This is a genomic window from Paenarthrobacter sp. NCHU4564, from assembly GCF_052156435.1.
Lineage (GTDB): Bacteria > Actinomycetota > Actinomycetes > Actinomycetales > Micrococcaceae > Arthrobacter.
On sequence record NZ_JBQLIS010000008.1, the window covers coordinates 111064 to 167877 of the forward strand.

Annotated in this window: 59 protein-coding genes (2 of these 59 cut by a window edge); 29 read left to right on the plus strand and 30 right to left on the minus strand. The window is 62.4% G+C overall.

The annotated features are described in order from the left end of the window. The 8 genes from mpaM to ACSVIE_RS10745 form a co-directional block, all read right to left on the minus strand. Positions 1-205, minus strand: the 5' end (the start) of a protein-coding gene (gene mpaM / locus ACSVIE_RS10710) for a daptide-type RiPP biosynthesis methyltransferase (protein ID WP_442423793.1). It extends 614 nt beyond the left edge of the window; only the first 205 of its 819 coding nucleotides appear in the window; it begins with the start codon at positions 203-205; its stop codon lies beyond the left edge, outside the window. Between the two features lie 74 nt (positions 206-279). Beyond that, a complete protein-coding gene (locus tag ACSVIE_RS10715) occupies positions 280-405 on the minus strand; it encodes a daptide-type RiPP (protein WP_426004139.1) in 126 nt (41 codons plus the stop codon). A 42-nt stretch (positions 406-447) separates the two neighbouring features. Continuing rightward, on the minus strand, positions 448-588 hold the full coding sequence (locus ACSVIE_RS10720; RefSeq protein ID WP_426004141.1) for a daptide-type RiPP: 141 nt from the start codon (positions 586-588) through the stop codon (positions 448-450). Positions 589-628: 40 nt separating this feature from the next. Then, a complete protein-coding gene (locus ACSVIE_RS10725) occupies positions 629-772 on the minus strand; it encodes a daptide-type RiPP (protein WP_426004142.1) in 144 nt (47 codons plus the stop codon). 4 nt (positions 773-776) lie between these two features. Beyond that, positions 777-2021, minus strand: coding sequence for a daptide-type RiPP biosynthesis dehydogenase (mpaC, locus tag ACSVIE_RS10730; protein ID WP_442423794.1), 1245 nt, complete (start codon positions 2019-2021; stop codon positions 777-779). Then, entirely contained in the window at positions 2018-3295 is a 1278-nt protein-coding gene (gene mpaD, locus ACSVIE_RS10735; RefSeq protein WP_442423795.1) for a daptide-type RiPP biosynthesis aminotransferase, read from the minus strand. The genes mpaC and mpaD overlap by 4 nt, the downstream gene beginning before the upstream one ends. After that, on the minus strand, positions 3295-4317 hold the full coding sequence (mpaB, locus tag ACSVIE_RS10740) for a daptide biosynthesis RiPP recognition protein (RefSeq protein ID WP_442423796.1): 1023 nt from the start codon (positions 4315-4317) through the stop codon (positions 3295-3297). The genes mpaD and mpaB overlap by 1 nt, the downstream gene beginning before the upstream one ends. A 242-nt stretch (positions 4318-4559) precedes the next feature. After that, entirely contained in the window at positions 4560-5036 is a 477-nt protein-coding gene (locus ACSVIE_RS10745; RefSeq protein WP_442423797.1) for a hypothetical protein, read from the minus strand. 204 nt (positions 5037-5240) lie between these two features. Here ACSVIE_RS10745 and ACSVIE_RS10750 point away from each other — a divergent pair, with 204 nt between their 5' ends. After that, positions 5241-5420, plus strand: coding sequence for a hypothetical protein (locus tag ACSVIE_RS10750; protein WP_426004150.1), 180 nt, complete (start codon positions 5241-5243; stop codon positions 5418-5420). A 10-nt stretch (positions 5421-5430) separates the two neighbouring features. After that, a complete protein-coding gene (locus ACSVIE_RS10755; RefSeq protein WP_442423798.1) occupies positions 5431-5772 on the plus strand; it encodes a hypothetical protein in 342 nt (113 codons plus the stop codon). Between the two features lie 30 nt (positions 5773-5802). Here the strand turns inward: ACSVIE_RS10755 and ACSVIE_RS10760 are convergent, their stop codons facing one another. Further along, positions 5803-6075, minus strand: a complete 273-nt coding sequence (locus ACSVIE_RS10760) for a DNA gyrase subunit A (protein ID WP_426004156.1) — start codon at positions 6073-6075, stop codon at positions 5803-5805. A gap of 466 nt (positions 6076-6541) precedes the next feature. On the opposite strand from ACSVIE_RS10760, the gene ACSVIE_RS10765 reads away from it, so the two are divergent. The 5 genes from ACSVIE_RS10765 (at position 6542) to ACSVIE_RS10785 (ending at position 11892) form a co-directional block, all read left to right on the plus strand. Further along, on the plus strand, positions 6542-6964 hold the full coding sequence (locus tag ACSVIE_RS10765) for a nucleoside 2-deoxyribosyltransferase (protein ID WP_442423799.1): 423 nt from the start codon (positions 6542-6544) through the stop codon (positions 6962-6964). Further along, complete coding sequence (locus ACSVIE_RS10770; protein ID WP_426004159.1) at positions 6961-8046, plus strand: thymidylate synthase; 1086 nt, start codon at positions 6961-6963, stop codon at positions 8044-8046. The genes ACSVIE_RS10765 and ACSVIE_RS10770 overlap by 4 nt, the downstream gene beginning before the upstream one ends. A 75-nt stretch (positions 8047-8121) precedes the next feature. Continuing rightward, complete coding sequence (locus tag ACSVIE_RS10775; protein WP_442423800.1) at positions 8122-9378, plus strand: MFS transporter; 1257 nt, start codon at positions 8122-8124, stop codon at positions 9376-9378. Then, entirely contained in the window at positions 9371-10615 is a 1245-nt protein-coding gene (locus ACSVIE_RS10780) for an ATP-grasp domain-containing protein (protein WP_426004162.1), read from the plus strand. The genes ACSVIE_RS10775 and ACSVIE_RS10780 overlap by 8 nt, the downstream gene beginning before the upstream one ends. Further along, a complete protein-coding gene (locus ACSVIE_RS10785) occupies positions 10615-11892 on the plus strand; it encodes an ATP-grasp domain-containing protein (protein ID WP_426004163.1) in 1278 nt (425 codons plus the stop codon). The genes ACSVIE_RS10780 and ACSVIE_RS10785 overlap by 1 nt, the downstream gene beginning before the upstream one ends. Positions 11893-12010: 118 nt before the next feature. Here ACSVIE_RS10785 and ACSVIE_RS10790 read toward each other — a convergent pair whose 3' ends face one another. The 8 genes from ACSVIE_RS10790 to ACSVIE_RS10825 form a co-directional block, all read right to left on the minus strand. After that, on the minus strand, positions 12011-13249 hold the full coding sequence (locus tag ACSVIE_RS10790; protein ID WP_442423801.1) for a Gfo/Idh/MocA family protein: 1239 nt from the start codon (positions 13247-13249) through the stop codon (positions 12011-12013). A gap of 25 nt (positions 13250-13274) precedes the next feature. Next, positions 13275-14018: a ThuA domain-containing protein gene (locus tag ACSVIE_RS10795; RefSeq protein ID WP_442423802.1), complete on the minus strand. Its 744-nt coding sequence runs from the start codon at positions 14016-14018 to the stop codon at positions 13275-13277. Between the two features lies 1 nt (position 14019). Further along, positions 14020-15123, minus strand: a complete 1104-nt coding sequence (locus ACSVIE_RS10800) for a Gfo/Idh/MocA family protein (RefSeq protein WP_442423803.1) — start codon at positions 15121-15123, stop codon at positions 14020-14022. A gap of 61 nt (positions 15124-15184) precedes the next feature. Then, positions 15185-16084 (minus strand): carbohydrate ABC transporter permease, encoded by a 900-nt coding sequence (locus ACSVIE_RS10805; RefSeq protein WP_144661301.1) that lies wholly within the window; start codon positions 16082-16084, stop codon positions 15185-15187. Then, complete coding sequence (locus ACSVIE_RS10810; protein WP_442423804.1) at positions 16081-17064, minus strand: carbohydrate ABC transporter permease; 984 nt, start codon at positions 17062-17064, stop codon at positions 16081-16083. Before ACSVIE_RS10810 ends, ACSVIE_RS10805 begins: the two co-directional genes overlap by 4 nt. Before the next feature lie 2 nt (positions 17065-17066). Then, the gene (locus tag ACSVIE_RS10815) at positions 17067-18374 is read right to left on the minus strand and encodes an ABC transporter substrate-binding protein (RefSeq protein WP_442423805.1); all 1308 of its coding nucleotides are present in this window, start codon (positions 18372-18374) and stop codon (positions 17067-17069) included. A 198-nt stretch (positions 18375-18572) separates the two neighbouring features. Then, positions 18573-19568: a LacI family DNA-binding transcriptional regulator gene (locus tag ACSVIE_RS10820; protein WP_442423806.1), complete on the minus strand. Its 996-nt coding sequence runs from the start codon at positions 19566-19568 to the stop codon at positions 18573-18575. 726 nt (positions 19569-20294) lie between these two features. Beyond that, complete coding sequence (locus ACSVIE_RS10825; protein ID WP_442423807.1) at positions 20295-21425, minus strand: hypothetical protein; 1131 nt, start codon at positions 21423-21425, stop codon at positions 20295-20297. Between the two features lie 262 nt (positions 21426-21687). On the opposite strand from ACSVIE_RS10825, the gene ACSVIE_RS10830 reads away from it, so the two are divergent. Beyond that, positions 21688-22854 carry a protein kinase family protein gene (locus tag ACSVIE_RS10830; RefSeq protein WP_442423808.1) on the plus strand — a complete coding sequence of 389 codons (1167 nt, stop codon included), beginning with the start codon at positions 21688-21690 and terminating at the stop codon, positions 22852-22854. Positions 22855-22913: 59 nt separating this feature from the next. Here ACSVIE_RS10830 and ACSVIE_RS10835 read toward each other — a convergent pair whose 3' ends face one another. From ACSVIE_RS10835 to ACSVIE_RS10850, 4 genes are all read right to left on the minus strand, one after another. Then, on the minus strand, positions 22914-23840 hold the full coding sequence (locus ACSVIE_RS10835) for a reverse transcriptase family protein (RefSeq protein WP_442423809.1): 927 nt from the start codon (positions 23838-23840) through the stop codon (positions 22914-22916). A gap of 125 nt (positions 23841-23965) precedes the next feature. Continuing rightward, on the minus strand, positions 23966-24727 hold the full coding sequence (locus tag ACSVIE_RS10840) for a hypothetical protein (protein ID WP_442423810.1): 762 nt from the start codon (positions 24725-24727) through the stop codon (positions 23966-23968). Between the two features lie 255 nt (positions 24728-24982). Continuing rightward, entirely contained in the window at positions 24983-25237 is a 255-nt protein-coding gene (locus ACSVIE_RS10845) for a hypothetical protein (RefSeq protein WP_442423811.1), read from the minus strand. 232 nt (positions 25238-25469) lie between these two features. Continuing rightward, entirely contained in the window at positions 25470-26639 is a 1170-nt protein-coding gene (locus ACSVIE_RS10850; RefSeq protein WP_442423812.1) for a hypothetical protein, read from the minus strand. 339 nt (positions 26640-26978) lie between these two features. Here ACSVIE_RS10850 and ACSVIE_RS10855 point away from each other — a divergent pair, with 339 nt between their 5' ends. The 12 genes from ACSVIE_RS10855 to ACSVIE_RS10910 all read left to right on the plus strand — a co-directional run bounded on the left by ACSVIE_RS10855 (position 26979) and on the right by ACSVIE_RS10910 (position 39379). Further along, positions 26979-27782 (plus strand): hydroxypyruvate isomerase family protein, encoded by an 804-nt coding sequence (locus ACSVIE_RS10855; RefSeq protein ID WP_442423813.1) that lies wholly within the window; start codon positions 26979-26981, stop codon positions 27780-27782. A gap of 60 nt (positions 27783-27842) precedes the next feature. Then, a complete protein-coding gene (locus tag ACSVIE_RS10860; protein ID WP_442423814.1) occupies positions 27843-28802 on the plus strand; it encodes a 2-hydroxy-3-oxopropionate reductase in 960 nt (319 codons plus the stop codon). 133 nt (positions 28803-28935) lie between these two features. Then, the gene (gcl, locus tag ACSVIE_RS10865; protein ID WP_426004185.1) at positions 28936-30711 is read left to right on the plus strand and encodes a glyoxylate carboligase; all 1776 of its coding nucleotides are present in this window, start codon (positions 28936-28938) and stop codon (positions 30709-30711) included. Positions 30712-30733: 22 nt separating this feature from the next. Further along, positions 30734-31903, plus strand: coding sequence for a glycerate kinase (locus ACSVIE_RS10870; protein ID WP_442423815.1), 1170 nt, complete (start codon positions 30734-30736; stop codon positions 31901-31903). Then, complete coding sequence (allB, locus tag ACSVIE_RS10875; protein WP_442423816.1) at positions 31896-33245, plus strand: allantoinase AllB; 1350 nt, start codon at positions 31896-31898, stop codon at positions 33243-33245. The genes ACSVIE_RS10870 and allB overlap by 8 nt, the downstream gene beginning before the upstream one ends. 11 nt (positions 33246-33256) lie before the next feature. Further along, positions 33257-34021, plus strand: a complete 765-nt coding sequence (locus ACSVIE_RS10880) for a winged helix-turn-helix domain-containing protein (protein ID WP_442423817.1) — start codon at positions 33257-33259, stop codon at positions 34019-34021. An 80-nt stretch (positions 34022-34101) separates the two neighbouring features. Beyond that, a complete protein-coding gene (gene bcp / locus ACSVIE_RS10885; protein WP_426004192.1) occupies positions 34102-34569 on the plus strand; it encodes a thioredoxin-dependent thiol peroxidase in 468 nt (155 codons plus the stop codon). A 180-nt stretch (positions 34570-34749) separates the two neighbouring features. Further along, positions 34750-35889 (plus strand): PP2C family protein-serine/threonine phosphatase, encoded by a 1140-nt coding sequence (locus tag ACSVIE_RS10890; protein WP_442423818.1) that lies wholly within the window; start codon positions 34750-34752, stop codon positions 35887-35889. A gap of 18 nt (positions 35890-35907) precedes the next feature. Next, positions 35908-37860 (plus strand): glycosyltransferase family 2 protein, encoded by a 1953-nt coding sequence (locus ACSVIE_RS10895; RefSeq protein WP_442423819.1) that lies wholly within the window; start codon positions 35908-35910, stop codon positions 37858-37860. After that, positions 37850-38182: an STAS domain-containing protein gene (locus ACSVIE_RS10900; RefSeq protein WP_442423820.1), complete on the plus strand. Its 333-nt coding sequence runs from the start codon at positions 37850-37852 to the stop codon at positions 38180-38182. The genes ACSVIE_RS10895 and ACSVIE_RS10900 overlap by 11 nt, the downstream gene beginning before the upstream one ends. Continuing rightward, positions 38175-38594 (plus strand): ATP-binding protein, encoded by a 420-nt coding sequence (locus ACSVIE_RS10905; protein ID WP_442423821.1) that lies wholly within the window; start codon positions 38175-38177, stop codon positions 38592-38594. Before ACSVIE_RS10900 ends, ACSVIE_RS10905 begins: the two co-directional genes overlap by 8 nt. 278 nt (positions 38595-38872) lie before the next feature. Next, positions 38873-39379: a hypothetical protein gene (locus tag ACSVIE_RS10910; protein WP_442423822.1), complete on the plus strand. Its 507-nt coding sequence runs from the start codon at positions 38873-38875 to the stop codon at positions 39377-39379. 270 nt (positions 39380-39649) lie between these two features. On the opposite strand, the gene ACSVIE_RS10915 is transcribed toward ACSVIE_RS10910, so the two are convergent. After that, positions 39650-40744 (minus strand): pyridoxal-phosphate-dependent aminotransferase family protein, encoded by a 1095-nt coding sequence (locus tag ACSVIE_RS10915; protein WP_442423823.1) that lies wholly within the window; start codon positions 40742-40744, stop codon positions 39650-39652. Between the two features lie 135 nt (positions 40745-40879). Between ACSVIE_RS10915 and ACSVIE_RS10920 the strand changes: the two genes are divergently transcribed. The 6 genes from ACSVIE_RS10920 to purM all read left to right on the plus strand — a co-directional run bounded on the left by ACSVIE_RS10920 (position 40880) and on the right by purM (position 46081). Continuing rightward, positions 40880-41710, plus strand: coding sequence for a phosphatase PAP2 family protein (locus ACSVIE_RS10920; protein WP_442423824.1), 831 nt, complete (start codon positions 40880-40882; stop codon positions 41708-41710). 155 nt (positions 41711-41865) lie between these two features. Then, positions 41866-42375 (plus strand): 2-oxo-4-hydroxy-4-carboxy-5-ureidoimidazoline decarboxylase, encoded by a 510-nt coding sequence (uraD, locus tag ACSVIE_RS10925; RefSeq protein ID WP_442423825.1) that lies wholly within the window; start codon positions 41866-41868, stop codon positions 42373-42375. Continuing rightward, positions 42372-42713: a hydroxyisourate hydrolase gene (gene uraH / locus ACSVIE_RS10930; RefSeq protein WP_426004207.1), complete on the plus strand. Its 342-nt coding sequence runs from the start codon at positions 42372-42374 to the stop codon at positions 42711-42713. The genes uraD and uraH overlap by 4 nt, the downstream gene beginning before the upstream one ends. An 81-nt stretch (positions 42714-42794) precedes the next feature. Next, positions 42795-43157, plus strand: a complete 363-nt coding sequence (locus tag ACSVIE_RS10935) for a hypothetical protein (protein ID WP_442423826.1) — start codon at positions 42795-42797, stop codon at positions 43155-43157. Between the two features lie 129 nt (positions 43158-43286). Beyond that, on the plus strand, positions 43287-44930 hold the full coding sequence (gene purF, locus ACSVIE_RS10940) for an amidophosphoribosyltransferase (protein WP_442423827.1): 1644 nt from the start codon (positions 43287-43289) through the stop codon (positions 44928-44930). After that, the gene (purM, locus tag ACSVIE_RS10945) at positions 44927-46081 is read left to right on the plus strand and encodes a phosphoribosylformylglycinamidine cyclo-ligase (protein ID WP_442423828.1); all 1155 of its coding nucleotides are present in this window, start codon (positions 44927-44929) and stop codon (positions 46079-46081) included. Before purF ends, purM begins: the two co-directional genes overlap by 4 nt. Before the next feature lie 69 nt (positions 46082-46150). Here purM and ACSVIE_RS10950 read toward each other — a convergent pair whose 3' ends face one another. From ACSVIE_RS10950 to ACSVIE_RS10960, 3 genes are all read right to left on the minus strand, one after another. Then, complete coding sequence (locus ACSVIE_RS10950; protein ID WP_442423829.1) at positions 46151-46933, minus strand: VOC family protein; 783 nt, start codon at positions 46931-46933, stop codon at positions 46151-46153. Beyond that, positions 46930-47712 carry a VOC family protein gene (locus ACSVIE_RS10955; protein WP_442423830.1) on the minus strand — a complete coding sequence of 261 codons (783 nt, stop codon included), beginning with the start codon at positions 47710-47712 and terminating at the stop codon, positions 46930-46932. The genes ACSVIE_RS10950 and ACSVIE_RS10955 overlap by 4 nt, the downstream gene beginning before the upstream one ends. A gap of 225 nt (positions 47713-47937) precedes the next feature. Beyond that, positions 47938-48162 (minus strand): DUF3073 domain-containing protein, encoded by a 225-nt coding sequence (locus ACSVIE_RS10960; RefSeq protein ID WP_364165422.1) that lies wholly within the window; start codon positions 48160-48162, stop codon positions 47938-47940. 242 nt (positions 48163-48404) lie between these two features. Here ACSVIE_RS10960 and ACSVIE_RS10965 point away from each other — a divergent pair, with 242 nt between their 5' ends. After that, complete coding sequence (locus tag ACSVIE_RS10965; protein ID WP_442423831.1) at positions 48405-49040, plus strand: septum formation family protein; 636 nt, start codon at positions 48405-48407, stop codon at positions 49038-49040. Between the two features lie 17 nt (positions 49041-49057). Here the strand turns inward: ACSVIE_RS10965 and clpB are convergent, their stop codons facing one another. Continuing rightward, a complete protein-coding gene (gene clpB, locus ACSVIE_RS10970) occupies positions 49058-51715 on the minus strand; it encodes an ATP-dependent chaperone ClpB (RefSeq protein WP_442423832.1) in 2658 nt (885 codons plus the stop codon). A 172-nt stretch (positions 51716-51887) separates the two neighbouring features. Here clpB and ACSVIE_RS10975 point away from each other — a divergent pair, with 172 nt between their 5' ends. Continuing rightward, entirely contained in the window at positions 51888-52505 is a 618-nt protein-coding gene (locus ACSVIE_RS10975) for an MSMEG_1061 family FMN-dependent PPOX-type flavoprotein (protein WP_426004220.1), read from the plus strand. 412 nt (positions 52506-52917) lie between these two features. On the opposite strand, the gene ACSVIE_RS10980 is transcribed toward ACSVIE_RS10975, so the two are convergent. Genes ACSVIE_RS10980 through ACSVIE_RS10995 form a run of 4 tightly spaced genes read right to left on the minus strand, consistent with a single transcriptional unit; the run spans position 52918 to position 55991 of the window. Further along, complete coding sequence (locus ACSVIE_RS10980; protein ID WP_442423833.1) at positions 52918-53988, minus strand: sulfate/molybdate ABC transporter ATP-binding protein; 1071 nt, start codon at positions 53986-53988, stop codon at positions 52918-52920. Beyond that, a complete protein-coding gene (locus tag ACSVIE_RS10985) occupies positions 53985-54794 on the minus strand; it encodes an ABC transporter permease (RefSeq protein ID WP_442423834.1) in 810 nt (269 codons plus the stop codon). Before ACSVIE_RS10985 ends, ACSVIE_RS10980 begins: the two co-directional genes overlap by 4 nt. A 7-nt stretch (positions 54795-54801) precedes the next feature. After that, positions 54802-55584 (minus strand): molybdate ABC transporter substrate-binding protein, encoded by a 783-nt coding sequence (modA, locus tag ACSVIE_RS10990; RefSeq protein ID WP_442423835.1) that lies wholly within the window; start codon positions 55582-55584, stop codon positions 54802-54804. After that, entirely contained in the window at positions 55581-55991 is a 411-nt protein-coding gene (locus tag ACSVIE_RS10995) for a TOBE domain-containing protein (RefSeq protein ID WP_442423836.1), read from the minus strand. The genes modA and ACSVIE_RS10995 overlap by 4 nt, the downstream gene beginning before the upstream one ends. A 219-nt stretch (positions 55992-56210) precedes the next feature. Here ACSVIE_RS10995 and ACSVIE_RS11000 point away from each other — a divergent pair, with 219 nt between their 5' ends. Then, positions 56211-56814: the 5' end (the start) of an FAD-binding oxidoreductase gene (locus ACSVIE_RS11000; RefSeq protein ID WP_442423837.1), read on the plus strand. The gene runs 731 nt beyond the window's last position; 604 of the gene's 1335 nt are visible here — the first part of the coding sequence; its start codon is at positions 56211-56213; its stop codon lies off the right edge, out of view.

The window sequence follows — 56814 nt, forward strand, 5'->3', positions numbered from 1 at the left end:
TCCGGCCGGACCCGGCGGCAAGCTCAAGGATGGGCCCGTTGGTGCTGCGGGCTGCCGCCAGGATTTCGGGAAGCTCGGTGAGGTCGTCGGCAGTGATCAGATCGTAGAGGCGCGATCCTGATGCACTGTAAAGATCCTCGGGCGGATCAACGTGACCCAGGACGCGCAGAATGGCGTCTGCGGTTTTGTCTGGTGTCGGTTTCATCGACTTGTCTCCTCCGGAAGTGGCCATTGAAAGGTGCGCGCGGGCGGGACCAGAACCTCCCGCCCGCGCACGGGTCAGGTCGCGGCGATTCCGACGACGATGCCGGCGATGATGATCACGTCACCGACGCGGATGTACCACGGTGTGTCATCCGGGGTATCGAGATTTTCCACTTCCTCGATGGACAGTTGGAGCGTCATTGCTGCCTCCTTTCAGGGTGTTGTTCAGGGGACATGGTTGGCCTAGGTGATGCTGACGGCGATGATGCCGATTGCTACACCCTGGGTGACGCCGACGAACCAGTTGGTGAAGTCCGGAGTATCCATGGATTCGATCTCCTGGACGGAGATATTGAGCTGCTTGTGCATGTGGTGCTGTTTCACCTCCTTCCTTGGGTCGGGGCTGGATGTAGTGGACCCGCCATCAGGTGATGGTGACGGCGATCGTCACCAAGGCGAGCCCGCAGGAGATTCCCTTGATCCGTTCATCCCAGTCATCGGGTACATCCATGGCTTCAAGTTCCTGGATATGCAGGTCCAGGGTCTTCGGTGCAGTAAGGCTGCTCATGTAGTCACCTCCTTTCCCTTGCCGTCGGTGTAGTGGCATGTGGCAAGTTCGATGCGGCCCGCTGTTCTCTGCTGGCCGGGTCCTCTCCCGCCGGGTCCTCTCCCGGCTGGAGGACCTGCAGGACCTGTGCTGCAGTGAGTCCGCGAAGCATGGGGAGGACGCCGCCCCAGTTCCTGATCGAGGAGCTGGCAGCTTCCTGCGCGGTACCGTGCGCGACGACAGTGGGTTGGTTTAGTCCCCATCTGCGCATCAGTTCGGCGATTCCCAGCGCAGGATTCGGCGGCAGGCTGGAGTCTGTCCCGGTCACGGCTGACCAGAGCGCGGCCAGTCTGCGGGCGTCGCCCCAAGCCGCTGCCCCGCGGGTGATCTCTTCCCAAATCGCGGGGATGATGGCGGCGGTGGCACTCATTTTCCGGATTCCTGCGTGATAGGCGAGCTCGTTGGCGACGTACCAATGCTTGGCGCCGTAAGGGTCCCGGCCTGCCAACGACCATCCGGTGTGTGTTTCCTGGCTGAGCCGCGCGGCCGACAGTCTCAACCCCGGAGAATCCTCCTGTGTGAGGCGTTGCCCCAAGGCAACGATCCGGCACAGCAGCAGGTGGGCGTCGTCGTCGAAAATGCTGGCGCTGCTGCCCGCAACAGTTCCGGCCACGCGCAGGAAAGCTTCCAGCAACCCCTCCAGAAGCAGGTGCCGCGGCAAATCCGCCAGATGCGCTGCGTCCAGGACCGCGGCATCGGCAGCCAAGTGCCGTGAGGCCAGGAGCCGGCGCCCGACGGCGGTGTCCAGGCACGCTACTGCGCTGACTTCCGCTCCGGTCCCTATGGTGGACGGCATGAGGACAGTCCGTGGGCGCTCATGGGGTGCAGCCATCGCCGGCACCACCATCAGGCCGGACCTCCTGGCATGGCGCTCCACGTATACAGCCAGGCTGGGGTCGGCGGAGAACAGCGCCCCCAGCTTCACGGCATCCATGACCGAACCGCCGCCCAGGCCTACCACGGTCCGCAGTCCCTTGGCCAGGACAAACGCAGTGACCTCACGGACCCTTTCCGTATCGACGGGCCCGGCAGGGAGTTCCAGAATTGGTGCTCCTCTCAGGTCGCCTGCCAGCAGCCGGTCGCGTTGCCCGCCGAGCGCAGGATCAAGCACCAAACCGGTGCGCCCGCGCGTCAGGGCATGCAGATACTTCGGTGACATTCCGGCGTCGAGAATGACGCTGCGGGTCCGCCACGTTTTGTCGGCGATCATCCGAAAACTCCGTCCCGACGTGCGTCCTGGAGGCCCGTGAAGATTGCCTCTTTGAGCTCGGCGAAGTTGTCGGGCGTATAGACGAGGGCAGGAAGGAGTTGGATCCGGCCGGGGCCGGGTTGGACCAAGGCACCCGCGTGATGGATGCGCCTCACCACGGCAAGCACTGCGTTCGACGCCAACGGAACACCATTGCTGCTCAACAATTGGATGCCCCTCATGCAGCCACGGCCGGACGTGTTTCCCACGCCTGGAATAGCCGTCAGTGATTCGATGAGCTCGTCCAGCCCTTGCGAAACCTCCGCATTGAGCCGCTCATGGTCGAGCCTCTTCATTTCATCGATGGTTGCCAGGATGGCCGCGCACGCAGCAGGAGTTCCGGCTTGTGTTTCACCTTGGACGAAGATGGCCTCGCTGGAGTCGAACGCGGCGGTGATGCGTGTTCCTATCAGCAGGGCAGCGCAGGCGGAAGTCCCGTTGGTCAGACCCTTCGAGGTGATAATTACGTCCGGGCCTTCGGCCCATTCATCGGACACAAACCAGGACTTCACGCGGCCGAATCCCGTGGCAACCTCGTCCGCGACGATCAGGAAGCCATGGTCTTTTCGGTAGCCCAGCAGTTGGCTGACGAATTCTTGCGGGAGTGCGTCCGCTCCGGAGCCGAGGACCGGTTCCACAACCACGGCAGCTATCCGGTGCCCTTCCCGCCGCATCAGCGCGGCAAGCCCTTCGCCGCCGTCGTCTGCACTGACGTGTCTGATATTGCGGGTGTCCACCCCGTACACTGCTTGCCCCAGGTCATCGCCGCCCAGCGCATGGCTTCCGTAGGTGAGGCCGTGGTAGCTACGCTCCAAGCCGACGATCAGCTTTTTCTCCGGATGTCCCGTCAAGGCCGCATACTGCCGCGCCAGTTTCATGACGGCGTCGTTGGCGGCACCGCCGGACGTGGAGAACAGCACACGCTGGAACGGGTGGGCAGGCAGGGACAACAAGGCGTCCGCTGCCTGGATTGCTTTGCCGTGGGCAGACCGGAAAAGGGGAAGGTACGACGCCGTCTCCAACTCCGCTGCCATGGCCGCAGCGATCCGCTGGTTGCCGTAGCCGAGGTTGGCGTTCCACAGACCGCTCTTGGCGCAGATGCGGCGGCGGCCGTCCGCAAAGGTCACGTGCACGCCTTGGGCCGCGGTTGCCGTGTAACTCTCCGCCACGAAGTCGTGTTGGGGAATCAGCGGCACCCACAGTGGCAGCATTGTGCGGGGTGACTGGCCGGTCATCACCGGACTCCGAGGATGTCGATGCCCAACTGGTCGAACTGCGCCACCACGGCGCGTACCGAGCTTTCCGCTTGCGCGGCGGGAACGCCCAGTGCCGGGGCGGCCAGTATCGCGGCGGTGTTGAAGTCCTGGAGGTTGGACACTGCCTCCACGATGGTTGCCGCATCCTTGCCGATCTTGAACAGTCGGCCTGTCTTAGGATCCAACAACGTGTGTTCACCGCCGCGGTGCAGGATAAACGGGGCGTCAGGCGAGGCCGTACTGCTGCTGTCCAGTGCGCCGTAGAGGCTGAGCCCGAAGCCCACCAGCTGGGTTGCTGCCCTTTCTTCCCGGGGAATGAACTTCCAAGCGTCCAAAGCTGCCAGATACCGGGGTAGCCAAGGCCTTTCCCGGAGCAGGCGGCGGATGTCACCCGGTTCGGACACCGCAGCCACGGAGGACTCCGGGTGGAGGGCCAGGGACCGGAGGCGCAGCTCATGAAGGGGGTCGCCCACTTGGCCGATCCTGGTTCCGTAGGGTCCGTTAAGGATCCGTCCGTCCCCGGTGATGTGGAGCCGGGGCATCACCAGGCTGTGGGTGGCCAGTCCGCTGAGCAAAGCACGTTCTGCCAGCACTGCGTTGACTTCAGTCAGTTGCTGGATGAAATGCCCGGAGCTGCGGGCGGCATCGGCGTCATCGAAGAATGCCTGCCAGTCTTCCCGGGTGGTCATGCGCACCACCGTGACGCCCACCAGATTGATGAACGGGATGGCCACATAGTCCTGGATTTCCAGGCTCAACGACCCGTCAATCAGGAGTTCTTCGCCAGTCTCAGCGAACGCGCCTGACACCGGAACTATGGTGTGGTCGCCGGCATCGCCGCCCAGTACCAGGACTGTCGTATCCCGGTCCGCAAGCTTCTTGGCATATGGTGCGTGGTCCGGATTCTCCACGAAAATTGCGGGCCCTTGGATCCGTCCGGGAATCCCGGTGATCCACTGGTCCACTGCCGCAGCTGTGGCCTGCTGCTGAGTCAACGTCATCTACCCGACCCCCAATAGTCGCTCCACTACGGCCCCGAGGGTGCTTCGGGGCCCGTTCCTGTGAAGGAGACTATGGATGCGGTGATGGGCATGGGTGTGAAAGTGGACACTGCGCAAGCCCAAAGAGGGAAATTGGGTGGTCGAAACACCAAAACTAGGTGGTGGGAGAGCCTGCCTAGGTGGTGATGCAGCTTGGGTCTAGGTGGTGCTGGGTGCGGGGCTTCCGGGCCCTCGTGGAGGGCCTAATGGCCGAACATCTCCAGGCATCCGCCGTCCATGATTCCGCCGCCGGCCTGGACGGTGACGTCACCTTGATCCGGAACGAAGCCGAAAAGGCAGCCTCCGCTTGGCACCGTCACCCCGAACCTCACGCCTGTGCCGCCGTCGTCCGTTTGAACCTCTTTTAAGTGCAGGCCGTTGAACGCGGCAGTGACGGTGTCCGCCGTGGCGGGCCGCGGGAGTTTCTGCAGTGCCTCGACGGCGGGGGCAATGTGCTGGTTCAGTTCCGCTTGCACGTCCGGACTGAGCTTTCCGCGTTGGCGGTAGGTCTCGTTGGCGGCCATGGCGGCGTCTCCGTCGTAGGGGACGCAGTTGGTGGGTAGAGGTTCGGTGCCGGCGCTTGGGCACGCGGCGGTTGGAGTCGGTGCGCCGCTGTGCGTTGAGGCGGCTGGAACGCCGCAGGCGCTGAGGGCAAGAAGTACGACGGCGGCAGTCGCCATAGTTCGCGGTGCTGGCTTTGTTTTCCCCATGCGTTGGACGATACCGGCTGAGCACCTAGATGAGTTTCAGCACCACCTATTTTTCGACGCCACAGCACCTAGTACCGCTGTCATTAGCCCGTGCATTTCGGTCCCTACCACCTAGTACTGATGATTTGGGATAAGGCTGGGACCTCGGGGACGTCGAGGGATTGGATGTGGGAGATGAAGGTTTTGTTCCTGGTCACGGCAGGGTTCCATGTGGTGGCCGCGTGCTTGTCGTTTTCCAACAATCCGACTCTCTGCGCCCTGAGTGCGGTGGCGGCCGTGGCATCCCTGGTGGGTTGGTTCCGAACCAGAAGGCGTGAGATGTCAGCCCGCGCCGAGACGGCCTCGTTGCTCTAAGGAACTGGAAATGTGGCACCTGAAGTCAGCGAAGGGCCATCGGCTGGGACTTTCCGCCGCTTCCGGAGTCGGCCTGGCGTTGTTCACGATGGTTGGCTGGCCTTGGCTGCTGTTGGTGTTCGTTGGCCTGATGGCGTTCCTGGCCGGGCTCGCCATGTACTACAGACAGTTCATGCACGGTACCGGCCAAGACGCCAGTGCCGGAAAGGGAAGCGCCCTGGCAGTCATACCCTGTCTTTTTCCGGTTACTCTGCTCGTTCGAGGCTCGGAACCCGCCGTGTGGGCCGGGGTGCTGCTGGGCTTGGTCGGCTGCCTGGTTACTTATGTGTGCTTGAAAAGGGCAGGTTACTAGGTCTGTTTAGCGCCGGGCAAGGACCTCAAGTCAGTCCCCTTCGCCCAATATGGATCTAAGTTCTGCCGCACGGAAGGCGCTCCTTTGACGCTGGTCGCGGGTGAATCTCCGGGCCTGCACATCTAGGACCGCCCGGCTGGCAACCGTCTCGACTCCCAGAAGTTGAGCAACGCGACGTGTGGCCTCATTGACGTCTTCTGAATCCTCAATTGTTTGGAAAACCTCGTCGCGTCGATCTATCGCCTGCATCAGGGCCTCGAGAATAACCAGTTCTTCCCTCGTTTGCCGCTCAAACTGGTCCATGCCGTGATTCTTGCACGAAAAACAGCAACCTCCACCGCACAGCTGGCCAACCGGAGACAAACGGTGCGACATCTGTCCGCAATTGCGCAAAGCCGCTTTCAACGCGTTGTCATCATGTCGATGTTGAAGCTGTACTCAAGCATTGGACACACAACACTAGCGGCCACGAAAGCGCTCCCATCTCCGAACGATGTCCGAGCGACATCCCCCGACACGCACGACATAGGACAGCTCCAGCACCTAGACCACCTTCGAGCACCACCTATTTTGACCCTTTCCAGTACCTAATTTGCCCCAAAACACCACCTAGTTTCGGTTTTTCCGCTCACGAGGACATCGGGGAACAGAAGCTGAAGCTATCGGCATTCTCGATCTAGGCACGTGCGAAATCCGTCGTTTGGACTTCAAACGACCCTTGAAAGGGGTCACCGAGAAGCCCTTCCACACCGAAGAAAGGCGAAAGTCTATGAAAAAGTACTACTTTGCCGGCTCCATCAGAGCCGGGCGGAGCGACGTACCCACCTACCGGCGGATCATCGATCACCTCCAGACCACTGGGGATGTATTGACCGAACACGTCGGCGACTACTCACTTTCTCTGAAGGGTCAGACGGAGCATACCGACAAGTTCATTCACGATCGTGACCTTGGCTGGCTGCGTACTTGCAAATGCGTCGTCGCCGAAACTACAAATCCCAGCCTCGGCGTGGGATATGAGATTGCATGCGCCCTGAACTGGAACATCCCAGTCATCGCTCTACATCGTCCTGAGCGTTCACCGCTTTCAGCAATGATCGCCGGCGCAGATGGTGTCGAGGTTATCGAATACGACGACCTCGATGCCGCGCTTCGCGAACTTGACTCCGCACTGGAACGGGTGACCAAATGACTCAGTACCGCAACCTATCAAGCGCCCTCCAGGGTGCCCTCACAGAGATCGAGACCACTGGTTCGGAAGTCCTTGCGCGGGGGCAGAACCAGCGTGAGATTATCGGCTACCGCACCACCATGACGTCACCCCAGGAACGCGTTGTAGTTCTCCCTGGCCGGAAGAACAACATATTCGCCCAGATAGCCGAAACCCTGTGGGTGCTGGCTGGACGGGATGACATGGACTTCCTTTCCCGGTATCTCCCCCGGGCAGTCGACTTCTCCGACAACGGTACGACGTGGCGAGCGGCATACGGACCTCGGCTGAGGAAGTGGAATGGCCAAGTTGATCAACTTGCAGGAGTGCTTCAGCGTTTCCATGAAGACATCAACACTAAGCGCGCCGTGGCCTCGATCTACGATCCGGCCTCGGATTTCGTCGATTCCAAGGATGTTCCCTGCAACAACTGGTTGAACTTTATCCAGCGCGATGGGCGGCTCCACTTGAACGTTTCAGTTCGCGCCAACGACGCCATTTGGGGCTTCTCGGGCATCAATGTTTTCGAGTGGAGTGTGACTCTGGAGCTCATCGCTGCGTCACTAGGCCTGGCTGTGGGAGAGTTGAATTGGTTTGTCGGCTCTATGCACGTGTACGAGCGCCATTACTCTGTGGCCCGACGGATCACGAGCAACGCCCCGGTCGAAAGCCCGTATCACTACGGCGTGCGATCATTGCCGATTCTGTCAACGCTGGACGCATTCGACCACGGCATTGTCGGCCTCCTTGAAGTGGAAAGCCAATTCAGGCGCGGGAATTATTCGGCCACGGTTGACCTAAGTGATCCTTTCCTTGATGGCTGCGAACAGATGCTGAGGATCCACAACATGCACCTGAACGGAGTTTCCCAGGCACAGATTGTCGATGTGATAGGACGACTGCCAGCATCGGACTTCCGGATCGGAGCCATTGAGTTCTTTGCACGCAAGTGGGATCTCGCCGCTTTCCGTGAGTTGTCGCTTACACCCTCCGAACGGGCCTTCTTGAGCTATCACGCGAATCTCGTTGTCGCTGAGAACCTGCTCCACGAAGTGTCGGTCTAGTAGTGAGCTCCGTGAACTACTTCGATCCGGGTACTTATGGCTCCTGCTGAGACCGAACACACACATGTTGGTTCCTTGGGCGAGCGAATTCGCACCACGATGGGGTTCCCTTCTGTCCGTGGACGAGGACTGTTCGTAGGTTCGACGGTGGTCGACAGCCTCGCAAATGGTGTCGTCTTTGCCTTCCTGCTCATCTACTTTCAACAAGTGACGGCTGTTCCGCTGGCGGAAATCGGCTTTGCAATGACGACTGGACGTCTGGTCGCCCTTGCAACGCCGCCGCTTGCCGGCATGGCCCTTGACCGCTGGTCCCCCCGGAAGGTCATCGTCCTTGGGAACTGGATTTCCTTCGTGGGAGTTGGCGTGGCAGCATTCGCTACGGATTTCTGGGTGATTGGAATCAGTCAGCTACTCATCCAGGTTGGTATGAACCTGTACTGGACTAGTTCCAGGAGCCTTGTAGCGATCGCTGCACAGGGCGAAGAACTGCCCCGCTGGTTTGCACTCCTCGGCGCGCTCCGGAACGTTGGTACCGGGGTGGGCGCGGTGGTCGCATCCTTATTTCTTGCAGTCGATTCCCCAGTCCTGCTGCGGTCGCTGGTGGGTGGCAGCGCCTTTGCCTTCGCCATCGCGTCCATTCTGCTGCTGGCCTGGAACATGTCATCAATGGAGCAGAAACACAGGTCCGAAAAAGCCAGGGACTTCACAAGCCCGCCCGAATCTCCAGGAAACCGGGGATATGCCGCAGTGCTCACAGACAGTCGCTACATGCTGCTGCTGGCGCTCAACCTTGTGTTTGTGCTCGCGGCGATGGTCCTTCCACTCTTGCTCGCGGTATGGGTCGTCGACATTGCCAGGCTCGCACCAGGGTGGGCCGGTGGTCTCATCGCGGCTAACACGCTATGCGTGGCTTTGCTGAGCACGGTTGCAGTACGACTAACCGAACGATTCCACCCTGCGTCCCTGCTCATTGGGGCTTTCGCCCTGAACGCGCTATCACTGATTTTGTTGTGGGCCGCCGGTGCAAACAGTGGAGGTCTAGCGGCCGTACTCTTCCTCACTGTGTTCATCGTGATCTACAGCGCTGCGGAGATGCTAAGCACGCCGTACATGAGCGATCTGAGTGTTTCGATGGCTGACTCTGCACACTCGGGTCGCTATCAGGGCGCGTTCCAGTCGTCATGGAGTCTCGGAATGGCCATGGCACCAGTCCTTTTCGCCACGCTACTTCAGTTTTCACCAAACCTTCTCATTGGGATTCTCACTGTCCTATGCCTGCTTTCCATCCTCGGATGCTTCCTGTTGAAACGAAAGATCGCTCAAAATGACTAATTTTCCTAAGGATGCAATCGCAATCTTAGAACCATTTGGCAATGCCTCGCGGCCTCTCGCTGAAGCGGTTGTCAAAAGAAACCTACGACTAATCACAGTCACCCAGCAGGATGTCTTGCCAAAGCTCGACGCCAAGGTGATTGCATCGTCCGACGAAATACTCCTGGTCGACTTTGGTAGTCCGAGCGTGGTCGATGACATTCAGGCTCAGCTCAGCGACAAGGGGGTTGTGGGTTTGATAACAGGCTGGGAGTTCTTCACCGGGATAGTGGCCGAAGTCGCTTCGAAGCTCGGCCTTCCGGGAAACCAGCAGGAGAAGTCTAATGCTGCCCGGAATAAGTGCATGATGGCCGAGGTCTTCCTCCAATCAAATGTTAAGCATGCCAAAACTGTGGTCGCAGCCGATGCCGTTAGTCTACTGGAGGAGATTTCCTCGGCTGGACTTTCCTATCCATTAGTCATAAAACCAGCAGAGAATGCCGGCTCTGTTGGAGTGACAATCGTCGAAAAACCCCACGACATCCCCGAGGCTGTTAGGGAAGCCCAATCCTTCCCGTTCGAATTTCCCCATGGTTTGCCACTCGACATTCGGATACTTGCCCAGGAGTATATTGGCGGTCTTGAGTACTCCGTTGAATCGGTGGCCTTTCGGGGCAGGATCAGCCACGTGGCAGTAACCGGCAAGAGCACCACAAAGGGGAACCGCCGCGCCGAACTCGGACATGTAATCCCCGCAAACGTGTCCGCCCATGACCTGTCTGAAATCCATCGGTCAACCACGGCAGCACTGACAAGTCTTGGCTTTACCGACGGTGTAGCGCACACAGAAGTGAAGGTATGGAACGGCGAAGCGTGGGTCATAGAAGCAGGGCTGCGACCAGGAGGAGACTACATCATCAAGCTAGTTCCCCTTGCTACCGGAGTGGGTCTGGCAGAGGCGTACGTCGACGTAGCGCGGGGCATTGCGCCTGACCTGGAGCCTCGCCCTGTGTCCCGCACAGCAGGAGTTCGGTTTGTCGTACCGGACCGTGTGGGTACTGCCGTGGTCTCGGCACCGTTCCCTGTCCATCCGTCCCTAGTTGAGGGGGATTATCTCGTAGCCAACGGCGAGGCCGTCTCAGATGGTGTCGATAATATTTCTCGCTTGGCGTATGCGATTGTTGCTTCCAACACTATGGACGAATACGAGCAGGAAATGCGGTCTGTCCTGGATCGCGTCAAGGTCGGCGTCGTCTAGTGGTTGGTCTTGCTTTCCTGCGATCCATCGAGGTCGGACAGGCACTTCCCCATCTCTCTGAGTGCCATGACTGGCTCATCGAGCAAGGGCTAACCAGCCACTTGATCTATTCTGACGGCGACGTCCCGCCCCGCTTGTTCAACGGCGAAACAACCCGGCTGCCGGATTCCGGCGGCTTGGTCGACTTTGTCCAGGCATTCGAGCGCATCGTACCCCCGGGCGGGGTTGGCGTAAGCATCTCCATCCCCGACGAGAATGTGGTCCGTGATGCGGTCTTGGCGGACTCGCAGGCCCCGCGGAGGCGGACGATTCTCGCGCCGTCAGTTTCTGCTGCGCTAACTCTCTCAAGCAAATGGGAAACCAAGCATGCGCTGACTCGGCACGGTATTACTACCCCAAGAGGCTTTTACGTTGACGGCGATTTACTGGCTGGTCGGGCTTCAGTGCAGATGGAGTATCCGCCTGCGCTTAGAGCTTTAGCGCAGGATCTGACGTTCCCAGTGCTGGCAAAACCGGTCTGGGATTGCCTAGGCAACGGGATAGTTAAATTGGATGACAGCGAGTGCCTCAACCAATGGCTCAACGCCGGCGGGATGAACGTTAATTGTGTCATTGAAGAACTCATAGACGGCGAACTGTGCTCAATTGAAGTCATTTCCGACGGTACGACTGTGCTGATGCAACCAGTTGTATGGAAAGGCCCCACGATCTCCCCCGGAAGCTTCGCCTTTGAACAGGTCCGATGGTCTCATTCCAGTGTTCACATGGACACCATCGAGCCCGTGCTCGCAAGTCGGATACGCAAGATGTGCCGAACGGACGGACTCAGGGGAGCTTTCGAATTCGAGTTCATCGCAACCCCTAAAGGGTTCACATGCATCGAGGTGAACCCTCGGGTCTCCGGTTCCACAGCTATGTCAATTTGCGCCTCCGGAGTCAACACTTACATCGAACTCTGCAAAATAGCCCTCAGCGATTGGTGCCCGCCAGATAAGCCCGAGCCAGGAGGGTACACAGCACTTCAGTTTCCACTGGCATCGGATGAACCCAATGTTCAAGACTTCAAGGGTTCCACGGCCGAGGCCCTGAGAGTCAGCACCTTTGTGGTTGACGGTCAGTTGTATCCAACGGCTCTCATCCGCGTTAGTGACGATCAGCTGTCAGTGTTCCTCGAATGGTGTCGAAAAGACGGTTCAAATCTTGTTTCGCAGGACACCTGCGACCGTCTGGAGTACGCCTACGAAAGAAGGGCGGCATATATCGACGATGGCGGCTAACGACCAGCTGCGAGAGGTCGTGGGGCGGCGTTGAGCTAAACAGCATAACTCGCCCGCGCTTTAGAAAGAAAATCAGCCCGAGCCGTGAGGCGAGCGGGCTGATCGTGATGAAGAAACACTACCGTATTGAAGCCGTCGGCGCGGACTGATCTCGCGCAGCGTCGGCCACGGTTGGCGGTAGGGCTTTGCCTCTAGCAGGTTCAGCGCCCTGTGGAACCCCCGTCACCACACTCCTGTTTCGCGCCGACTCTTCGACGGCAGCCAGCACCCGCTGAACCTGCAGGCCGTCCTCGAACGACGGCGACGGCGCCTCGCCATCGCGGATCGCGCACAGGAAGTCCCGGATCTGGTGCGTGAAGGTGTGCTCCCACCCAAGAACATGCCCCTGCGGCCACCACGCCTCGAGGTACGGGTGCTCAGGCTCGTTAACCAGGATCCGCCGGAACCCTTGCTCCCGCACCGGAAGCGTAGCGTCAAGAAAACCGAGCTCGTTCAAGTCCTCCAGATCGAACGTCAACGAGCCAAGTGACCCGTAGATTTCGATCTTCAGGGAGTTCTTCTGTCCGGTAGCCACCCGTGACGCTTCCACGGAGGCACTCACGCCGCCGGTCAGCCCCAAAGTGGCCCACGCGGCGTCGTCCACTGTCACTTCCTCCAAACCAGCAGCACCAGGACGTTGGGCAACAAAGGTCCGCAACGTGCCCGTCACCTCAGTCACGGTCTGGCCGGTGAGGTACTGGACCTGGTCAATGGCGTGGGAAGCAATGTCGCCCAGGGCCCCAGAGCCGGCGGTCTCCTTCCGGAGCCGCCAACTCATGGGAGCTTCGACGTCGGAAAGCCAGTCCTGCAGGTAAGCGGCGCGAACGTGCCGAACGGTTCCGAGACGTCCTTCGGCAATCAGTTCCCGGGCCAAGGAGAGAGCCGGGACGCGTCGGTAATTGAACCCGACCATCGACTGCACACCCCGTGCCTGGGCCGAAGCTGCCGCCGAAGCCATCAGCTCAGCCTCCTCCAGCGTGTTGGCCAGCGGCTTCTCCACGAGCACGTGCTTCCCCGCTTCCAGCGCCGCGATAGCGATCTCCGCGTGCATCCAGCCTGGAGCGCAGATGTCCACAATGTCGATATCGTCCCGTGAAATCACGGACCGCCAGTCAGTAGCCGACTCAGCCCAACCGTACTTACCCGCTGCAAAAGCAACCTGGACAGCGTCCCGGCCAACCAGCACTTTCTGCTCGAAGGCCGGGACGTCGAAGAAGCTCGCCACGTTCCGCCACGCATTCGAGTGGGCCTTCCCCATAAAGGCGTAACCGATCGCGGCAACACCCAACGGACGCCCCACGGGAAGAGAAGTGGTCATGATCAAGCTCCTTGGATAGAAAGGCCTACGCGAACCAGTCCCGCGAAGGGTTGGAAACCTCGGGCGCCTCACGGAAGACACCCGGCTGTGCCACCCAGCGGACGCCGTTGGCGATGACCTTCTGGATCTGCGGCTGGTGGTACACCGGGTACTCCTGGTCGCCCGGGCTGAAGTAGAAGATCCGGCCCTTGCCGCGCGAGAAGGTCACGCCGGAGCGGAACACCTCTCCCCCGGCGAAGGAGCTGATGAAGATCAGGTCGTCGGGCTCCGGGATGTCGAACAGTTCCCCGTACATTTCCTGCTGGGGAATCACGATCGGGCTTTCAACACCGGCCGCGATCGGGTGCGACGGCTTGACGGTCCACACCAGCTCCCGTTCGCCCTCGTTGCGCCACTTCAGCGAGCACGTAGTCCCCAACAGGCGGGTGAAGATCTTCGCGAAGTGTCCGGAGTGCAGCACCACGAGTCCCATGCCGCCGAGCACATGACGCTGCACGCGCTCCACCACTTCGTCGGCGACTTCCTCATGGGCGATGTGCCCCCACCAGAGCAGCACGTCAGTCTGCGCCAGGACTTCTTCGGAGAGCCCGTGCTCCGGATCAGCCAAGGTAGCCGTCGTGATTTCGGAGTCCGGGTCGAAGCCACGGAGCCCGGCGGCAATAGCGCCGTGGATGCCCTCGGGATACATTTCGCCGATGGTGGCGGGCTCGTTGCGGGCCTCGTGGACGCCTTCGTTCCAGACGACTATCTTCAGTTTCGTATCGGACATTTCAGAGCCTTACTTCGCGTTGTTCCTGGGCGGATTTGTAGCAGGCGTCGAGCACCAGCGCACGGCTGAGGGCAAGCGATCCGTCATGGCTTCCCCAGACCGTCTCGCCACCGCGGACGGCGGCGATGAAATCGTCGACGACGGCCTGGTGCGCCTTTCCGGGCTCGGCCACCACCTCGAAGTCGGCATTCTGGCCGTCCTTCTCGGTGAAAATGTGCACGTCCGCGACGGGGTTCTCGGAGGCGCCCACCGAGCGCAGGTCCGCTCCGCCGTCGGTCCCGTAGACGGTGAAGTCCAGGAGATCCCGCTCGTCGCGGTAGGTGGCCCAGCCCGCTTCAAGGATCAAGGTCCCGCCGCCTTCCAGCCGGATGAACGCGGAGGCGAAGTCCTCCACTTCAAACTTATGGCTGGAGTTCGACGCCGTATACCTCGCGTTGCCGCCGAGGCCGCGCGGGCCAAGTTCGGAGTGGGTCGACGCCGAAACGGCCAGGACCTTCGGCTCGCCCAGCAGGTGCAGCGAGTAGTCCAGGACGTGCACGCCGATGTCAGCCAACGGGCCACCGCCGGCGAGCGCAGGATTGGTGAACCAGCTGCCGAGCATCGGAATGCCCTGGCGGCGAAGCCAGGAAGCCTTTGCGTAGTACGGACGGCCGAGGGTCCCCTCGTCGATCACATTCTTGAGCGCCTGGATGTCACCGCGACGGCGGTGGTTGAACGCGACGTCGAGGACGCGGCCCGCCTTCCGGGCGGCGTCAACCATCGCTTGACCTTCGACGGCGTTGCGCGCCAGAGGCTTTTCGCTCAGCACGTGCAGTCCCCGCTCAAGCGCAGCAATCGCGATCGGCGCGTGGAGGAAGGTCGGCACGGCGACGCTGACGGCGTCGAGGTCCTGGAGTTCGATCATGTCTTCCCAGCGCGCGAAGGCGTGCGGAATGCTGTACTCCTCTTTCAGCTGGGCCAGAAGCTCTGGTTCCATACCCGCGACGGCGACAATCTCGACGCCGTCGATGTTGCTGTATGCCTTGAGGTGCTGCTGGCCGGCCCAACCGATGCCCGCAACTCCCACCTTGAGGGTTGCGGCGGGGACCTGCTGCTGAATGCTCACGTTATTCCTGTTCTTTCGTGTCTTTGTATCTGTGGATTGTGGGTGCAATACGTGTCGGTGTTCAGCCCTTGACCGCGCCCGCGGTCATGCCGGACACGATGCGCTTCTGGCACAGCAGCACCAGGATCACGAGCGGGACGGTGATGATCACCGAGGCCGCGCTGATGGTGCCGAGGGGCTGGTCGAACTCGCTGGTTCCGCTGAAGAACGCGATCGCCACCGGAACCGGGCGGGCTTCCGGCGAGGTGGTCAGCGTGACGGCCAGGAGGAATTCGTTCCAGACCGAGATGAACACCAGGATCGCGGTGGTCGCCAGGCCGGGCACCGCCAGCGGAAGGATGACCTTGCGGAAGGCGGTGAACGGCGTAGCGCCATCCATATACGCCGATTCCTCAAGCTCCCGCGGGATCTCCTTGAAGAACGAGGTCAGCGTGTAGATCGCCAGGGGCAGGGCGAACGTCAGCTTCGGGATGATGAGGCCCAGCAAGGTGTCGTACAGCCCGATTTCGCGCCAGATGGAGAACATCGGGGCCGCGATCGCGATGGCCGGGAATGTCGTCACCGAGAGGATCAGCGTCAGGATCATCGCCTTGCGGCGCATCTTCAGCCGGGCCAGCGCATACGCGGCGAAGGATGCGAACACCAGCGCCACTGTTGTAGTCACGACGGCGATAATCACCGAGTTGCGCAAGGCCAGGAGGAACTCGGGGTTCTGGAAGACCACGAGGTAGTTCTCAAGTGTTGGCTGGCTCGGGAAGAGCTCGCCTTTGGACAGGCTCGCTCCCTTCTTAAGGGAGGTGTTGACCAGCCAGTAGAAGGGGATGAGCGAGAAGCCCATGACCGCGACGACGAATACCCACACCAAGGGATGCAGTTTCGCCTCCCCGCGCAAGCGGCGCTTCGGTGACTTGCGCCCGGTGGCAGGTGCCGGCGTCGTGCGTTCTGCCGTCAGCGTGCTCATTGCTCCTCCTTCGCGACGTCGCGGATGTTGCCGCCGCCGAAGCGGATGTAGATGACCGAGACCACCATGACGGTGATGAAGGTCAGGATGGAGAGGGCCGAGCCTTCGCCAACGAGCCGGTTTTCGCGGAGTTCGCCGTAGGCCAGCATGGACATCGATTCGGTGCCGTTGGCTCCGCGGGTGAGGACGAACGGCAGGTCGAACACGCGCAGGGCATCCATGGTGCGGAAGATCGCGGCGAGCACGATCGCGGGGCGCAGCAGCGGCAGGGTGATGTGGACGAAGGTCTGCCACTTGCTGGCGCCGTCGAGCTCCGCGGCCTCGTAGGTTTCGGCGGAGATGACCTGCAGGCCGGCCAGGATGATGAGTGCCGCGAACGGCGTCGTCTTCCACACGTCGGCGAGGACGATCACCGCCATCGCGTAGCCGTGCTCACCCAGCCAGACGACGTCGCCGCCCGGCAGCCCGAGTGCGGAGAGGACGTTGGTGACCAGTCCGAGGTTGGGCTGGAACATCGTTTGCCAGGTGATCGCGCTGACCACCGTGACGATCGCGTACGGAAGCAGGACCACCGTGCGGAGCAGGGCGCGGCCCTTGAACGCGAGGTTGAGCAGCAACGCCATCGCCGTGCCGAGGATCAGCTCCAGGGTGACCGAGAAGGCGGCGAAGATGAACGTCTGGCCGAACGCGGCCCACCACTCGTGGCTGGCCAGGGCGTTGATGTAATTCTCCAGCCCGACAAACCGCGAGAGCCCGGCCGTGCGGACGCTGTACTGGTTCAGCGAAAGCCAGATTGCGTAGCCGATCGGGACCGCCGCAACGAGGGCCATGAGGATCAGCGACGGCGCCGTCATGCGGAAGGCCAGACGGCGTTCGGCGCGGTCGCGGCCTGACACGCGGGCGGGGGCGCCGCCGTCGTTCGATCCGCCGGCCCCGCGCTTTGGCGCCCCGCGACCGGGTTGGAGGGTCTTGATGGCCATAATTAGAAGCTCGACTTGGCCGCTGCGACTTCGTCGGCCATCTTCTTCACGGCGTCCTCGGTGGAGGCAGTGCCGGACAGGACGGCGTAGACGTTCTTGTAGATCGCCTGCGAAATCTGCGGGTAGACCGGCGAGATCGGGCGCGGCTTGGCACCCTTGACGGAGGCGAGGAGTTCAGTAGCGAACGGCATCTTCTGCAGTACCGCTGCGTCCGAGTAGGCAGCCTCATTGACCGGGGCCTGCGAGTAGTCCATGGCGACGTGCTTCTGCCAGTCCGGCGTCGTTGCGAAGTCGATGAAGGCAACCGCCCCGGCCTGGTTGGTGGAGTTGGCCGAGATCGCCAGGTTCCAGCCGCCGAGCACGCCCGAGGCCTTGCCGCCTTCCCAAGCCGGCAGCGGTGCAACTGCGAAGCTGGACGCGAGCGGCGTCGCGTTCAGGAGACGGTACACGTGCGGCCAGTTGCGCTGGTACCCGAACTTGCCGGACTCGTAGGCCAGGCGGGCGGGGTCTTCGTTGTAAGTGAGGACGGCGCGGTCGGCTGAGCCGTTCTTGAGGCCGTCGGTCATGAAGTTGAGGACGTCGCGGGTTTCCTGGGAGTCGATCTTGACGTTACCCTGGTCATCCAGGACTTCGCCGCCCGCGCTGTAGAGCATTTCGAGGAAGTTCACGGTGAGGCCCTCGTACTGCTTGCCCTGGTAGACGAACCCGTTGCCCGGGGCTTTGGCGGCCTCGGCGTAGAGCTGCTGCCAGGTCTCCGGCTTGGCTACCTTGTCCTTCTGGTAGTAGATCAGGCCGGCGTTGGTGAAGAACGGCGACGCCCAGTACTTGTCCTGGTACTTGGTGGTTTCCACAGTGGAGGGAATGAGGCGGTCCTTGTTGGCCTCCACCAGCTTGGTCTGGTCCAGCAGCCAGCCCTGCGATGCGAACTCGGAGGTCCAGATGACGTCCGAGATGAAGATGTCGCACTCGGTGGACTTGCCTTCGAGGCGCTGCACGATCTGCGTGCGGGCCTCGTCCGTGGTGGCGCCGATCTCGGTGTACTTGGCCGTGACCTTGCCGTTCGCCTTGGTGAACGCTTCCGCCGTGCCCTTGTAGATGCCGCTCGCGTCCTTGACGCCGCAGACGTTCACGGCGCCGCTGGCATTAGCGCCCGACGACGGATCGGCAGCTGCCGCTTGCTCCGCACCTTGGGGAGCTGCTCCCCCGCCGCAAGCGCTGAGGAGGAGGGCTGCTGCGACGGCGGTGGCGGCGAGGGCTGTGCGTTTGGTGGCTTTGTTCTGGAGCGGGAGAGCAGGTCGGTTCAAGTCCACAAGTGGCTCCTTTGGTGACTGTGGGGATGTTCAGTGCGGCGCTTTGACTGTTGCGCAGTCCTGAGTTTGGCTTCGTTGCCGGGTGCTTTGGTTGCTTCGTGGAATCGATTCCAAATACTGCTTTGAAAAAAGGCCTTGCGGCCCGTGGAATCGATTCCAAAGTAGTTTTGCAGTGGTTGCTCGGGGCTGTCAACCCTTTTATTTGGTGGAGTCCCGGATGACGAGTTGGTGCGGGAAGAAGGTCCGCCCCTTACGATGCGCGCCCTCCACAGTCATCCGCTCCAGGAGCTCGGCGAAGGCCGCTCGGCCCATCTCGTACGCCGGCTGCCTGACTGTGGTCAGCTCGGGGACGCACATCTCTGCCTGGGCCGAGTCATCGAAGCCTGCCACGGCGACATCCTGTGGGACTCTTAGGCCGGCATCGGTGAGCTCGCGGACACAACCTGCGGCGACGACGTCGGTCCCGCAGAAGACGGCGTCGGGGAGGTCTGTGGCTTCCAGGAGTTTCTTGGTGAGATTACGGCCTGCGTGGAAGCCGAAGTTGCCTTCGTCGACCACGACCCGGTCTGGCTCCAAGCCATTCTCCTTCAGGGCTCGGCGGAAACCTTCTTCCCTGAGCCGGCCCGAGCGGGCACCCCTGTGGGCGAGCATGGCCAGCTTCTTGGCACCGGTGTCGATAAGGTGCTTGGTGATGTCGTACCCTGCCTGGCGGTCATCGATGGACACTCCGAACGCTGCCTCGGCGTCGACGATTTCACAGACCTGGATGACGCTCAGTTGCTCGGCGACAGTGTTGACCTCGTCGTCCGGCATGGTTGGCGAGAAGATCACGAGGCCGTCTACTGAGCCGTTTCTCAGCATGTCCACGAGTTGCTGTTCGCGCTCGCGATCCCCGTCCGTGGCGGCGATGAGGCTGACGTAGCCGTTGTCCGCCGCTGCGTCTCCTACGCCCCGGAACACTTCGCTGATGACCAGCGAGTCAAGATTCTTGGCGAGGGCTAGGACTCGCATTGTTCGGTCTCTTCGCAGATCCCTTGCCGAGGCGAGCGGGCGGTAGCTGAGCTCCTTGATGGCGGCGTTGACTTTCTCCTTGGCCGACGCACTGACGGCCGGGCTCCCGTTCAAGACACGCGACACGGTTCCAACGGACACACCCGCAGTCCTGGCGACGTCCTGAACTGTCGCTCGAGCCATTCGTTTGTCCTTCCGCGAGCAGTTCTGCGGCTTCTGCGCAATTGCCGTGGTATGCCCAGCGGCGCTCCTCAGCTTAGCGGGAGTATGCCAGCCGGCCATGTCTGACGATTGGTCGCAGATCGACCACTGGTGCGACCACCCGAAAGCGGCCTATGAGTACCAACCTACTGAGGGGCTCGGGCCGCGCCACCTCAGGCGTCATCACGAATGGCCATACCTCCCAAAGTCTCGTTAAGGGCGTGAGCTCATCAAAATTGAGAAACTCAAAATGAGACAGTTTGCTTGGACGTCGCAAAACCATAGTACGGAGGCATACCGATTCACCCTGAGCTTAGGAGAGGGGTCCTGTCAAAGGATCCTTTGCTGCGACGCGGAGGGAATTCGCCACGGCCACGGCTGTGAGCGGTGATCGTTTGTTTCGCGCGTAGCCGATCTTGGACCCAAGTCGGATCAAACGTGGATGCAGTAGTCCCAGCATTTCGTCGTGCTGGTCCCACGTAGATGTCGAGCAACAGGTCAGAGGCGGAGCTGGATAATCGTCCATCTACGAACGGGGAGACACCGGCTTACGGGCAGGGTCCTTAGCTCGTGTGACATAGTAGTTCGTTGATTGCGGACGCTCCTCAAGCAGGGTTGTCAAGCTGATGGACGCCAGCTCGTTCTTCATTGTGGTCAAGATTTCTCTCTTGCTCGGTGTTCAACCTGAGTATGCGAAGCCGCTTCAGCCTAGGCAGGGGTTGGGTGAGGTTTTGCCGTATGCCCGGTCTGCGTGGACTGGCCCTGAGTCAGACCTTTCCACCAATGGATGAGGCAGCCGCGAACGAGCTCCTCGAAAGTTTGCAGGGTCATCGGATACTGGTGAGCAGCCCAAGAGGAACCGCCGCTTGATGCAGTGATCCCAAGGGGCATTTCGCTCCACCCCTCCTCGTCAGTGCCATATGGTTTCTGCAGCATCGGTGCCGGGAACGGTGTTCCGTCGTGCAGTGCGCTACTTCGGTGTCCGTAGATGACCTGCATGTGGGAGTCCAGCTTGAGCCAATCGAGCTGCTGGAATTGCGCGGGTCGTGGTTTGGGAGGGCCTTGGTTATGGTCCGCGACAAAGCCAATGAACTTCTTTTGTGCCTTGAGGTTAGGGACCATGATGTCGGCGACATCCTGCTTGACGGAACCATCGGTTGCTTCGAGTGCCGCCCAGAGTTTGGGTTCAAGTTCTTCGAGTGCCTTTAGTGCGGCCGTGCCCTGAAGTCCTGAGCGGCGGGTATTCGCGGCGGTTTCGATAGCACCGACGAACTGGATCCAGGCAAAGTTGGGATCTTCATTGGACCACCACAAAGCATTTGAATACATCCTGGCGGCTCGGACTAAGGCGATTGCCTTGCTTGCCGCGACGTCCGGGAATGTGAGAAGCAAGTCCTGGATGTCATTTAGGTCTACCTTCCGTGAATGGATCCGGGGCAGGATCTCCTGACCGGAAGCGCCTGGCCTACGGAGTGGTTGCATATCCCAGAAGACAGGCCGTCCGTAAGGATCGTTGCCATTAGTGGTCCAGTCACGAGAAATCCCGCCCACACGGCAGCGGACTCCGCAGCACAACGAAAGGAGTGCTGCGATTTCGTCAGCTGCAGTGCCGCCGTGGTAAGCCTTCGAATTTGTTGGGAGAATGTCCTTCGTTTGAGGATCCACCAGGTCGGGCATTTTGACAAGGTTCTCCAGGGTGTTCAGGATTGAGTAAGGGCCAAGAGACAGTGGGCCACCCCTGACTGAGGCGTCGGAATACAGCAGCACCTCGTATTGCGGTGATCCCTGTTCTTTCCGTTCCTTGGACGCCCGCCAATTCTTCCACGCGATGGTTCCCACGGTTACCTCCCGCAATCGATGGCTGTCTTGAGCAATAGTAGGTCGACAAAGGTGAGTCAGGGAGAGCACCGTGCAAGCCTGGCCGAAGAGGACCTCACGCTGCGCTAACTGATCTACCGGACGGCGCGCCACGCCGGAAAAACCACGGGCTTAGGGTGCAGAGCGCCAACCAGCCCTTCCATCCGCACAGTGTCGGAAACATCGGCCCGTTTGCCTGAGAATGGGTAGACAGCCATCTCATCGTGGGGGGAAACCTTTGGTAGTGCCAGCAGACGTATTTCAAGACATCCAGAACAAGTACTCCGCGTACCCCTACGATGACCGGTACACCCGCTATTACAAAGATCAAAGGGAGGCACTCCGGCCTGCCTTTGCCTACTTCCACGACAAGCTCAACTCGCTGCTGGGCCACATGAACCACAAGCGGGAACGCGGAGGGCACTATAACGCCGAACAGAGCCGGGACCTTCTTGACGTCATGCGTGAGCTGGGACAACTCAGGACGAATCTTAAGAGGGTTGACGTTGAGGTAACCCTGAGAAAGTCCTATCAAGATGCGCTCGAACGCTGCCGTACCTTTTTATCACCCAGTGGGGGGAGCCCCATGCCTCCAGATTTCGAAGAGATACCCCTTGAGGACTACGAAGCAATTTTTACCGTCGCGGCAGACATCGTTCGCATCGAAAAGTCCGGCAAAGACTATCCATTGAAATCCCTTGGAGAGGGTTCCTACGCACTTGTGTACAAGTACAAGGATCTTGAATACAAGATGCCCGTCGCTGTAAAGGTGGCCAAGAAGAACCTCGCTCAGAACGAACTGGATAGGTTCAAGGCTGAATATGACGTTCTAGCCGACCTCAACTCCCCCTACGTATTGGCAGTCTACGGATACAACGAAACCAGAATCAGCTATGCCATGGAGTTTTGCGACTACACCCTCGGAAAATACATCTCCGTAAACAATGGCAACCCGAAGTTCGACTTCAGCAAGCGGCAACGTATCGCACAGCAGTTCCTTTACGGCATCAGCTATCTCGCATACAAAAACGTCCTCCACAGAGATCTGAGCTATACGAACGTACTCGTCAAGACTTACGACGCAGGAGTAGTCCAGGTGAAGCTCTCAGACTTTGGCTTGCACAAAACTCAAAGTTCCTTACTCACCCGCACAGGGACCGAGATGAAAGGGACCATCCTCGACCCAACTCTCACCAGCTTCAAGGACTATTCGCTCAGCAATGAGATCTACTCAGTGGGATTCATCCTCTCCTTCATTTTCACCGGAAAGGAAGCCCCATACGTTTCTGGCGCCAAGCTCGGCGCGATTATCCGGAAATGCACAGACCTGACCACTGAGAACCGGTACACGGGAATCCAAGAGATAATCGATGCCGTGGCCGCTCTGGACAAGGACACCTTCTTGGCATGAGCTGGCCTCAGTCACCCCGGCCGAGCCCGTTCCCCAATCCTGTGTTATCCGCACCTGCATCATGACTGCTCGATTGCCTCGTATTCACGGCGCATCTGTTCCGCGAGTATGGGTTCAACGCCCATGAGGTAGCTGATCCTGCCTTGCAGTTGATCTGCGAACTCAGCTTCATCCAAGTTCCTGAAGCGTGCTTGGGCCGCAAGTCCGTTCTTCCCGGCGAAGTAGAGGTCTTGACGGAGGTTCTTCTTCTGAGCTTTTGGGAGCCTCAAGTGATCGGAATGCGCTATTGCCATCCCTGTTACGACCTGCTGGTGTCCTCGTCGCTGAAACCGTACTTTTCTCTTATTGGTCTGAAAACCAGAGGAGCGAAGCATGTCGGTTATCACCTGCAGGTGTTCGTCACCGACGCTGATCCCGGAGAACGTAAGGTCGTCGGCATATCTCGTATAGACGAGGTTGTTCTCGATCGCGAAGGACCTGAACTCCTCGTCCAGCGGGCGGAACACGAGGTTTGAAAGGACAGGGCTGGTAGGGAAACCGGTAGCCAAGGCGTCCCCGAAGGTACTGGCATTGGCAATTGCTTCGGAGATCGCTGGGTTGGCGCCGTGCACCTGGAGGGCTTGGTCGACCCTTTCTCGACCAATTGAGGGAAAGAAGTCTGTGATGTCAACCGTCAGCAGTGCCCGGGCATTCAGGTGGGCAAGTGCGTTTGTTGCCGCTCCTCGTCCGCGAGTAAAACCATGCACGTTGGGGTGCGGGTCCAAGACGTTTCGGTCTATGAACTCCTTCAGCCTTTTCTGCATCCGCAGCAGGCTCTCGTCAATCGGATGACAAACAGTCCGGTAGCCACCCTTTGGTTTACGTGTAGTGTGCACGCGCACGTCACCTGCGTTGAGGGGACGTTCAAGCCATGTGATCGAAGACTCTGGCAAAGAAGCGGCGACAACAAGATTACTGAGGCTACGGACTCTAGGAAGAACCGTCACAGGAGTCTCCAGGGTCGAAGTTGCGGGGCACGGAAATCACGCATGAAGGCAAAGCCGACTAAGGTGCTTGCGTGTGCGAATCGCACACTCTTGAACTACCGTGCCCCGCAAGGTTCAAGTTTATACTAGGCGCCGGCCGCATCCGTGCAGGATGTCGCGTGGACGCCCGTGACCTCGAAGTACGTGTGATCAGACAGCCGTGCGGCCCTGCTGGAAACACTCTTTCGGAGGTCGAATGCGAACAGTGTTGAGCACAGCGGTTCGATTGCCGCGAAGTCGCGATACTTGAAGCTCTTGCCCAAACGATCACTGTCACAACAAGAATCCATCCAAACCTTGATGGCTTGCGTGGAGATTGCAATGCAGTAGTCAGCGATGGAGAGCACCCGATCATTCTTGGTACCGATCGAGATGGAAACTGAGTCCAAGGTCCTACCTGTGGCGGCAGCCGCCGCTTCTACAATCCCTGAAAACTGCGTCTGCAGCCGCTGGTTCTGTTCAAAGGTGAGGTGCACGGGCCTTCCCCGATACTTTTGAAGAATCCGGCCAACAACCCACTCGAACTGAGAAGGGAGCAGATCGTATGGATCCGCATCTCCCACATGAAGATTCGCAGAGGAGAGCCATTCGAAATCCATACGTGGCAGCAGTGTTTTGAAGCGGGATTTGGCGAGGAGATTGTCGTCCACGTGGTGAAACCCAACGCTTTCGAGCTGTCCGGCCTTGGGCTCAAGTCGGAAGTCCGGTTGCAAGCTTAGTTCGAGGATGAGCTCCTCGATCTGTTCGGAAATGGCGTTGGCATTTCCGACTACAACGGCGCCGGCAGACGGAAAACGAGCGTCACCGTCGAGGGCACCTTCGTCAAGGAATATATCGAGTGGCTGCACTGCATAATCTTATTCACAGCCTTCAACGAGGTCTGTAGTCCTCCGTAAATGAGGACCGGTTTCCAGCCTGGTAGAGATGGAGCAACGCGGCTAGCTTCGATCTGGCCGCCAGCAGCAATTGCCGACGAGGCTGCGCGTCCGAGGGCGGCGGTACGGGGTGTGGGTCGGCGTCGATGGTGTACACGACTTTGATCTTGTCGGTGAGCCGTTCTATGTCTTCGGCGGTGATTTTGATGGCCGCGGAACGGATCATTTTCATCGGCGTCGCCGGCCGCGGCGTTTTCGCGTCGGTCCATTCGGTATGGCTTTTTGGGACCGCTGTTTGGTACCTTCGATCGACAGTGGCGCGTGGCCGGTGAGCACCAGGTGGCGGAAGTCGGCTGTGGTGGATTTCCGGCCGAGTCGTTCTGTGGCTTCCCTGGCCCGGAGCGTGAAGTCAACGTCCGGAACGAACGCTGAGCCCTCGGCCGCAGTGACTGCTCCCCCGGCCTCGACGGACTTGGGCAGCACGGTTTAGGCTGCCCCTCACCTTCGCCCGGAGTGAGGAGTTCCCGGATTCCAGGTCGAACCTCATACTGCGCCATTGCAGCAGCGAGCCTTGCAAGCCGATAACAACGCATATGTCGTGTAGGAGCCGGGGCACCTCAGCAGATGGATCAGCGCGACGGGCCTCGAGCAGGGCTGGCGGGTGGAGTTTCTTGGTCGCATGCGCCGTAGGCCGATGCCCAGGGCAAGGCAAGGCTCACCAGTCCCGTGCGTCCTCTACTCCCGACAAAAGGGCCAGCCGCTCGGCCTCGAGTGGACGACCCAGCTCCAATTCGGACTCATCCATGACGCAGGCAAGCGCAGCGAACAGTTCCTCGCGCTCCTCCGTCTCAATGAACGGGGATCTTCCATCCAAGCGATTGAAGGCGATCGCATACTCACGACCAATATTCTCCAGCCGGCCCAAGGTCAACTCATTTTGGTACGCAGAGAGTACTTCGAGCACCTCGCTTCGTGTCTTCTGGAATTGCGCCACAGCTTTCTTGAACCGACCAGAACTAATGTGCTCGCGTCCGTCCCAGTCACGAAGCGGGTTTTCCAGGTTCTCCTGAACCCATTCAGGCTTGCGTGCCTTAGTGATACTGACACTTGTGCCGTTAGCCGCCTCAGACCGCCACCGTCTCCGCATCGCAGAGGCGTACTCATGAGGGACGCTGTCTAGGTAGAGGTACTCGAGGTGGGGAATTTCGATGGGAAGCAAGCAGTCGGACTTTGTCATGCCGAACAGGTTGGAGATAAAGAGGTCCCGGAGCCGGCCGAGTTTGTTGAGCATTCCAGCGTTCGTGACCTGTCCGAGGTTGCCGCCGAGGGTCAGCCTCGTCAAGTTGGGAAAGGTGGACACTATCCGAAGACAGTCCACTTCCGACAAACCGGTTGACTTCAGGCTGCGCACATCACTTTGAACGGGTGCTCCGTCTGCGAGGGCATTAGCCAGGTCCGCGGGAGTCATTTCAAGTTCCCCTGGTTCGTTCCAATCACGCTCGCCCCTGTCCCAAGCGCGTTGCCGGGCCAGCTGATAACCAACTGTCCAAATGCTGGTATAGCTATTCGACGGTTGCTCGTGAATCAGCGGCAAGCTGCCGAGGAAGTGAAAACTCCGGGGAAGCACCCAGTCGCAATTGACGTAGGACAACCGGCCATTCCAGGAGTTGTGCGTCAGTACGAGCGGCTCAATAACGCCCAAGTCGACCGTTGACGATGGCACTGGACCTGACCAACTCAGGTCCAGGACACCAACCTTTTTCCAATTAGCATCGATACTCGTGATTTGGGCCGCCACCCATTCGCCAAGAAGATCGTTCGGTCCAACGACGATGTCTCCGACGCTCAGGGGACGCGGCGGGCCGCCTGTCGTTGTATCTGACACAAGGCCAATCCTACGGACAACCTTGGCGCGGAGTAGGTGTACGAAGACCGCACCGGCCCGCTCTTCCCCCAAACCATCAACCCGTAATTGTGCAGAGGCTCTTTGCACAATTCGTACGAAGGACAGCCCTACAGTGCAGCTAACCGCCCTGGCACCACACGTCTCTGGTATCCCAAACCCCCGCCTCCCCACCCACCCCCTTGACTCGCACCCCCACCTTCCCTAAACTTTTCATAAAGCAGAATCTAAATTCCACAAAGCGGAAACTGAGTCAAGCACCAAGGCCAAGTCGAAGCACACGGGAAGATAGATCAAAGCCCCTCCTCGGAAGGACCTACGATGACGTACACAGTGAACTGCTCCATCCTCCTGACGGAGCTGCCCTTGCTCGAGCGCCCCGCCGCCGCGAAGGCAGCTGGTTTTGACGCCGTCGAGTTCTGGTGGCCCTTCGCCACTTCGGTTCCCACCGACAAAGAGACCACAGAGTTTGAGAACGCCATCAAGGACGCCGGCGTCCAACTCACGGGCCTCAACTTCAACGCCGGCAACATGCCTGGCGGTGACCGCGGCCTCGTCTCTTGGAAGGGACGTTGCTCCGAATACAAGGACAACATCGACGTCGTCGCCGGCATCGGTGAGCGCCTCGGCTGCAAGGCCTTCAACGCGCTCTACGGCAACCGCCAGGACGAGTTCACCCCTGAAGAGCAGGACGAACTCGCCGCCAAGAACCTCGCCGCAGCAGCTGCCGGCGTCGCACGTATTGGCGGAACTGTCCTCCTCGAGCCGGTGAGCGGCGCACCCAAGTACCCGCTCCTCACGGCTGAAGACGCACTCAAGGTCATCGCCCGCGTCAAGGCAGAATCCGGTGCACAGAACATCAAGCTCCTCGCCGACTTCTACCACCTGGCAGTCAACGGCGACGACGTCGAATCCGTCATCGAGAACCACGCCAAGGACTTCGGCCACATCCAGATCGCCGACAACCCCGGCCGCGGCGCACCCGGCACCGGCAAGCTCCCCCTCGGCGAGTGGATCGCCCGCAGCCGCGAACTCGGCTACGAGGGCTACATCGGTTTGGAATACAAGGAACCGCAGGAGACGGCATTCAGCTGGGCCATCCGCCAGCGCGCCGCAGCCAACTAAGCCCCGCGAGCCCAACTAAGTAGCAGCAGAGCGCGTTTAGAACGCTCAAAACGCGCACAAATGCGACCTAGTTGGGTAAGCACACCTGAGTTAAGACACACGGACTCAAATCACACACAGACTTTCAGAAAGAGAACCACAATGAGCAACGTTGCAGTCATCGGCCTCGGAATCATGGGCCTTCCCATGGCCATCAACCTCGTCAAGGCCGGCCACACGGTCACCGGCTTCAACCGCAGCCAGGACAAGATCGATAAGCTCGTCTCCGAGGGCGGCCAGGGTGCCAGCTCCATCGCGGACGCAGTCAAGGACGCCGACGTCGTCATCACCATGGTGCCGGACTCCCCCGATGTTGAGGGTGTAGTCAGCGGCAAGGACGGCGTCTTCGCCAACGCGAAGAAGGGCACCCTGTGGATCGACGCATCCAGCATCCGCCCGGACGTCGCGAAGCGCCTCTCCGACGAGGCACGTGAAGCAGGCATCCGCCCCCTCGACGCACCGGTATCCGGCGGCGAGCAGGGCGCCATCGACGCCGTCCTGTCCATCATGGTCGGCGGCGACGCAGCGGACTTCGAGGCAGCACAGGATGTCCTTAACGCAGTGGGCAAGACCATCGTCCACGTTGGCCCGTCCGGCTCCGGCCAGACCGTCAAGGCAGCCAATCAGCTCATCGTAGCGGTCAACATCCAGGTCCTCGGCGAGGCCATCGCCTTCCTTGAGGCCTACGGCGTAGATACGGACGCAGCACTGAAGGTCCTCGGCGGCGGCTTGGCCGGCTCCAAGGTCCTGGACCAGAAGGGCCAGAAGATGCTCGACCGCAACTTCGACCCCGGCTTCCGCCTCGCCCTCCACCACAAGGACCTGGGCATCGTCACCTCCGCAGCCCGCGAAGCCAACGTCGCCGTCCCGCTCGGCGCCGTCGTCGCGCAGCTCGTCGCCGCAACCGTCAACCAGGGCGACGGCGGCCTGGACCACTCGGGCCTCTTCAAGCAGGTCCTCCAGCTCAGCGGCCGCAACTAAACAAGCGGCACCAAAGGCACCTAGACAACAACAAGCAGGGAACCCGCCGTCGTAAATAACGACGGCGGCTCCCTCACCACACCCTTTTTCCGCCCCGAACGCGGGGCGAACCCAAGATTTCAAGGAGCACACCATGGCTAAGATGCGCACCGTTGACGCGGCGATCGCCATCCTGGAAAAGGAAGGCGCCACCGAGGCGTTCGGCCTGCCAGGCGCAGCAATCAACCCCTTCTACTCGGCAATGAAGGCACACGGCGGTATCCGCCACACCCTGGCCCGCCACGTTGAAGGCGCCAGCCACATGGCAGACGGCTACTCCCGTGCAGCTGATGGCAACATCGGCATCTGCATCGGCACCTCGGGCCCCGCCGGCACGGACATGATCACCGGCCTGTACGCGAGCTGGGCAGACTCGATCCCCATGCTCTGCATCACCGGCCAGGCTCCGGTGTCCAAGCTGCACAAGGAAGACTTCCAGGCCGTGGACATCGAGTCCATCGCCAAGCCGGTCACCAAGTTCGCCATGACCATCCTGGAGCCGGGCCAGGTTCCCGGTGCTTTCCAGAAGGCCTTCCAGGTAATGCGCTCCGGCCGTCCGGGCCCGGTTCTGCTGGACCTGCCCATCGACGTTCAGATGGCCGAGATCGAGTTCGACATCGACGCCTACGAGCCCCTGCCGGTGGAGAAGCCCAAGGCTTCCCGCAAGCAGCTGGAAAAGGCCCTGGACATGCTGACCGCGGCCAAGCACCCGCTGATCGTTGCCGGTGGAGGCATCATCAACGCCGGCGCTTCTGCACAGCTGGTTGAGCTGGCCGAGCTGCTGAACGTTCCCGTGATCCCCACCCTGATGGGCTGGGGCGCCATCCCGGACGACCACGACCTGATGGCAGGGATGGTTGGCCTGCAGACCTCGCACCGCTACGGCAACGAGACCTTCCTGCAGAGCGACTTCGTGATCGGCATCGGCAACCGCTGGGCCAACCGCCACACCGGTGGCCTGGACACCTACACGGCCGGCCGCAAGTTCGTTCACATCGACATCGAGCCCACCCAGATCGGCCGCGTTTTCTCCCCGGACCTGGGCATCGCCTCCGACGCAGGTGCAGCCCTGGACGGCCTGCTGGAACTGGCCCGTGAGCGCAAGGCTGCAAGCACCCTGCCGGACTACTCCGCCTGGGTTGCCGAGTGCCTGGAGCGCAAGGGTTCCCTGCACCGCAAGACGCACTTCGACAACGTGCCGATCAAGCCGCAGCGCGTGTACGAAGAGATGAACAAGGCCTTCGGCAAGGACACCACCTACGTGTCCACCATCGGTCTCTCGCAGATCGCCGGCGCCCAGATGCTGCACGTGTTCGGCGCACGCAAGTGGATCAACGCCGGACAGGCCGGCCCGCTGGGCTGGACCGCTCCCGCCGCTTTGGGCGTGGTTCGCGGCAAGCCGGGCGAGAACGTCATTGCACTCTCCGGTGACTACGACTTCCAGTTCATGATCGAAGAGCTGGCCGTGGGCGCACAGTTCAACCTGCCGTACATCCACGTTGTGGTGAACAACTCCTACCTGGGCCTGATCCGCCAGTCCCAGCGCGGCTTCAACATGGACTACCACGTGTCCCTGGGCTTCGATAACATCAACTCCCCCGAGACCATGGGCTACGGCGTGGACCACATCAAGGTGGTTGAAGGCCTGGGCTGCAAGGCCATCCGTGTGGAGAACCCGGAAGATATGCCTGCCGCCTTCGACAAGGCCAAGGCACTGCGCGACGAGTTCAAGGTTCCGGTGGTTGTGGAAGTGATCCTGGAGAAGGTCACCAACATCTCCATGGGTCTGGAAATCAACGCCGTGAACGAGTTCGAAGAGCTGGCCGAGTCGGCAGAGGACGCCCCCACCGCGATCCTCGCCAAAGCGTAAGTAACAGTAAGGAGGCACCGGAATGCGTGTGGTCATCGCCCCGGACAAATTCAAGGGTTCGCTGTCCGCGCCCGAGGTCGTCGAGCACCTGGCAACAGGCCTGCTGGCCGGCTTCGGCAGCAACGGACTTGAGACAACACGCATTCCGGTGGCCGACGGCGGCGAAGGAACCATCGACGCCGCCATCGGTTCCGGTTTCACCCGCCGGACCGCCACGGTCACCGGCCCACTCGGCGATCCGGTCAAGGCCGACTTCGCCATCCGAGGCACCGAAGCAGTGATCGAGATGGCCGCCGCTTCCGGTTTGGCCCTCCTGCCGGATGGCCCCACGAGCGAAACCGCCAAGACCGCCACCAGCATCGGCACGGGCGAACTCATCCGTGCCGCGCTGGACCTCGGTTGCCGGCGCATCATCCTTGGCGTTGGAGGCAGCGCCAACACCGACGCCGGGGCAGGCGTCCTGCAGGGCCTCGGAGCAGTGTTCCTCGACAAGGACGGCAACGAGCTCCCCGGCGGCGGTGCCGCCCTCGCCAACCTGGACAGCATCGACTTCGCCAACTTCGACGTGCGGATCGAGGCTACCGAGTTCGTGTTGGCGTCCGACGTCGACAATCCCCTTTTGGGGACAAGCGGAGCCCCAGCCATCTTCGGTCCGCAAAAAGGCGCGACGCCGGACGACGTCGCCGAACTGGACGCGGCAGCAAGCCACTTCGTGGACGTGCTGAGCCAAGCCACAGGTATCGAAGCCAAGCACGCAGCGAAAGCTCCTGGCGCAGGCGCGGCGGGCGGCGTTGGCTACATTGCCATCGCGGCACTGAAGGCGCAGCGGCGGCCGGGTATCGACGTCGTACTCGAGTTCACTGAACTGGAAACCAAACTGAAGGGCGCCGACCTGGTGATCACCGGGGAAGGCAGCCTGGACGAACAAAGCCTCCTGGGCAAGACGCCGATGGGTGTCAGCCGGGCGGCAGCAAAAGCCGGGGTACCCGTGATCGCCGTGTGCGGCCGGAGTACCCTGAGCCGGGAACAACTGAACGATGCCGGCTTCCACACGGTCCACGCTTTGACCGACTTGGAAGACGATGTCCAGAAATGTATCGCTGAAGCAGGTCCGTTGCTTGAACAATTAGGAAAGCACATAGGCGTGTACCTGGCGGAACGGACTGAAAACAAGGAGTACCTCAATGTCTGAAGCAATCGGCGCCTATGACCTCGTTATCCGTGGTCAGCGCATCCTGACCACGGCCGGCATCGCACCCCGCGAGGTTGGCATCCGCGACGGCGTGATCGTCGCCATCGAACCCCTGGGCAACGGCCTGACGGGCACCGAGGTCATCCAACTCGCCGACGACGAGACCCTGATCCCCGGCCTCGTGGACACCCACGTCCACGTCAACGAGCCCGGCCGCACCGAATGGGAAGGCTTCGCCTCCGCCACCCGTGCCGCCGCAGCCGGTGGCGTGACCACCATCATCGACATGCCGCTGAACAGCATCCCGCCCACCACCACCGTGGACGGCCTGGAGCAGAAGCGCGTTGTCGCCAAGGACCAGGCATTCGTGGATGTCGGATTCTGGGGCGGTGCCATCCCGGGCAACAAGGCCGACCTCCGCCCGCTGCACGACGAAGGCGTGTTCGGCTTCAAGTGCTTCCTCCTGCACTCCGGCGTGGACGAGTTCCCGCACCTGGATGCGGACGAGATGGAAGAGGACATGAAGGAATTGAAGTCCTTCGACTCCCTCATGATCGTCCACGCCGAGGACTCCCACGCGATCGACCGCGCCCCGCACCCCGGCGGCGACCACTACGAGACCTTCCTCGCCTCCCGCCCCCGCGGCGCCGAGAACAAGGCCATCGCCGAGGTCATCGAACGCGCCCGCTGGACCGGCGCCCGCGCCCACATCCTGCACCTCTCCTCCTCCGATGCGCTGCCCATGATCGCTTCGGCAAAGCGCGACGGCGTCAACCTCACCGTTGAGACCTGCCCGCACTACCTGACGCTCATGGCCGAAGAAATCCCCGACGGCGCCACGGCTTACAAGTGCTGCCCGCCCATCCGCGAGGCCTCCAACCGCGAGCTCCTCTGGAAGGGCCTGCAGGACGGCACCATCGACTGCATCGTCTCCGACCACTCCCCCAGCACCCTTGACCTCAAGGACCTGGAAAACGGCGACTTCGCCGTAGCCTGGGGCGGCGTCTCGTCCCTCCAGTTGGGCCTGTCCCTCATCTGGACCGAGGCACGCCACCGCGGCATCTCCCTGGAACAGGTTGTCGCCTGGATGTCTGAGAAGCCCGCTGCGCTGGCACGACTGCACAACAAGGGCCAGCTGGCCCTTGGCTACGACGCCGACTTCAGCATCTTCGCCCACGACGACGCCTACGTGGTTGACGTGAAGAAGCTCAAGCACAAGAACCCGATCACCCCCTACGACGGACGCCCGCTCTCCGGTGTAGTCCGCAAGACCTACCTGCGGGGCTCGGAAATCGACTTCCAGAACCCCAGCGGCAAGCTGATCCGCCGCGGTAACGTTTAGGACCCACCGCCATGGCAGTCAATGCCTACGGTCCGCCACCCGCACGGTTCCCGGGACGCCAAACACGTCCCGGGGCCGCGCGGCGGCAGGGCCCCACACCACAGGGACTCACCTCCCCGGCTCTCACTGCCCACGGCCTGGCCCTTTGGGTCAACCCCGCCGAGGGCGATCCCGTGGACCCCGAAATTTGGGAACGTGCAGCACGGCTGGTGCTGGCACGGGCCATGAAACTTGCCCCGGAGGCGGAAGTCCGCATCTGGCCCGCCACCGGGGCACAGCACTCCGGCGTCGGCGACACTTCCTGGGGCGGCACTCCGCAGGAAACCGCCGACGCCGGTAACCACCTTTCGAGCGCGTCTCCCGTCTCCCTTGCGGACGCTCTGTCAGAGGCGTCCCAACAGGCTGAAGCGGGCGGCAGCACCGCCGTCGAGCCCGTAACGTTGGCCGCCCGACGCAGCCAACTTGCGATCGACCTCGCGGCTGAAGTAGTCCTACTGGACGGGGAGCCCGTTGCCTTTACCGGCATGGAATACAAGCTGTTGCGCTACCTCGTGGTGAACTGCTCACGGGCGATCGGACGTGAAGAATTGCAACGCTTCCTGGAGTCATTTGACCTCCCGGGCGCGGCGTTCCGGTCGATCGACGTTTATGTTGGAAGGGTGCGGCGGAAGCTTGGCTCCGCCCGTTACACCGTCTCCACCGTCCGTGGTGGTGGCTACCAGTTCGTGCCCGGCCCTTATGCCACTGTGCGCGGACCTGCGGAATACAGCATCTGATTGTGCTGTTCTATATCTCGAATCCGCTTTCTTAGTATGACCAAACGCCGGTGCAGACCGGTTGAACGTAAAGGATCGCCATGACCCAGAAACTCCTCGTCGGAACGCAAGCTCCGGACTTCGCGCTTCTCGACGCCGACGGCAACAAGGTCTCGCTGTCCGATTACCGCGGACGCAACGTCATTGTGTACTTCTACCCCAAGGCGGCCACCCCCGGCTGCACCACCGAGGCCTGCGACTTCCGCGACAACCTGGCCAGCCTCCAGGGCAAGGGCTACGACGTCATCGGGATCTCCCCCGACGCCCAGGAAGCCCTCCAGGGATTCACCGGCGACTTCCAGCTCACCTTCCCGCTGCTCTCCGACGAAGACCACTCCGTGGCGCTGGCCTACGGCGCCTGGGGCGAGAAGCTCGTCAAGGGTGAAATCGTGGAGGGCATCGTCCGCTCCACCGTGGTGGTGGATGGCGACGGCAAGGTCAAGCTCGCCCAGTACCAGGTGAGCGCCCAGGGCCACGTGCAGGCGCTCCGCGAAGAGCTCGGCGTCTAGGACGCTCTCTCACCTAACGCCCCCTTTCCGAGGATGCTCTCTCACGTAGTACCCCTTTTTGGAGATCCCTCACTCACATAAATGCACAATTTTTGTAACGCCCGCTCACTTCCATGAGCGGGCGTTACACGTGTCTTTACTAAACGTGACAAATCGTCAGGGACATTAGTTAATGGAGCCATGGTCTCAACACCGGTCAAACGCCAGGCTGTCGTCGTGGAAGACGACGCCGACATCCGCGGCCTCCTGGTCCTTGTTCTTGAGCAGCTCGACTTCGAGGTGACGGAGGCACCGGACGGCCTGTCCGGCGTCGAGGCCGTCCGCACCACCAACGCCGAGCTGGTGACGCTGGACATCAACCTCCCGGACATCGACGGCATGGAAGTCTGTCGCCGCCTGCGGGAGTTCTCCGATGCCTACGTCCTCATGCTCACGGCCCGCGCCGACGAGATCGACAGGCTCAACGGCCTGGATACCGGCGCGGACGACTACATCAACAAGCCCTTCAGTCCCAAGGAGCTCCAGGCCCGCATCCGCGCGCTGTTCCGCCGGGCACGCACTCCCGCCCAGCCCGCGGAAGACCCGCGCCAAAGCGACGAACTCGCGCGCGCCGCCGTCGTACAGAAGAGCCTCCTGCCGCAGGAAACCGTGAGGCTGGACGACTACGACGTCGCCGGCGCTTTCCGCCCGTCACGCAGCGTGGGCGGGGACTTTTACGACTGGTACCAGACTCCCGCCGGCATGCACCTGACGTTCGCCGACGCCATGGGCAAAGGCATGGGCGCTGCGCTCATCGCCGCCACCGTACGGGCCGTGATGCGGTCCGTCGCGGACACTCCGGCCCTCGATGCCGCCTTCGCCTCCGCGAGCGCCACCATCGCCTCGGACCTGGACCAGTCCGGCTCGTTTGTGACCATGTTCCATGCACGCTTGGACAGCGGCTCCGGCGTGCTGAGCTACATCGACGCCGGCCACGGCCTGGCCGTGCACATCCCGGCTGAGGGTCCGGCCAGGAGACTCGTTTCGTCAGGTCCACCGGTTGGCATCCTGGACGGGCAATTGTGGCCCGCCGCGGAGCTGCAACTGGAGGCCGGGGACTCCCTGGTGATTGTCAGCGACGGTGTCCTGGACGCCCACGAGTCGCTCGAGGAATTCATGCGGAACGTGGAGAAAGCAGCGCGCAACGAGCCGACCTCGGACAAGGTCTGCGCCGCGTTGCTGGACCTGGCGCCCGCCGCCACAGCGGAAGATGACGTGACCGCCGTCGTGGTCCGCCGTCAACAAAGCGCTGCCCACCAGACAGGGACAATCCGGCACTAGCCGCAAAAAGGGGGATTTGTGACTCGATTCTGGACCCGGTTGCTGGTTGTCCTGACAGTCATTCTTGGCGTCAACTACGTGACGTGGCGCTGGCTGGCGTCGCTGAACTGGGAGGCGTGGTGGATCGCCATTCCTCTGGTGATCGCCGAGACCTACAGCCTCATAGACGTGATGCTGTTCGGGCTGACGGTGTGGAACCTCAAGATCCGCAAGCCGCCGCCCCCGCCTGCCCCGGATGCGACCGTGGACGTCTTCATCACCACGTACAACGAGCCGTTGGACCTGGTGTTGACCACGGCTCTGGCGGCCAAGGACATCCGCTGGCCGCACAGCACCTGGATTCTCGACGACGGCAACCGGCCCGAGATGCGCGAACTCGCCGAATCGCACGGGATTGGCTATGTGACGCGCTCCGCCGACTGGACGCCGGACATGCCGCGCCACGCCAAGGCAGGCAACCTGAACAACGCCCTGATGCTCACCTCCGGCGAGTACCTGTTGATCCTCGACGCCGACCAGATCCCCGAGCCGGACATCCTGGACAAGACGCTGGGCTACTTCACCGACGACCGCGTTGCCTTGGTCCAGACCCCGCAGTACTTCATCAACGTCCCCGCCGACGACCCTCTGGGCAGCCAGGCACCCTTGTTCTACGGGCCCATCCAGCAGGGCAAGGACGGCTGGAATGCGGCGTTCTTCTGTGGATCCAACGCCATCCTCCGCCGCGAAGCCCTGATGCAGCTGGGCCTGGTGGGATACGTAAAGGCCACGGAGGAGAGCATCCGCCGCGCACTGGCGGCTTCCAAGCAGGCCATCAGGAAGGCCCGCAGGTCACCTGAGGCCGACAATCCGTTGGTGGCCGAGATGCTCAACCAGGTGGAAGCTGCCACCAACTCGGCGCAGCAGGAACTCGAAGCCCGCGTCTCCCTCAGCGAAATCACCTACCGGGTACGGCGCAAAGTGGACGAGGCCGTACGCACCTTGGTTGCCGCTGACTTCTCCGCCCTCGAAGCCGATCTCGAGGAAATCGCCGCCATGGAACTCGCCCACGTCGGCGAGTCGGGCGTGACCACCGTGGCCAGTGACGCCGTCGACCGTATGTCCGGCCGCGACTGGTCGCCGCTGGGCGCACTCGAGTCCGTCCACGCGGTGCTTGCTGCCATCTCGGTGGAACGCACGGACGAAGCCCAGCCCATCATGCCGCTGGCCACCATCTCCGTCACCGAGGACATGGCCACGGCCATGCGCATCCACGGCCTGGGCTGGAAGAGCGTGTACCACCACGAGATCCTGGCCAACGGCTTGGCGCCCGAGGACCTGAAGACCATGCTCACGCAGCGCCTCCGGTGGGCGCAGGGCACCATCCAGGTCCTGCTCCGCGAGAACCCCCTGGTCCAGCGAAACCTGTCCTGGGGCCAGCGGCTCATGTACTTCTCCACCATGTGGAGCTACCTGAGCGGGTTCGCGGCCGTGGTCTACTTCGCCGCGCCCATCATCTACCTGACGCTGGGCATCCTGCCCGTGAGCAGCCTGAGCTGGGACTTCTTTGTACGCTTCATCCCGTTCATGGTGGTGAACCAGCTGCTGTTCGTGGTGGCCGGTCACGGGATTCCCACCTGGCGCGGTCAGCAGTACAGCCTTGCGCTGTTCCCCACCTGGATCAAAGCATGCACGACGGCGGCCCGTAACGTTTGGTTCGGACGTCCCCTGGGATTCGCCGTCACCCCCAAGGCGCGCCAGAACGGCGGACCCAGCTGGAGCCTCATCCGTCCCCAGATCATCGTGGCCGTGTTGCTGGCCGTGGCGTTGGTGGTGGGCATCGCCCGGCTCATGACGGGTCTCTCCGAGCCGTTGGGCACGCTGGTGAACGTCGCCTGGGTTGCCTTTGACCTGGTGGTCCTGAGCGTCCTGGTGAAGGCAGTTTTGTACAAGGGATTTGTCCCCGAGGAGAGGAATGCGGATGCAGTTTAGTTACGAGGTCAAGGAGTCCTACGCGGAGGTGAAGGGCGTGGGCCGTTTGAACATGGTGGCCGCTCCCAAGCTGCGCGAGGTAGTGAACGAGGTTGTCGCGGGCGGCGCCAACCGCGTGGTGGTCAACCTGGCCGAGACCGACTTCATGGATTCCTCCGGACTGGGTGCCCTCATCGGATGCCTCAAAGCTGCACGGCAGGCCGGCGGAGATCTCCGTATCGCGGGCGTGCAGCCGCAGGTGAAGATGGTGCTGGAACTGACCAATATGGACCGGGTCCTCACCGCGTATCCGTCGGCGGAGGAGGCGTTCGGCAATGACTGACGTCATTGCCCGCCGCAGCTACCACGGGCTGTCCAACGACGACGCCATCGAGGCCATCCATAATGAGATCGACGCGCTGTGGGATGACGCCTCGTTCGTGCCCGACATGGACCGGATGACGTTCGCCACCGCCGTGATCGAGGCAGCTTCCAACATCGTGCAGCACGCGCAGCCCGTGGCGGAGAAGCCCGTGGAAATCGCCGTGGACATCAGCGTGCGGCCCACGCGCCTGGTGGCGAGGGTCAGCGCGTTCAATGCCCGCGAACCGTTCGCCAACGACATGCAGGCCTCGATGCCGGATTCCGATGCCGAGTCGGGGCGCGGTTTGGCCCTCATCGAGGCTCTGGTGACCACGGTGACGTTCGAGCGCCAGGACGGCACCAACACCTGGACCCTGACCCGCGAGACGTAAAAGGGTGAGAGAGCGTTCATCTCAATCGTGCAATAGGTGAGAGAGCGTCCGGAGGTTGCGACGCTCTCTCACCTAAACACCCCTCCACGCGGACGCTCTCTCACCTAAACGCCCCTTCCGCCGATCCCTCTCTCACCCGGGGAAGATGGGCTCATCTCCCCATGGCCGGACGCGAGGCGGGTGTGAAAGCATGCGTTGATGGCCGCCGTCGTGCCTTAACAAAACCTGGGGGAACAATGGGCCGCACTGCATCGAGACCATTAATCCTGGCCACGCTGGTGACGTACGCCCCAATCTTGGCCGGGTGCACTGCAACCCCGCACCACCACACCAGCGGGCCGAGCAGCGCCCCGCCCATCACGGCGAGCCCCGAGCCGGTGGCACAGAGCCTGGCGAAATATGATTCCCTGCGTTCGGATCTCGTTGCTGCGCTGGAAAAGAAGCTGCCTGGGATCACGTGGAGTGTGGAAAAACAGGCCACCTTGAGCCGGACGGATGACGGCAGGTGCATCCTCCGGCCAGCCAGCATGAAAAGCAGTGCTGACATTGTGAAGCCCTCCAACGCGTTCGAGGACGTTTTCGCAGTGGCCGACCCCATCCTGGCGCAGAATGGATTCCCGTCGTTCGGCGGGACCGATCCCACTCCCGGCGGTTGGGTCGTCACGCGTAGTACAAACGCATCGGGGGCAACGGTCACCATCCAGTCCAAGAACCCGGCCTACCTGCGCCTGACTGTTCCTGTCGCCTCGCCAAGCTGCGACCCGAACGAACTTCCCACGGGCTGACCGGGAAGATGTACCCATCGCCGCTCCACCGCGGCCGGGAACGTTGACCGTGGCTGAGCAGAATTATCTTCGAGCAAACACAGACGGGGCGGCATGCCGGGCTTCGAGTTGCCGGGCGCTGGCTCGTTGCGCTTCGCTTCGATCCAGCCGGCCACCGGAGATACGACCGCCACCGCGGTTTTGTCGTACGACGCCCGTCAGGTCGCCCGTGAGGTGAGCGCCCGTTGGGAACCTTCTCTCACCGGCCCTTCCCAGGGAACCCTCTCGCGCTCACGCCTTCGCGATCGCCTCTTTCAGCGCGCCCAACACCAACGTCACCGACGCACTGTTGGCATTCGGCCCCATCATTCCGATCCGCCACACTGTGTCCGCGAATTCGCCCACCCCAGCGCCGATCTCCATGCTGAAGTGCTCCAAAAGGTAGGCGCGGACGGCGGATGAGTTGACGCCGTCGGGCACTTTGACCGTGGTGAGGCTTGGCAGGCGGGAGCCCTCGGCGGCAAACAGTTCGAGCCCCATGTCCTGCAACCCGTCCTGCAAAGCAGCGCCCGCGGCGCGGTGCCGGGCCTGCACAACGTCCAGGCCTTCAGCGAGGATCCGGTCCAACGCTGCCTCGAGGCCTGCGATCATCGTTACCGGCGCAGTGTGGTGGTACGTCCGGGCCCCGCTCGCCGCGCCAACGTAACCGCCGAGCAGCCCGATATCGAGGTACCAGGAACGCGGATCCTTGACACGGCGCTCGAAGGCGCGGTCGGACACCGTAAACGGCGACAGTCCCGGCGGGACGCCGAGGCACTTCTGCGTTCCGGCGTATCCGACGTCGATACCCCAGTCGTCTGCCAACAGCTCCAGTCCGCCGATGGACGTGACAGCGTCGGTGATGAGCAGGGCATCGCCCTTGCCCGCCCCGAGGGCGGCGATGTCGGAAAGAACGCCAACGGACGTCTCTGCGTGGACGGCGGCGATGACTTTCGGGTTGGGATGCGCAGAGAGCACGCGGTCAGCATCCACGGGCTGACCCCATTCGTGATCCACTCGCACCACAGTGGCTCCGCAGCGCCGGGCCACCTCACACATTCGTGCCCCGAACAGTCCGTTGACAGCGATGACGGCCACGTCGCCGTCGGACACAGTATTCACAAACGCCGCTTCCATGCCACCGGAACCTGTTGCACTCAACGGGAGCGTCCGCGCGTTGGATGTCCCCCAGACGGCCCGGAGGCCTTCGCACACATGGTCGAGCCGTTCGATGAACACAGGATCGAGGTGCCCGAGCACTGGATAGGCCAAGGCCGCCATGGCTTCGGGGTAGCAATTGCCCGGGCCGGGACCGAACAGGAACCTGGACGTCAGAATGTCTGGCATGTGCGAACTCCTTCAGCTGGTTGAGGTCATTCTGCCGCACACATCGTTGTGGGCGCGCTCTGAACCGAAGCTCCAAGCCCAAACTGCTAAGGTTACTCACCATTACCAAAGCCGTTGCTAACGAGGGGACCGAGAGTGGCGACCGAAGAAAAACAGCTGCCTGAGAAGGGTGTCCACGGCGAGGTAAGCCAGGACCGGTTTGTTGCCGGACAGGACCTGACCCGGTGGAAAACTCCGCTGGGACGGTTCATGGCTGCGGTCGCGGAACGTGTCACGGCGTTGCTCGGCCCATACGCGGCGCTGGTTTTTACGCTGCTCCTGGGCTTGGCTGCCGCTGCCTCATTGGCGCTGGTGTTCGGCGAGGTCTATGAGTCCGTGACGGACGCCGACGGTGTGGCCGGGCTGGATGATCCTGTGTTGTCTGCGGCCAAAAGCGTCCGGTCCCCTGAGCTTGATGTCGCAGTGACCGCGTATACGAACATCGGCGGCACGGTAGGGATGCCGCTGCTCGCCACCGCCATTATGGTGGCATTGGCGCTGCGTCGCCGTTCGTGGACGCCGGTGATCCTGATGCTGGCTGCAGGGCTGGGGTCGCTGATCATCACCATCCTGGGCAAACCGCTCTTCGGCAGGGCACGCCCGGATCTCTCCGATGCCATTCCTCCGTACGAGCACTCGGCGTCCTTCCCCAGCGGACACTCCTTGAACTCGATCGTCATCGCGGGAATCGTTGCCTACTTGGTGATCCTGCGCCTCAAAACGGCCAGGGCCAGGGTTCTGACCATAGCCGTGGCAGTGATTTTCGCCCTTACCATGGGACTCAGCCGCGTTTACCTGGGGCACCATTGGTTGACGGATGTGCTCGCTGCCTGGGCCATCGGTGTCGCTTGGCTCGCCTTGGTGATTACGTCGCACCGGCTGTACCTCACGGTACGGACGCGGCGTCGTACAGCTGTCGCCTCTTGACACTGATGCTTCAGCTCGGCTTAACTACTTACGTATGCTGAAATAACAGTTCCATGATGCGGAATGAAGAAGTGAGGATGCTTCCTCCGGCCAAACCCGGAGTTCCGCATAGCCCACACCATGGATGCCAGCATTTTTCACAAGGACCGACAAGCATGGAGCTTGAAGAATTCAACCGCCTGGACCGGGAGCAGGCCATCACGGCCGTCACCCCCGCCCTGGACATCACCCGCTGGGTGGAAGCAGTAGTGGACGCACGCCCTTACACCAGCTTGGATGACCTGCTGGAACAGGGCCGCCAAGCCGCCGAGCCCTTCACTGCAACCGAAGTGGAAGCAGCCCTGGCGCACCACCCCCGCATCGGCGAACGCCCCAAGGCCCAGACCACCGAGGCGGCCATGTCCCGCTCCGAACAGTCCGGCGTGGACCCCGCAGACCAGGCCGTGGCCGAAGCGCTCGCCCAGGGCAACCGCGACTACGAGGAAAAGTTTGGCAGGGTCTTCCTGATCCGCGCCGCAGGACGCAGCGCCCAGGAAATCCTTGCCTCGCTCAACGAGCGCCTGGCCCACACCCCCGAAGAAGAAGACACGATCGTAGCCGGCCAGTTGCGGGAGATCGCGTTGCTGCGCCTCTCGGGCCTGGTCACCGAAGGAGCCAGCGCATGAGCGTTTCGCAGGTAACAACCCATATCCTCGACACCGGTTCCGGACGCCCGGCGGCGGGTGTCGCCGTCGTACTTTACGTCCGCGAAGGCGAGAACTGGACGCTGGTCGGCAAGGGCGAAACGGATGCCGACGGCCGCATCAAGAACCTGGGCCCCGAGCAGATTCCGGGCGGCGCCTACCGGCTCAACTTCGCTATCGGCGATTACTACGCTGCCCTCGGCACGGACACGTTCTTCCCGGAAGTGGACCTTAATTTCACGGTTGCGGACACAGGCGAGCACTACCACGTGCCGCTCCTGCTCAGCCCGTTTGCATTCTCCACGTACCGCGGCAGCTGACCAGGTCTGCCGCCATGACGCCCTTCGGCCCGCGCCGGAGGGCGTTCTTGTCCCCAAATCCGGAACGGTAGGCTGGAAGGCATGGCTCCCGAGGAAACCCCGACTCCCGCACCCGGCAATCAAACCGGCAACGAACCGCCCGCCCGGCGCAACATCACCGTCCGCAGGGCGCCCAAGTTCGTCCCGTTCATGATCCTCGGCGCCATTGTGGGCGCCATCGTGGCTGCCATCATCGCCTACGGCCGCCCGGCCGACCCCGCGTTCGACGCCAGCACCGTGTTCGGCTTCTTCCTGGTGGCCTGCGCCGCGGGTGGCGTCATCCTCTTTTCCATCCTGGCGCTGGTCCTGGACCGGATCAGCGTCAAGCGCTCCCAGCGCGCCGTGGTGGAGGCGGTGCCGGATTCGGTTCCGGACGAGGGTCCAGAGCACGACGGCGACCGCTGAGTCCGGCCCGATATGGGCAGTGTGAGACGCACCGCATTTTGGGCGTTTCCTCCGCGATAAGTGCCTGTTCACGGGGTCACAAAGTCTGCACGGGAACTTACCACGGCCGGGACATGAGACAATCGACCAGTGGCACGTGGCGACGGAAAACTTTCACATGATCTTCTCCCCGGCGAAAAGGGCCCCCAGGACGCTTGTGGCGTCTTCGGGGTATGGGCACCGGGTGAAGAAGTAGCAAAACTCACCTATTACGGGCTGTATGCGCTGCAGCACCGCGGACAAGAGTCGGCTGGTATTGCTACCAGTGACGGCAAGCGCATCAATGTCTACAAGGACATGGGCCTCGTGTCCCAGGTCTTTGACGAGACTACCCTTAACACCCTCACCGGACACCTGGCCGTGGGCCACTGCCGGTACTCGACCACCGGTGCAAGCCACTGGGCAAACGCCCAGCCCACGCTGGGCGCCACGGCGACCGGCACGGTTGCACTGGCGCACAACGGCAACCTGACCAACACCGCAGAGCTTCGCGAAATGATCCTGCAGCGGAACAACGGCCAGCTCACCGGTGAAATGAAGCAGGGCAACACCTCGGACACTGCGCTGGTGACCGCACTCCTTGAGGGCGAAGAGGGCAAGACCCTGGAGCAGACCGCCCTGGAGCTGCTTCCCAAGATCAAGGGTGGCTTCTGCTTCGTTTTCATGGACGAAGGCACGCTCTACGCAGCCCGTGACACGTACGGCATCCGCCCGCTGTGCCTCGGTCGCCTGGACCGCGGCTGGGTTGTCGCCTCCGAGCAGGCCGGCCTGGCAACCGTTGGCGCGAGCTTCATCCGCGAGATCGAGCCCGGCGAGTTCATCGCGATTGACGAAGAGGGCGTCCGCTCCCAGCGTTTCGCTGATCCCACCCCCGCCGGTTGCGTGTTCGAGTACGTTTACTTGGCCCGTCCGGACGCGGCCATCGCAGGCCGTTCAGTCTACGAGTCCCGCGTGGAGATGGGCCGCCAGTTGGCCCGCGAAAACACCCACGAGGCCGACATCGTCATTCCGGTCCCCGAGTCCGGAACTCCCGCTGCCGTTGGCTACGCCGAGCAGTCCGGCATCCCGTTTGCGCACGGCTTCGTGAAGAACGCCTACGTGGGCCGTACCTTCATTCAGCCTTCGCAGACCCTCCGCCAGCTTGGTATCCGCCTCAAGCTCAACGCTTTGGAATCCGTGATCCGCGGCAAGCGCGTGGTGGTGGTGGACGACTCGATCGTTCGCGGCAACACCCAGCGCGCGATCGTCCGGATGCTCCGGGAAGCCGGCGCAAAGGAAGTCCACGTCAAGATTTCTTCCCCCCCGGTGCAGTGGCCGTGCTTCTACGGCATCGACTTCGCCTCCCGCGCGGAACTCATCGCCAACGGTGCCACCATCGAAGAGATCTCGCAGGCGATCGGCGCCGACTCGCTGGCCTACATCTCCGAGGACGGCATGATCGGGGCTACCCAGCAGCCGCGTGAACGCCTCTGCACCGCCTGCTTCACGGGCAAGTACCCGATCGAGCTGCCGCACGCTGACAAGCTCGGCAAGAACCTGCTCGAGCGCACCGACCTCGGTGGCCTGGCTCCGGCCGAGCCTACCGGTGACGCAGTTTCTGATCCTTCCGACACCCAGGATCCGGCGGAGAAGCCGGGCGCCACAGGCTGTGATCCGGGACCGGATGCCGAATTCGAGAACCTCCTTACCGACGCTGATCGTTTGACCGACGCCGAAAAGAAAGAGTCTGTATGACCTCCGCATCCTCCGCCGGAACTCCTGAGAACGCCTCCGGCATCACCTACGCTTCGGCGGGTGTCGACGTCGAAGCGGGAGACCGCGCAGTCGAACTCATGAAGGACGCCGTCAAGGCGACCCATAACAGCTCGGTGATTGGCGGCGTCGGCGGTTTCGCTGGCCTATACGACGTTTCCAAGCTGCTCACCTACAAGAAGCCGCTGCTCGCCACCTCCACCGACGGCGTCGGCACCAAGGTTGCCATCGCGCAGGCCATGGACATCCACGACACCATCGGTTTCGACCTGGTGGGCATGGTGGTGGACGACATCGTGGTGGTGGGCGCCGAGCCGCTCTACATGACCGACTACATCGCGTGCGGCAAGGTTGTTCCCGAGCGCATCGCCGGCATTGTCCGCGGTATTGCGTCCGCTTGCTCTGTTGCCGGTACTGCCCTGGTGGGCGGCGAAACCGCCGAGCACCCGGGCCTCCTTGGCGAGCACGAATACGACGTCGCAGGTGCCGCCACCGGTGTTGTGGAAGCTGACGCATTGCTTGGCCCGGACCGTGTCCGCGCCGGCGACGTCGTGATCGGCATGGCATCCTCCGGCCTGCACTCCAACGGCTACTCCCTGGTCCGCCGGGTCATCAACCACGCCGGTTGGGCACTGGACCGCCAGGTGTCCGAACTCGGCCGCACGCTGGGCGAGGAACTCCTGGAGCCGACCCGCGTTTACGCCGCCGACTGCCTGGACCTGGCACGGACCTTCCCGGTTTCAGCCGGCGCCGCTGTGCACGGCTTCAGCCACGTCACCGGTGGTGGCCTGGCGGCCAACCTGGCACGTGTCCTCCCGCAGGGCCTCGTGGCCACGGTTGACCGCGCCACGTGGGAACTCCCCGCCATCTTCAAGCTGGTTTCCGAGCTGGGCAATGTCCCGCTGGCCGACCTCGAGCGCACGCTGAACCTCGGCGTGGGCATGGTGGCCATCGTTTCCCCCGAGGCAGCAGACGCAGCGGTGGCACGCCTCAACGAGCGTGGCCTGCCGTCCTGGATCATGGGTACCGTTGCAGCCGACTCGGACGCGATCGACAAGACCGGCCCGGATTACGTCCAGGGTGCCAAGGGCGTCGACGGCGGTGCGGTCCGTTTGGTGAACGCCTACGCCTAAGCCTCCGCCTCACCCAACTGGGTCGCAGTTAAGCGCGTTTTGAGGGCTCAAAACGCGCACAAATGCGACCTAGTTGGGTGAGGGGGTTTGGATCAGGCTGAGCACTCCGCCTTGGGGGTCCTGGATGGTGGCCAGTGATCCTTCTTCCGGGTGTTCCTCCGGTTCCACGAGCAGGGTGCCACCAGCGGCCACTGCGGCGTGTGCGGCCTTCCGCAGATCGGTGACCCCGAAGTAGATCTGCCAGGCCGCCTCCTCCCCCGCTTCGGCAGGGACGACGCCAGCCACCTCCCCACCGTTCACCATCAGCGTGGAGTAGCTGCCGCCGTCGTCCTGGGGGTATTCGGTAACCTCGTGACCGAAAAGCTGCTGGAAGAAGGCCACCGCTGCCTGCGGCTCCGGCGTGGACAGCTCCGCCCATGCCAAGGCGCCGGCCTGGTTGTAGAGGTGGCTTCCCAGGTGCGTGCCCGCCTGCCAGATGCCCGTGGTCCCGCCTCCTGGTGGTGCAATGAAGGCCAGGACGCCGGTGTCCGCCACATGTTCGGGACCGAACTCGAGCTTCCCTCCCGCATGGACGGCGTCCTCGGCAACCTCCTCGGCGTCTGTGGCCGCGAAATAGATATTCCACTGGCCCGGGGTGGCGGCGGCTTCCTGGCTGCGGTTCTGCGGAGCGACCACAGCCACCAAATCCTCTCCGATAAAAGCCTGGGCATAGAACCGACCGTCAGGCGTGGGCAGGTCCGTGAAGCTCCACCCGAACACTGCAGCGTAAAACTCCTTGGCCCCGGCGACATCCCGGGTCTGAAGGTCGGCCCAGCACGGCTCGCCGTGGGAGTAACGGCTACGGGCGGTCATGCGTCAAGCCTCGACATGATGCTGAACGCTGCGCCGGCCGGATCCATCAGGACCGCCATGCGGCCAATGCCCGGCACGTCGAACGCAGGCGAAATGACGTGGCTGCCGAGGCTGGCCGCATGTTCCGCAAAAGCATCCACGTCAGTGACATTGAAGTAGGTCATCCAAAACGGTGACAGGCCCTCAATGGGCAACTTCACAGCTCCCGCCACCGGCTTCCCGGCAACGGTGAGGTTGGTGTATTCCTGAAGGTCTCCTGCAGGGGCGGTGCTGCTTCCGCACCCGGTCACTGCCTGGTAGAAGGCCACGGCCTTGGGGACATCGTTTGTCTGCAGCTCGTTCCAGATCAGGGTGCCGGGCTCATTGACCAGCCCCGATCCAGGATGGCTCCCGGCCTCCCAGAAACCGATCTGCGCCCCTGTGGGATCGGCCGCGAAGAACATCCGGCCGCTGCCGTTGGGGACCTCATCCGGCGGAAAGACGATGGTTCCACCGGCCGCCACCGCCCGCTCTGCCGCCTGGTCCACTGAATACACAGCGAGGTAGTTGGCCCAATAGGACGGCATGCCCTCCGGTGCGTCCGGAAGCTGCTGCATCATCCCGGCAACATAACGTCCCTTGAGTTTGGCCATGTAATAGGTCAGGCCCGGTCCTATCTCCATGCCGTCCAGCTCCCAGCCAAAAAGGTCGCTGTAGAACGCCTTGGAAACCTCGATCTCGGTGGAGGACAGGTCCACCCAACACGGTGTTCCCTGTTGGTACCTCTCGACCTCAGGCATGGCTTTCCTTTCGCTGGGGCGTGTCCTTCATCAACTTAGTACCGGGCCTTGACCAGGACAACGCATTGGCCTTGGATGCACAAAAGAAGGCCCGCAGGGTACGCCAAACAGCGGCGTGGCCTGCGGGCCTTCTTCAGTGATTTTCGGCATCCGGAGATGCGCGACGACCTGATGTACGACGGCGGTACACAACTCAGTGCCTGCGGCACCTGTTGGTTGCGACAGCTATCCGATACGGCGGGTGTCTACCTCGTCGTCATCGTCTTCCGCGTACTTGTCCTCGTAAGCCGAGTAGTCCGGCTCCGGCGGATCTTCCGGGAAGTGGCTCTTTGCACGACTGGATGGGCCCGTGAGCTCACGCTCAAGGGCCGAATAGTCAGTGTTCGGGGAGTAGTACTTGATGTCCCGAGCCTGCTTGGTAGCTTTTGCCTTTTGACGGCCGCGCCCCATGGCGTGACCCCCTTTTGTACTTGGACCGGAGGTGGTCACCTTGGCGATCGGTGAGGCCCCGGAATGTTTGGTCAATTTGTCGTATGTCTAGATTACATGCTTTCGGGAGTGCCTGCGTGCCACCCTGGCCACAGGTCGGGGCTCCAGGCCCGCAATTCCGGCTTCCAGCACCTCCACTGGGGCGGAAAATTGGGTAGAGTCGGCCTCAATGCGGCACCACGGCAGGAAGGCACACCACGGGAATGAGCCAGGACAACACTGCACCACGTGACGATTCGCCACGGGATCGAGGCGAGGACGGTCTGCCGCCAGCGCCCCAGGACCCTCCCCAATCCTGGGAGCCCGGCGCCGAGGTTCCACCCCAAGGTGATACCACCAAGCGGCAACGCCTGGTGATCGGGGGAATCGTGGTAGGCGTCCTGGCGCTCATAGGCGTGGTCATTTGGGTGCTGCTCAACCTGTTGGGAACCCGGCCGGAAGCCGTGGTCAGCACCCCCAGCCCTACGGCTACTTTGGGACCGCTCCCCCGCGACACCGAGGCCAAGGATTTCCAGGTAGGCGATTGCTTTGCCGACTTCGACCCGAACGCACCCAAAGCCAAAGCCGTGGCCTGCGACACCGAACATTCAGCCCAGCTTGGTGCCGTGCACAGCTATGGCCAGGACGAGTCATTCCCCGGTACAAACGCGCTCCGGGAAAAGGGCCGTGAAGTCTGCGGCACAGTGAAACTGGACAACGCGGCGGCCGACAACTACGTGCTGCTGCAGCAGAACGTGTATCCCAGCACTGACAGCTGGAACCGTGGCGACCGCCGCGTTGATTGCTTCATCGTGGTGGACTCGGGCAACACCATCAAGGAAGACCTCCTCGACAGGTAGCCTCGTCCTCCGGACCGCTACTTCCTGCGGACCGACAGGCCCGTGCCCAAGCTGGCAGCGTCGTCGCCGGCGGTCAGCGCCTCGAGGCCCGCGATGGTGAGCTCGTCCACATCGGCGGCCGTATCCACCAGGACAGTGTCGCCGTCGCTGATCTGGCCGGCGAGGATCTCCTTGGCCAGGCGGTCCCCGATTTCGCGTTGCACCAAACGGCGCAGCGGCCTTGCACCGTAGGCAGGATCGAACCCGGACATGGCCAGCCAGGCGCGGGCGCCGTCCGTGACCTCCACGGTGAGGCGACGATCGTGCAGGCGTCGGCCGAGTTCTGCCACGTGCAGTTCCACGATCCGGGCAAGCTCCTCTACCGACAGCGGATCGAACAGGACGATCTCATCCAGGCGGTTCAGGAATTCCGGCTTGAACGATGCCTGCACCACGGCCATGACGGCGTCCCGCTTGGCCTTGGCATCCAGGGACTGGTCCACCAGGAACTGGCTGCCGGAGTTGGAGGTCAGCACCAGGATGGTGTTGCGGAAATCCACAGTGCGGCCCTGGCCGTCGGTGAGCCTGCCGTCGTCGAGCACCTGCAGGAGGATGTCGAAGACCTCGGGGTGGGCCTTTTCCACTTCGTCGAGCAGCACCACGGAGTAGGGGCGGCGCCGCACGGCTTCAGTCAACTGGCCGCCTTCCTCGTACCCTACGTATCCCGGAGGGGCACCCACCAGGCGGGCCACCGAGTGCTTTTCGCCATACTCGGACATGTCGATCCGGATCATGGCGCGTTCGTCGTCAAAGAGGAAATCAGCCAAGGCTTTGGCCAGCTCGGTCTTGCCAACGCCGGTGGGGCCCAGGAACAGGAACGACCCCGTGGGGCGGTTGGGATCGCTGATGCCCGCACGTGCGCGCCGAACGGCATCGGAGACGGCCTGCACAGCCTTGGCCTGGCCAATCAGGCGCTTCCCAAGCTCCTCTTCCATATGCAGCAGCTTCTGCGACTCGCCCTGCAGCATGCGGCCGGCGGGGATTCCGGTCCACGCCGAAATCACCTCGGCGATATCGTCCGCGGTGACTTCCTCGGCCACCATGAGCTCGGGTTCTGAATCGCTGCGTGCGGATTCCTCCGCGGCTGCGGCGTTGAGCTCACGTTCCAGCGCAGGCAGCTCGCCGTACAGAATGCGCGACGCCGATTCGAGGTCACCTTCGCGCTGGTGCTTTTCAGCCGCTGAGCGAAGCTCGTCGATCTTGGCCTTGAGGTCGCCAACCCGGTTCAGGCCCGCCTTCTCGGCTTCCCAACGGGCATTCAACGCCGCGAGGGCTTCCTTCTTGTCCGCCATGTCTGCCATGAGCGCAGCCAGCCGTTCCACGGAAGCAGGATCACTCTCACCTTGGAGGGCCAGCTCTTCCATGGTCAGACGGTCCACCGCGCGGCGCAGCTGGTCGATCTCTTCCGGGGCGGAATCGATCTCCATGCGGAGTCGGGAAGCAGCCTCATCCACGAGGTCGATGGCCTTGTCCGGCAGCTGGCGGCCGGAGATGTAGCGGTTGGACAGTGTGGCTGCCGCAACCAGGGCGGAGTCGGCAATAGCCACCTTGTGGTGGGCCTCGTAGCGCTCCTTCAGGCCGCGGAGGATACCGATGGTGTCCTCCACGCTGGGTTCGCCAACAAAGACCTGCTGGAACCGGCGCTCCAGGGCCGGGTCCTTCTCGATGTTCTCGCGGTACTCGTCCAAGGTGGTGGCACCGATCAAGCGGAGCTCACCGCGGGCCAGCATGGGCTTGAGCATGTTCCCTGCGTCCATGGCGCTCTCACCCGTGGCACCGGCGCCCACTACGGTGTGGATCTCATCGATGAAGGTGACGATCTGCCCGTTGGAGTTCTTGATTTCCTCCAGGACGGCCTTGAGCCGCTCCTCGAATTCGCCGCGGTACTTTGCGCCGGCAACCATGGAAGCAAGGTCCAGGGCAATGAGCGTCTTGCCGCGCAGGCTCTCCGGGACGTCTCCGGCCACCATCCGCTGGGCCAAACCTTCGACGACGGCTGTCTTGCCAACGCCTGGCTCACCAATGAGGACGGGGTTGTTCTTGGTACGGCGGCTGAGGACCTGGACCACGCGGCGGATCTCGCTGTCACGGCCGATCACCGGATCCAGCTTGCCCGAGCGCGCCACAGCCGTCAGGTCAGTGCCGAACTTCTCCAGGGCCTGGAAGGTGTTCTCCGGATCCGGGGAATTGACCTTGCGGTCCCCGCGGACACCCGGCAGTGCGGCGAGCAGCGCCTCGTGGGAGGCTCCGGCGTCGCGCAGCAACTTGCCCACCGCATCACTTCCGGCCGAAAGCCCCAGCAGGAGGTGCTCTGTGGAGACAAAGGAGTCGCCGAGCTTGTCGGCCTCGTTTTGGGCGGCCTGGATGGCCTGCAGGGTCGGGCGGGACAGCTGCGCCTGCTGGACGGAACTGCCGGAGGAAGAAGGCAGTGCCTTGATGGCGGAACTTGCCTGCACACTCACAGCGTCCGGGTCCGCGCCGGTGGCACGGAGCAGCGCCACGGCAACGCCTTCCCGCTGGTCCATGAGCGCTTTGAGCAGGTGCGCCGGTTCCACCTGCGGATTCCCTGCGGTGGAGGCGTTCATGGCGGCCGCAGAAAGGGCCTCCTGGCTCTTGGTGGTGAATTTGGTGTCCAAAGCGAGCTCCCTTCCTGGAGTGAGTCCAAACTTATTTCAAAGTTGAGTCTACTACGCTCAACTTTGGATTTCGTCCACTGCGTTCCATGTTTGCCGAGGGCGAAACGCCTGTCCAGATGAAAGGGGCAGAAAGGCAAGGCCTGGGTCCTGCGCCGCGCCGTAGGCTGGGGCCATGAACCCGATTTCCACCACTCACGAACTCGAAGAGCTGATCGGCACCCCGTTGGAGAGGGTCCGCCGCAAAGTCCGCACCACCTTAAGCGGTTTCGACCGGCAGTGGCTGGCAGCCAGCCCGTTCTGCATCCTGTCAACGTCCGATGCTGCAGGCCACGTGGATGCATCCCCCAAGGGCGATCCTCCGGGATTCATCCACGTGGTGGACGACACCACCGTTGCCATCCCGGAACGTCCCGGGAACAAGCTAGCCTTCGGCTTCAGGAACATCCTGGAGAACCCGCACGTGGGCATCCTGTCCGTGGTTCCCGGCCGCACGGACACCCTCCGCATCAATGGCACCGCCCGCCTGGTCAGCGACGCTGACTTTTTCGATCAGATGGTGGTCAAGGGGCACCGGCCGCGTGCCGCCGTCGTGGTTTCGGTGGAGGAAGTGTTCACCCACTGCGGCAAGGCCTTCATGCGCAGCGGCCTGTGGCAGCCGGAAACGTGGGAAACCGAAGACCTTCCCAGCATCGCGGTGCTCGCCCAGGCGTACACCCAGCCGGAGACGCCGCTGGAAGATCTCGAGACCTACTACGGGCCGTCCTACGCGGAGCGGATGTACCGGGAGTAGCAGGAACCTGCCCTAGGCTTGCACCATCAGGCAACAGCCTGCTGTGCCGTTAACGAACGAAAGACCCGACTGGCATCGGGTCTTTGTTCTGAGCGGTTCGCTCATTGGTGCGGTAAGAGGGCCATAGAACCTCAAACGCCACACTTTGAGTCTATGGCCCTACGCACGTAGGCCGCAACGTTGTTGTGCCGACTATCAGTGCGAGCCGCGCCTGTTCCTTTGGGAGGAGGTGTCGGCATGGATTCAAAGCGGAAACGTGAAGAACCAAGGGGCGCCTGGAACCTTGCGGTCAACATCATCCGGCTAGCCGTTGATGTTATCCGCCTGTTCTGGCACAACATCCCCTAAACGGGAGCGGGGGCCGTCGGCGTTGTGCCGGCGGTCTCCGTCAGTTGAAGATCGGGACCAGGCCTCACGCCGGGTACACCGACACCAGCGCGGACTTCACCACGAACCGCACCTCCATGCCGGGGGCAAGGCCGAGGTCCGCCGAGGCCGCTGGTGTGATGTCGGCGGACAACGTGCCGTCCAAACCGGCGCCTGCCCGGACCCGGATCTGGTCGCCGTGCGGCTCAAGGTCCGTAATGATCACCGGGAAGGAATTGCGGGGGCTTCCGTGGACATCACCGAGGAAAACGGAAACGCTCGACGGCGGGAACGCCGCCACGCCTGCCTGGCCGGGCACGGGTGACCAGTCCGGATCGTGCTGTCCGGCGAAAACCCGGCCATCCGGCGTCGTGATTCCCTCCCGGCTGAGGGCGCCGGTGACGAGATTGAGGCCGGCGAGTCCGGCGGCGAAGTGGCTTCTGGGGCGCTCCAGAACCTGGCGCGTCGGGCCCTCTTCCACGATGCGACCGTTTTCCACGACTATCACGCGGTCCGCCAGCATGTAGGCGTCCAGGACGTCGTGCGTGACGATGATGGCCTTCCTGTCCTGAAGAACGCGTTTCAGGACCCGGCGGAGCAAGGGCGCAGCATGGATGTCCAGCGCGGACATGGGTTCGTCCAGGAGGAGCAAGTCCGGCTCGGCTGCCAAGGCCCGCGCTACGGCCACCCGCTGGGCCTGGCCGCCGGAGAGCTGCGCCGGCTTCCGGTCAGCAAAGGACTGGGCATCAACTTCGGCCAGCCAATGCCGGGCAGCTTCCCGGGCAGCGGCCCTGGAAGCACCTGCACTGCGGGGGCCGAACCCCACGTTGTCCAACGCACTCAGGTGCGGAAACAGCAGTGCCTCCTGGGCCAAAAGGGCGATGCCGCGAAGGTGTGGCGGGTCCCATTGGCGAGTGCCGGCGTCGAGCTTGAACAGTTGGCGCCCGTCAATCGAGGCGGAGCCGGAGTCGGGCCGCAACAGTCCGGCGATCACCCCCAGCAACGTTGACTTGCCGGCGCCGTTGGGACCAAGGACGGCCACGGTTTCTCCGTCCCCGAGACTGAGGGACATGTCGAAATTCCTGGTCTCCAGGCTGGCGCGCATTTCGAAGCTCACGGCTGGACCGCCTCTGGTGCGCGTCGCCGGCCGCCGCCATAACTCAGGCCCACCACCGCGACGGCCACGGCAACCAGGACCAGGGACAGCGCGACGGCGGCATCGGCGTCGGTCTCGCGCTGCAGGTAGATCTCCAACGGCAGCGTACGGGTGACACCTTCCAGGCTGCCCGCGAACGTCAGCGTCGCGCCGAACTCACCCAGACTGCGCGCGAACGACAACACCGCCCCGGACGCCAACCCCGGCAGCACCAAGGGAACGGTGACGCGACGAAGCACGGTGGTGGGCTTGGCCCCGAGCGTCGCAGCCACGGCTTCGTACCTGCTGCCCGCCGACCGCAGGGCGCCCTCCAAACTGACCACCAGGAACGGCAGGGCCACGAACGTTTGGGCCAGGACCACCGCGGTGGTGGTAAACGCGATCTGCAGACCGGCCAGCTCCAGCGACTTCCCCAACAGGCCCTGCCGCCCGAAGGTATACAGCAGCGCAATCCCGCCAACCACCGGCGGCAGCACCAGTGGGAGGAGCACAAAGGACCTGAGGAGTTTCTGGCCGGGGAACTCACCCCGGGCAAGCACCAGAGCCAGCGGGACACCCAGCATAATGCAGAGAGCCGTGCTGGCGGCAGACGTCCGCAGGCTCAGGCCCAGGGCTGCGAGGGACGACTCGGACGTGATCAGGGGGATGAACTGGGGCCAATTCACGCGCAGCAGCATGGCTGCCAGCGGAAGGATCACCAAGAGGCCACCCACTGCTGCCACGGCATGGATCCATCGCGGAATACCGTGATAGCCGGTGGTCTTCATATTCTCCCTACGGTGTGCCGAAACCAGCGTCGCCCAGGACCTTCTTGCCCTTGTCCCCGGTAACCGTGGCAATGAAGGCAGCCGCCAGCGCCTTGTTCTTGCTGGAGCCTACCGTGGCGATGGGATAGGTGTTGACAGCCTTGTCCGATTCGGCGAACGGGATGCCCTTGACTTTGTCGCCGGCTCCCTTCACATCGGTGACGTACACCAAGCCGGCGTCCGCTTCGCCGGAGCTGACCTTCCCCAGGACATCCGTCACGGACGACTCCTCGCTGACCGGGCTCAGCGTGGTTCCGGAGGCTTTCTCGACGGCGTCGGTTGCGGCGCCGCACGGCACCTGGCTTGCGCAGGTGACCACTTTGATGCCCGGCTTTGCCAGGTCCGCGAAAGAAGCGATCGACGCCGGATTGCCGGGTGGGACGGCGATCTCCAGGACGTTGGTGGCGAAGTTTGTGGCAGTGCCCTCCACGAGGTTCGCATCAGCCAGTTTGGACATATTCCTGGTGTCGGCGGAGGCGAACACATCCGCCGGGGCGCCTTGGGTGATCTGCGTGACCAGGTCGGAGGAGCCGGCGAAGCTCAGCTTCACTTTGGTCCCCGGGTTGGCTGCCTCGAAGTCCTTGGCCAGCTGCGTGAAGGTTCCTTTAAGGGACGCAGCGGCGAAGACGGTGATTTCGCCTGAAGGTGAGGTGCTTTGCTGCGACGTTGGGCTGGCGCCTGGGGCGCATCCCGCTACGCTTGCTGCCAAGGCCCCGGCCAGCAGCACTGCGGTAAGGGGTTTGCGGTTCATATGATGCTCTTTCCCCGGGGTGTTTCGATGATGACAGTGGTGGCCTTGACCACGGCGGTGGCCACCGATCCAAGCTCAAGCCCGAGTTCGCGCACGGCCTCGCTGCTCATCAGGGAGACCACACGGAACGGGCCGCATTGCAGCTCCACCTGGGCCATGACCTTGTCCGCCGTAATCCCGGTGACCAAGCCGATGAAGCGGTTCCGGGCTGAACTGCCGGCGCGGGAGGGGTCGTCCGGGAGGTGCGACTGGTCACGCGCAAGGGTGGCCAGCTCCAGGCCGTCCACCACCAGGCGTCCGGCTGAATCCTTCTGCGGCGTCAGCGTCCCGTTCTCCGTCCAACGTCTCACGGTGTCGTCGCTGACGCCCAGGAAACGGGCGGCCTCGGATATTCGTATGTGCGGCATAAATCGAGTCTAGATCCGTGTTTGCGTCTGGAAGAAACCTCAATGTCCGCAAACGCAATGTGACCCTTAGGTCGGCCAGTGCGCGCAAGGCGAGGACTGCCGTCGTAATTTCCCTGGAAACAGGCTCCGAAAGCATTCCGTAAGCTCCAGCCATGGCCCGCTGGATGATGCCGCAGTACCCTGTTTCAGGGGAGAGTCTCAGGCGCGAAGGAGCGTCCCATGGAATGGATCCGTCCGGACCACCCGGATTACGACGAGACCCGGAAACTTTTCAATGCAATGATCGACCGCCGTCCGGCGGTGATCGCCAGGTGCTCCGGCCCCGGTGAAGTGGCGGAGGCCCTCCACCATGCCCGCACCCACAATCTGGAAGTGGCCGTCAGATCCGGCGGGCACTCGGTGGCCGGAATGTCCACCAACGAGGGCGGGCTGGTCGTCGATGTCCGACCCATGAAATCCGTAAGCGTCGACCCGGAGGCCAAGACCATCACGGCCGGCGGAGGGCTTACCTGGGGAGAGTTCGACCGGGCAACACAACGGCACGGCTTGGCGGTCACGGGAGGCCGCGCCTCCACCACTGGTGTCTCGGGCTTCACGTTGGGCGGCGGCTCGGGGTGGCTGGAGCGTTCCTACGGATTTGCCTGCGACAACCTGCTGTCCGTGGACCTGGTGACCGCTTCAGGCGACCTTGTCACCGCGAGCGCCCACGAGAATCCCGAACTGTTCTGGGCATTGCATGGCGGTGGCGGCAACTTCGGTGTTGCGACGTCCTTCACCTTTCAACTGCACGATCTTGGCCCCACTGTCATGGCCGGGATCACGC

Coding starts and splice junctions, on each gene's coding strand:
- ACSVIE_RS10905 (WP_442423821.1), top strand. CDS start 38,175: ATGACTGACGTCATTGCCCGCCGCAGCTACCACGGGCTGTCCAACGAC.
- ACSVIE_RS10955 (WP_442423830.1), bottom strand. CDS start 47,712: ATGCCTGAGGTCGAGAGGTACCAACAGGGAACACCGTGTTGGGTGGAC.
- ACSVIE_RS10820 (WP_442423806.1), bottom strand. CDS start 19,568: ATGGCTCGAGCGACAGTTCAGGACGTCGCCAGGACTGCGGGTGTGTCC.
- ACSVIE_RS10960 (WP_364165422.1), bottom strand. CDS start 48,162: ATGGGGCGCGGCCGTCAAAAGGCAAAAGCTACCAAGCAGGCTCGGGAC.
- gcl (WP_426004185.1), top strand. CDS start 28,936: ATGGCTAAGATGCGCACCGTTGACGCGGCGATCGCCATCCTGGAAAAG.
- ACSVIE_RS10810 (WP_442423804.1), bottom strand. CDS start 17,064: ATGGCCATCAAGACCCTCCAACCCGGTCGCGGGGCGCCAAAGCGCGGG.
- uraD (WP_442423825.1), top strand. CDS start 41,866: ATGGAGCTTGAAGAATTCAACCGCCTGGACCGGGAGCAGGCCATCACG.
- ACSVIE_RS10750 (WP_426004150.1), top strand. CDS start 5,241: ATGAAGGTTTTGTTCCTGGTCACGGCAGGGTTCCATGTGGTGGCCGCG.
- ACSVIE_RS10995 (WP_442423836.1), bottom strand. CDS start 55,991: ATGCCGCACATACGAATATCCGAGGCCGCCCGTTTCCTGGGCGTCAGC.
- ACSVIE_RS10880 (WP_442423817.1), top strand. CDS start 33,257: ATGGCAGTCAATGCCTACGGTCCGCCACCCGCACGGTTCCCGGGACGC.
- ACSVIE_RS10950 (WP_442423829.1), bottom strand. CDS start 46,933: ATGACCGCCCGTAGCCGTTACTCCCACGGCGAGCCGTGCTGGGCCGAC.
- ACSVIE_RS10780 (WP_426004162.1), top strand. CDS start 9,371: ATGACTAATTTTCCTAAGGATGCAATCGCAATCTTAGAACCATTTGGC.
- ACSVIE_RS10935 (WP_442423826.1), top strand. CDS start 42,795: ATGGCTCCCGAGGAAACCCCGACTCCCGCACCCGGCAATCAAACCGGC.
- mpaD (WP_442423795.1), bottom strand. CDS start 3,295: ATGACCGGCCAGTCACCCCGCACAATGCTGCCACTGTGGGTGCCGCTG.
- ACSVIE_RS10745 (WP_442423797.1), bottom strand. CDS start 5,036: ATGGCGACTGCCGCCGTCGTACTTCTTGCCCTCAGCGCCTGCGGCGTT.
- bcp (WP_426004192.1), top strand. CDS start 34,102: ATGACCCAGAAACTCCTCGTCGGAACGCAAGCTCCGGACTTCGCGCTT.
- mpaC (WP_442423794.1), bottom strand. CDS start 2,021: ATGATCGCCGACAAAACGTGGCGGACCCGCAGCGTCATTCTCGACGCC.
- ACSVIE_RS10760 (WP_426004156.1), bottom strand. CDS start 6,075: ATGGACCAGTTTGAGCGGCAAACGAGGGAAGAACTGGTTATTCTCGAG.
- ACSVIE_RS10855 (WP_442423813.1), top strand. CDS start 26,979: ATGACGTACACAGTGAACTGCTCCATCCTCCTGACGGAGCTGCCCTTG.
- modA (WP_442423835.1), bottom strand. CDS start 55,584: ATGAACCGCAAACCCCTTACCGCAGTGCTGCTGGCCGGGGCCTTGGCA.
- ACSVIE_RS10915 (WP_442423823.1), bottom strand. CDS start 40,744: ATGCCAGACATTCTGACGTCCAGGTTCCTGTTCGGTCCCGGCCCGGGC.
- ACSVIE_RS10715 (WP_426004139.1), bottom strand. CDS start 405: ATGACGCTCCAACTGTCCATCGAGGAAGTGGAAAATCTCGATACCCCG.
- ACSVIE_RS10770 (WP_426004159.1), top strand. CDS start 6,961: ATGACTCAGTACCGCAACCTATCAAGCGCCCTCCAGGGTGCCCTCACA.
- ACSVIE_RS10725 (WP_426004142.1), bottom strand. CDS start 772: ATGAGCAGCCTTACTGCACCGAAGACCCTGGACCTGCATATCCAGGAA.
- purM (WP_442423828.1), top strand. CDS start 44,927: ATGACCTCCGCATCCTCCGCCGGAACTCCTGAGAACGCCTCCGGCATC.
- ACSVIE_RS10900 (WP_442423820.1), top strand. CDS start 37,850: ATGCAGTTTAGTTACGAGGTCAAGGAGTCCTACGCGGAGGTGAAGGGC.
- allB (WP_442423816.1), top strand. CDS start 31,896: ATGTCTGAAGCAATCGGCGCCTATGACCTCGTTATCCGTGGTCAGCGC.
- ACSVIE_RS10805 (WP_144661301.1), bottom strand. CDS start 16,084: ATGAGCACGCTGACGGCAGAACGCACGACGCCGGCACCTGCCACCGGG.
- ACSVIE_RS10790 (WP_442423801.1), bottom strand. CDS start 13,249: ATGACCACTTCTCTTCCCGTGGGGCGTCCGTTGGGTGTTGCCGCGATC.
- ACSVIE_RS10755 (WP_442423798.1), top strand. CDS start 5,431: ATGTGGCACCTGAAGTCAGCGAAGGGCCATCGGCTGGGACTTTCCGCC.
- ACSVIE_RS10765 (WP_442423799.1), top strand. CDS start 6,542: ATGAAAAAGTACTACTTTGCCGGCTCCATCAGAGCCGGGCGGAGCGAC.
- ACSVIE_RS10890 (WP_442423818.1), top strand. CDS start 34,750: ATGGTCTCAACACCGGTCAAACGCCAGGCTGTCGTCGTGGAAGACGAC.
- ACSVIE_RS10870 (WP_442423815.1), top strand. CDS start 30,734: ATGCGTGTGGTCATCGCCCCGGACAAATTCAAGGGTTCGCTGTCCGCG.
- ACSVIE_RS10795 (WP_442423802.1), bottom strand. CDS start 14,018: ATGTCCGATACGAAACTGAAGATAGTCGTCTGGAACGAAGGCGTCCAC.
- ACSVIE_RS10965 (WP_442423831.1), top strand. CDS start 48,405: ATGAGCCAGGACAACACTGCACCACGTGACGATTCGCCACGGGATCGA.
- ACSVIE_RS10985 (WP_442423834.1), bottom strand. CDS start 54,794: ATGAAGACCACCGGCTATCACGGTATTCCGCGATGGATCCATGCCGTG.
- ACSVIE_RS10975 (WP_426004220.1), top strand. CDS start 51,888: ATGAACCCGATTTCCACCACTCACGAACTCGAAGAGCTGATCGGCACC.
- uraH (WP_426004207.1), top strand. CDS start 42,372: ATGAGCGTTTCGCAGGTAACAACCCATATCCTCGACACCGGTTCCGGA.
- ACSVIE_RS10860 (WP_442423814.1), top strand. CDS start 27,843: ATGCGACCTAGTTGGGTAAGCACACCTGAGTTAAGACACACGGACTCA.
- mpaB (WP_442423796.1), bottom strand. CDS start 4,317: ATGACGTTGACTCAGCAGCAGGCCACAGCTGCGGCAGTGGACCAGTGG.